We start from the raw sequence: 55,953 nt of genomic DNA, 5'->3' as shown, positions 1-55,953 counted from the left end.
GGTTCTCGCTCGCGGCGCAGGTTCTCACTCGCGGCGCAGGTTCTACCGTGCGCCCCGCTCCACAGGGTTCGCCACGAGCGTGTGCGACCGTTCGCGGCAGCATCCGTTCGCGCCATATGCGACGACCCCCGCGCGGCGCAGGTTGTCACTCGCGGCGCAGGTTCTCACTCGCGGCGCAGGTTCTACCGTGCGCCCCGCTCCACAGGGTTCGCCGCGAGCGTGTGAGACCGTTCGCGGCAGCATCCGTTCGCGCCACCTTCAACAACTGCCGGCACCTCGCGTCCGGGGACTCTGCCGCCTCAACCGTCGGATGCCGGGAGTCGCCCCAACTCATCGGCCCCCGAACTCGGCGTCGAGCGCATGCTGCGCCGCTGCGCGCATGGCGTGCCACCCGCACAGCGGCGCAGCTCCCGCACAGCGGCGCAGCTCCCGCACAGCGGCGCAGCTACCGCGCGGCCACGCAGCTACCGCGCGGCCACGCACCCGGCGAGAGTGATCGGCGGAACGAGCACTCTCGACCAGAACGAGAGATGCGGCGCGGACGCTGCGCGTCAGCGGTGCAGGGCTGGCACGATCAGGTAGACCCCGTAGAGCACTGCCGCGCTGCAGAGCACGAAACAGGCGTAGGCCCCCAGCAAAGCGATCTGCTTCTGCAGAGGACTCAACGGGTTGGCGGACGCCGCCTTGCGCGCCCGCTTGGCTTCCTTGGCCGCGCGCTTGGGAGTGAGCACGGTGATGGCCCCCGTGAACTCGGCCGGCTCGACCACAGGAACGCGGCCAGCGGTTGTAAGCAGTCGCAGTCCGAGCGAATACAGGCTCACGACGACGGCGGAGGAGACGAGCGCGGCAGCCGCGACGACGAAGAAAGCGGCCCAATCGATCACAGTGCGACCCTCTTCCGGTCCTTGCGGGTGACCTTGCGGGGAGTCTTCCGGATTTTCACGACCCGCCCGGCGTCGTCGATGTCGTGCAGATTGTCGTGCGTGACCCGACTCGTACGGGACCGACGGAACAACAGGGCCACAACCAGGGAGCCGACCACCAGGTCGAGCACGATGCCGATCGGGCCGATCAGGGCCAGGCCGGCCGCGAAAGCACCCATAATGGCCGACGCCGGCAGGGTGAGCACCCAGCCGAGAGCTATCTGGCCCGCCATGCCCCAGCGCACGGTCGAGCCGCGACGACCCAGACCCGAACCGATCACCGATCCGGAGGCCACCTGCGTGGTGGAGAGGGCGAAGCCGAGGTGGCTGGACGCGAGGATGGTGGCCGCGGTGCTGGTCTCCGCCGCGAAGCCCTGGGCCGGCTTGATCTCGGTGAGTCCGCGACCCATGGTCAGGATGATGCGCCAGCCGCCCGTGTAGGTGCCGATTGCGATCGCAAGGGCGCAGGTGGTGATGACCCAGAGCTGCGGGCCGGTGCCGACGTCCTGCATCCCACTCGCGATCAGGGTGAGGGTAATGACGCCCATGGTCTTCTGGGCGTCATTGGTTCCATGCGCCAGGGCGACGAGCGATGACGAGAAGATCTGCGCATAGCGGAAGCCGCCGCGGCCATCCGCTTTGCCGGCGTCACGGCGGGTGATGGAGTAGGCGAGCTTGGTAGCAAGGAAGGCCACGATGCCCACCGTGAGCGGGGCGATCAGCGCGGGCAGGATGACCTTGGCCAGCACGACGTCGTAGGCGACGGCCTGTGAGCCGACACCGATGATCGTGGCACCGATCAGCCCGCCGAACAGGGCGTGGCTCGAGCTGGACGGCAGCCCACGCAGCCAGGTGATCAGGTTCCAGACGATGGCACCGATCAGGCCGGCGAAGATGATCTCGGGGGTGATCTGCACGCCCGCGTCGCCCTCCTTGATGATGCCGCCGGAGATGGTCTTGGCCACCTCGGTGGAGAGGAAGGCTCCGACCAGGTTGAGCACGGCGGCAAGTCCCACCGCGACCTTCGGGCGCATGGCACCGGTGGCGATGGGCGTGGCCATGGCATTCGCGGTGTCGTGAAAACCGTTGGTGAAGTCAAAAATCAGTGCGAGCGCAATCACAAGCGCCACGATCAGGGTGAAATCCACCGGCGTCTTTCGTTGGGGGCGTGACAGCCGGGGTTATCTCAAGCTGCAAATCAGTAACGATCCTGACACTCCCGAAGAGGCAGGTCAATTCAGAGTCGGTCGACCACCGTGGCGAGATCGGACCCGAAGGTGAAGGTGGCCCGCACCGGGGTGCCGGCGAGCACTCCCGGCAGCCAGTGCCGCGCGTCGTCCCACATCTCGTCGACCGGCAGCGCGGCCACGTCGAACCAGACCGGGTTCAGCTCGTCAGACTCGCGCGGCGTGCCCGTCCATTCGTCACAGACGAACACGCTCGACTGCTGGCTCCACGCCTCCCGGTGCGGAAACAGGTAGGTCAGCAGGCCCAACGGGGTGAGGGCGGATGCCGCCACAACCAGGCCGGACTCCTCCTCGATTTCCCGCACCATCGCCTGCACGGCGCTCTCCCCCGGCTCGAGTTTGCCGCCGAGCCCGACAATGTTGCCCCGGCCAAGGCCCTTCTTCTTGCGACCGAGCAGCACCTGCAGCTCCCCCGACGGGGAACGGCGGGTGAGGTAGCACACGCAGACCTGCGGGAGAGACATTCCCTCATGCTAGCGAGGGTTTACCGGCGCTCTGTCAGCACGACTTGATATTCTGCCCATATGAATTTTGTGCCTGAATCCGGAACCATCACCATGTTCACGACTACGTGGTGCGGCTACTGCACGCGCCTGAAGACACAGCTGGTCAAGGCCGGCATCGGCTACACCGAAATCAACGTTGAAGAGGTCGAGGGCACCTCGGAACTCGTGATGAGCCTGAACAACGGGAACCGCACGGTTCCGACCATCCTGTATCCGGACGGATCGAGCGCCACGAACCCGTCGCTCGCGCAGGTTCAGGCCAAGCTCGCCTGAGTCACCCGAACCGCCTGTCAGACTGAAGGGGTTCCGATTCGACCGCGGCCGGCCGCGGATATCGAACCGGAACCCTTCCGGTGGCGTACGGGTTTAGCCGAACAGCACCGCGGCCTCGTCGTAGCGCGCCTGCGGCACGGTCTTCAAACCGATTGTCGCGTCGGCGATGCTGACGATTTCCATGTCGGTGCCGCGCAGGGAGACCATGGAACCCCACTGGCCGGCGAAGACGGCATCGACCGCCGCCATGCCGAGGCGGGTGGCGAGCACCCGGTCGTAGGCCGACGGAGCGCCGCCGCGCTGAGTGTGGCCGAGGACGGTGGCACGGGACTCGATGCCTGTGCGCTCCTCGATCATCGGGGCGATCATCTCGCTGATGCCACCGAGGCGGGGGCGGTTGAACGCGTCGAGGCCCTTGGTGGAGAGCGCTTCGTCCATTCCGGCGAGCTTGAAGCCCTCGGAGACGACGAGCACGGGTGCGCGGCCGCGGTCGCGCACGTGCATGACCCATTCGCAGATCTGCTCGATTGTCTGCGGCTGCTCGGGAATCAGGATGGCGTGGGCGCCACCGGCCATACCGGAGTGCAGGGCGATCCAGCCCACGTGACGACCCATGACCTCGACGATCATGCAGCGACCGTGGGATTCGGCCGTGGTGCGCAGGCGGTCGATGGCCTCGGTGGCGATCTCGACGGCGGTGTTGAAGCCGAACGAGTAGTCGGTGGCCTCGAGGTCGTTGTCGATGGTCTTGGGGACGCCGACGATCTGCAGGCCGGCATCCGTCAGACGACGTGCAGCGGTGAGGGTGCCCTCGCCACCGATCGCGATGATCGCGTCGATACCTTCCGCGTCCATCGTCTTCTGAATGTTAATGGGGCCGCCGTTTTCACCCTCGAACGGGTTCGTGCGGGAGCTACCGAGGATGGTGCCGCCCTGCCGCGAGAGACCGCGCACGCTGTGACGGTCCAGTGTCATAAAGTCGCCCTCGACCAGGCCTTTCCAGCCGTTGCGGATGCCGACGAATTCGGCATCGAGGACGCGGACACCTTTAAGGACGGAACCGCGAATAACCGCGTTTAGTCCGGGGCAGTCTCCGCCGCTGGTGAGGATACCAATTTTCATTTGTCGTTGCTCCTTGTTGCACGAGTGATCATATTGGCGCCTACACCGCCACCCAATGATGGACCCCAGACAGGGCCCGCTTCAAATCCACGCCGGTGAGGGGCGCGTTCTACAACTCCCCGTCGAGTGCCAGGGTCAGCAGGTAGATCAGGGCGCTGGCCTGCACGGAATCGGCGGACGAGATCTCTTCCGCGCCGCCGTCGAGGGCACGGGCAGCGAGGCCCTGCTTGCTCCCGATGAGTTCGGCGATGCGAGCGTCGATGGTGTGTGCGGCGATGATCCGCCACGCGGTGACCGGCTCGTCCTGACCGATACGGTGCACCCGGTCGATGGCCTGCGTCTGCTCCGCGGCGGTCCAGCTAAGCTCGGCGAGCACGACGTTGGAGGCGGCCTGCAGGTTGACCCCGACTCCGGCGGCCGACAGGGAACAGACCACGACGGCAACCCCCGGGTCGTCGTTGAAGGAGTCGATGGCGGCCTGGCGGGCCAGGGCGCTCTGGTCGCCGCGCAGGGAGACCGTGCGCAGTCCGCGCTTGGCGAAGATGTCTTCCGCGGCATCCATCACGTCGATGTGCTTGGCGAAGAAGACGACCTTGCCTACCGAGTGCGCCAGCTGCACGGCGTAGTCCGCGGCAAGGGCGGCCTTCGCCTGGCCGATCTTGCGCACCATGGTGAAGACGTTCTCACCGGTGGACTGGCCCTTCGACTCCTCGAGTTCGGCGCGCGCGACGGCGCGGATGAACGCTGCGCGCGCCTCCCCGTCGAGCACGGGCGGCGTCTGCCCCGGGTGGCGGGCTACGACGAGGGAGTGGTAGCGGGTGACCAGTCGGGCGGCGAGTTCCCGCTCTGCCTGGCGGATGGAGCGGCCGAGGTCGTCGTCCAGCTCCACCGGAATGTCGGCAATGCGCTTGGCCGGCAGGTCGGCGGCGACGTCGACCTTGCGACGGCGCACGATGCCGAGGTCGATCACGGCGGCGCGTGCCTCGGCGTAGAAGCCGGGGTCGGCAGGGGTCAGCCCGATCTCTTCAAGTTTCTGCATCAGCCGGGACGTCGGTTTGTCGCCGTCAATCCAGCCGAGGAACTGCCAGATCGCGCGGAAATCGTCGACGTCGTTGATCAACGGGGTTCCGGTCAGAGCCATCAGCAGCGGATTTCCGCCCGGCGTGCGACGCCGGATCTGCTCGGCAAGGGCCAGCACATGCTTGGACCGCTGCGACTGCAGGTTCTTGATGAAGTGCGCCTCGTCGACGACCATGCCCTTGAAGCCGAGGGTGCCCAGCCAGGTGCGGTGCCGATCAAGCACGTCGTAGTTGACGATGACGACGTCCGCGAACGCGTCGAGGGTGTCGCCGTCGCCGTGGATGACCGTGGCCCGGCGGTTCGGCGTCCACAGTTCGACCTCGCGCACCCAGTTCATCTTGACGACGTTGGGCACGATCGCCAGCAACGGGTAGGACCCGCTGACGGATGCCGCGAGCAGGCTCTGCGCTGTCTTGCCGAGGCCAGGTTCGTCGGCGAGGAGATAGCTGCGGTGGCCCAGTCGCGCGCTCTCAACGAAGCGGGCCTGGTGTCGCATCAGCTCCATGCCGCGAGGTGAGAGCCGGTCGACGCGGGGCGCCTCGGGCAGGTCCATGCTGGCGGCCTGGCCGCCGGAGCCGTACTCGAAGGACTTGAAGAGGGGGCCGATGAGCTCCCAGTTGGCGAGCCGGCGGCCGGAGACGACCGGCTGGACCGCAGCGGCACTGAAATCGGGGGCCAGGAACGGGTTGGCGAGCTGGCGCGCCTTGACCGACTGCGGGATGACCTGGTTCACCGGGACCTCGGCCTTGGCCTCCGGTTCGCGGGTGATGATGAGTTCGTCGGGGGTCAGTTCGGCGCCGGACTCGATCAGCCAGTCGCGGCGGAAACGCTGTGCGACCGTGGATACGCCGGCATCCGGTTCGAGCAGCGTGATCAGGCTCGTGTCGCGGGCTGCCGTCTTGGCCAGAATCTGGGCGATGCCGTCGAGGCGTTTGAGTAGTTCGGCGCGGTTCGCGTCGGTGAGTTCCTTGTCGCCCTTGACCCGCGCGCGCTCCTCGCGCATGAGCAGCGCGATGACCTGGTACTTGGTGCGGTTGGTCGGACCCAGCTTGGCGCCGGTCTGCGCCTTGGCCTCCACCTCACGCACCTTGCGGGCGAGGATCGGGATGATGGGCGCGTCATCGTCGCGTGACCGCGGTCGTTGACGTGCGCGACCTGCGGCGGCAACTCGGTTGTTCGAACCGGCGGCCTGGTGGCGGGTGTAAGCCATTCTTCTCCAACTTCACAGCAGCACGGCAGACACAGGCCGTACTCGACGTGGTGCGGCGCCCGTGGGCACCGATGCGAACGATACGTCGAAGCCTGAATCGAGCAACGTGTCAACCATATTCGTGCCACCAGCATTTGTGATGCAGCGGCACGGTCAAGACGGTACGCGGGCTTTCACGACGTGGATTCAGTCTACGCCCGTGCATCAATCCCGGTGCACCGGCACCTTGGTCCTGACTCCGACGACGATGAAGACGAGGGCGGCGATGAATTGGGCGGAGACCCAGCCCTGCCCGGACAGCTCGATCACGACGACGGGGTTCCAGAGCACCGCGATCGGTACCAGCCCGATCAGCCACAGCCACGCCTTCGACTGGATGGCGAAGACGCAGATGATCAGCGCGAGGATGCTGACGGTGTAGCGGATGATCACGAAGCTCGCCGAGTCCAGCAGTGCCAGCCCGCCTAGCAGGGCGACGGCCCCGAGCAGGCCGGGGGCCAGAGCGGACCGCGTGAATCCGGGTTCTACCGGGGTGCCCATCAGACGCCTCCTCCTCCGCCGCCGCCTCCACCGCCGCCCACCGAGCCTCCCCCACCCGAACCTTAGCTGGAAGAACTCGACGCGCTTCCCGACCAGGAGGCCGAGGTGGAGCTCGTGAACGAGCTCAACCCGGCGGCGAACCAGACCGGGTTGAACGGAGCATTTCCAGCGTACCAGTCGGGCTGCGCGTTGCTCCGGGCGTAGTACTCGCCCAACACCCGCGACCATTCCTTCTCCTGGCCGAACAGCACCGCGAACGGCAGCAGCCGTTCGTAGAGCTTCAGCACCTGCCCCGGCTGCCCGGGGTCAGGCAGGCCGGGCCGACCGAGAACGGATGCCGGGTCCGGCCGGTAGGGCGACCGCAGCGCTCCGACGGGGCTCTGCAGCACCCGCAGCCGGTCGGCCTCGGCGGTGTCGATGTACAGCTTCACACCGGCGAGGTAGTCGCGCAGCTCGGCGCCGGCCGCGGTGAAGGGCCGCACGCTCGCGACGGCGGTGAGGGTCGTGACCGAGGCGGCGATCCCCAGCACCAGAACCAGGACCGGCCAGCCCCCGCCGACCTCGGTGATGAACGCCCCCACGCAGCCGACCAGGGTCAGGATGCCGGTGAACACGGCGCCGGCGATCAGCCACCGACGCGGCCGGCCTCCCTTCTCCACCCGCAGCCCGTCGGCCAGCACCTGCTTCAGGACCGCCTGAAGCTGCTTGGTCAGCCCGGTGCCCAGCGTGGTGTCCTTCGTCGTGAGGTCGCGGCTCCTGCCCGCGTGCAGACCCGGGAACAGCAGCCGCAGCACGGCCTGCTCACTGGTGTCGAGGTCTCGGGTGTGCTGCAGCTCGAGCATGTAGTGCTTCTTGCCCTCATCCTCCAGCACCCGCACGTTGCCGCGCACCGCGAAGCTGAGGAACTGGGCGGTCATGGCCTTGCCGCTGGTGCGGGTCACATTGCCGGCCACGAGCAGGTTCACGCCCTTCGGCGGAAGATACTCGGCGATGATGGTCGGCCGGCCCGGCGCGTTTCGCCACCGGGTGGCCCGGGCGACGATCGCGAGACCCGCGACGATCAGTCCGAACAGCGCCGCGGCGAGGCCGATGCCCGGGAGCGGGTTCGCCGTGAACGACTGGTCGCGGGGAACGAAGGTGCCCGGCTCGAACCCGACCGCCAGGGTCAGCCCCTCGGCCGGGCCGAGCGCCCCGGCGGTGATCTCGATCGTCACGGCTTCGCCCGCAGCATCCGTCGACAGCGAGGCGCAGGTTTCCGACGAGTCAGAGGTGCCCTGGTAGCAGGCGGCCTCCCCGGTGAGCCGGGGTGCGACGTCCGGGTCGACCGTGAGGGTGGCGGACACGTCGCCGAACGGCTGAGCCCAGCCGGTGCCGTTGACCTCCCGGTAGAACTCCTGGATCGGGGCGTCCTCCGGCTCGAGCGCGACGTCGACTTGCTTGTAGGTGATGACGTAGGTCTGCGCGCCGTGCGCGTAATCGTCGGCGGCGATCGTCACCTCCAGGAACTCGTCTCCGCCATCCTCACTGGTCGTTGTGGTGTCGATGCCGCGATTTCGACCGTTCTCGTCGGTCACGCTGACCAGTTCGAGGTCGGTCGGATGCCCGTCGTAGTGGGTGGGGATGGCGCGCAGGATGCCACGGTTCTGGTCGGTCTCCGGGAACCGGGCCACGATCGTCTCGGTGGTGGTGAGGCGGGAATGACCGTCGGTGGTCAGCGCCAGCTCGAACTCGGAGTGCCACGAGTCGAAGGTGAAGTCGTCGGTGCCCGCCGAAACGATGGACGGCGGAGCGGCCGGTGCAGCCGCGGCGAGACTGGGAACGGACAGACCCAGCACGGCAAGGCCTCCGAGTATGGCTGTGAACAGGGATATCACTGCACGACGCATGCTTTCACTCTACTCAGCCGCCGACTGCCGGAAGCCGTATAGGCGCAGGCTGTTCAGCATCACGAACGGGCTGGCGCCGGTCATGCCTTCGCTGGAGACGTCAACCGTGTCCGACACGGTGGGTCCCCGACGTCCCCGACGTCACCGAGCCGGATCACGACCATCAAACATACCCCTCTGGGGTATTCCGACTCACGGTACTGTAATTCCATGATCGAAGACATCAAACGGCGTGCCCTGCACCGTGCCCGCATCCTGGAGGGTCAGATGCGCGGCCTGGAGAAGATGATCGAGAACGAGGACTACTGCATCGACATCCTGACTCAGTCGCTCTCCATCCAGAAGTCGCTGGGCTCTCTCAACAAGCTCCTCGTCGACAATCACCTCCAGACGCACGTGACCGACATGTTCGAGGCGGGAGGAGAGGAACGCCAGACCGCCATCGCGGAACTTCTCAAGGTCTTCGAACTCAACAACAACCGTGGCTGAACGAGAGGGCACGCTGTCGCGTTGACATCATCCGTGGAATCAAATAGCGTCACTCGAATGCTCTCAACCCGAGCATCGGTCGTTCACCCCGAAACGCACCGGTCGTTACCCGAGACGGATTGGGTCCCCCGTGAATTCAGATTCTTCAGCCCTGCCGAACAACGCAGGCCACACCGACCACCACGACATCACCAACCTGGTCGGCGAATACCGCCAGCGCCAGCTCAGTCTCTTCCGTGAGCGCCAGCCGGAACTTGAGCTCGACGAGCAGGTCACGGCCCACCTCCCCACGCTCTAGCCTTCGGCACCGCTGAGGATCCCGGCGTCGAACCAATTCGACGGAGATTTCGGCCTGAAACCGCTCTTTCGGACGTTTGAGCGGCACTTTCGACAAAATCACCGTCGAATTCGTTCGGGGCGAAGGGGCGGCAGTTCATCTGGTTCGCGCGAACCGCCGTGGCGTCAGTCTGGTGGATTCAGATCTGCTGGATCGGAAGCGCGGTGCTCGACGGCGGGCACTGGAACAAGGACTGGAGTGCGGGTTTGAGTTCACTCACCCAGACCGCGTAAGCCGCATCATTCAGGTGTAGCCGGTCATCCGAGTAGGCGGCCTCGATTTCACCGTCGGGCTGGGCCAAGCGCCCCCACAGGTCGAGGTATTGGGCGTGCTGGGTTGGCGCGAATTGGCGCAGGTGACGGTTGACCGAGCGCACGATGCCGGCGAGTTCGCGCTCGCGCGGCGGCACCGACACGATCAGAATGCGCACGGTTGGCAGCCGCTTGCGAAGTGAGCAGAGCACCGTCTCCATGTTGCGCACGATGTACTCGTCCGAACGGTGCCAGCCCAGGTCGTTTGTACCGACCTCGACCACGACGGCGTCCGGCTGCCGGTCGACGACCTGGTCGAGTTCGGCGATAACCTCGTCCGTGGTCTTGCCGTTCGCGCCGAGATTGTGCACGTCGTAGTCGGGAAGCCAGTCCGCCCAGAGCCCGTTCGCGGTGAGCCCATCCCCGATGAACAGCACAGATGACGACATCACAGCCTCCCTCGCCCCCTTCCATAGTGCATCGCGGGCGCCAAACCTGCTAGGCGAGCGAGGCATCATCGATCGGTTCGGCCTCGGCTGGCGCCCCGATGGATGCCTGAACCACAAACGCGCTACGCCGGACTCGGCGGGTGGTGTGGCCAACTCAGGAGATCCGCGCGGGCCACCCCGCGCATCCACCGTGGTTCCGCACTGATCCGTGGCCACTCACGAACCTGATCGACGGATGTCCTGAGTTGGCCACACTCGCTGGCCCGACTTGGCCTCACGGCCGGAAGAGTCCGGGTGACCAAACGGCTGACGGGTCAGGAGGCGCGGCCGACTACGGGTACGTCCGAAGCGGATGCGTCTCCGTCGGCTGCTTTCGTCACGGCCGCTTCCACGGCGGCTTCCCCGATGGCCGCGGCCGTGATCCGGTTGGCCATGCCGCTGAAGATGACGCCGTGGAACGGCAGGATCGAGAACCAGTAGAGCCGGCCGCCGAGGCCCCGGGGGAAGAAAACAGCACGCTGGCGGTAGACCGAGCCGCCGTCAGCGGTCGGCTCCGCGGTCATCTCCAGCCACGCTCGACCGGGAACCCGCATCTCGGCGCGCAGGCGCAGGAATCTGCCCCTGTCGATACGTTCGACCCGCCAGAAGTCCAGCACGTCGCCGGTGTGCAGATGGTCGGGGTTGCGGCGACCGCGGCGCAGGCCGACGCCGCCGACGATCTTGTCCATCCACCCGCGGATGGCCCAGGCCACCGGGAACGAATACCAGCCGTTGTCGCCGCCGATGCTCTCGATCACGCGCCACAGGTCCTCCGGCTTTGCCGCGGTGTGCTTCTCCTTGAGGTCGGTGTACACCAGGTGCCCGGCCCATTCGGGGTCACTGGGCAGCGGGTTGCTCGACGCGCCCGCGATCGACGCGTTCTGCCAGCTGGTCTCAACATCGCCGTCGCGCATGCGACCGAGCGCCAGGCGAACGGCGGTGCGATAGCCGGTCAGGCCCTCCTTCGGCTGCGGGATGTACTGGTCGATGTCGCGTTCGTGCACCACGCAGTCATTCTGCAGGGACGCAATGATGGGCACGGCAAGGCTGCGCGGGATCGGGGTGACCAGGTTGACCCACTGCGAAGCCAGCCAGGGGGTGAAGACCGGCAGGGAAGCGATGGGGCGCTGGCGCAAACCGGCCTCGAGGGCGTAGCCGTTCATCATCTGGCCATAGCGCAGCACGTCGGGGCCACCGATGTCGAAGGTGCGATTGGCATCGGCGGGGAGCTCCGCCGCCGCGACGAGGTAGTAGAGCACGTCGCGCACAGCGATGGGCTGGATCTTGTTGCGCACCCACTGTGGAGCCGGCATGTACGGCAGCACATCAGTCAGGTGCCGGATCATCTCGAACGACGTGGAGCCGGATCCGATCACGACCCCAGCCTGCAGGGCGGCCGTCGGAACGCCGGATTCGAGCAGGATCCGACCGACCTCGGCCCGGGAGCGCAGGTGCTGGGAGAGTTCCTCGGTGTCGGGGTGCAGCCCGCCCAGGTAGACCATGCGAGAGACGCCGGCCTCGGCGGCGGCTGTGGCCACGTTGGTGGCAGCGAGACGTTCCGTGCTCTCGAAGTCGCCGCGGGTTCCCATCGAGTGAACCAGGTAGTAGAGCACGTCGATGTCGGTCACGGCGGACCGCACACTGGCCAGGTCGCCGAGATCGCCCTCGACCACCTGCACCTGGCCCACCCACGGGACATCCTTCAGTTTCAGCGGGGTGCGCACGAGCACGCGCACGTCGTAGCCGGCCTCCAGCAGCAGGGGAACGAGCCGGCCGCCGATATAGCCGGTGGCGCCGGTCACAAGTACACGTCGTTGCGTCGTCATGGTGAAAGCCTAGAGGCGGTTGCTGGACTGACGCCGAGGATCGGGCCGATCGGGCAGGCGCCGCGACCGAGGCTGTGGATGACTCGCGCGGGCTGGCGGGCGAGTGCGGCATCATCGCTGCATGACTCTTCGACTCGACCCGCGGCATCCGGTGGTGTGGCGTTCTCCTCGCAGCATCCAGATCGGCATCGACCACCCGCTCGTCGTGATCACCGCCATGAGCGACGGGCTCGAGCGCGTGCTGGCCGCACTGGCCGCGGGGGTGCCCCGCTCCGGCGCTCTCATGATCGGTCGGGAGGGCGGGGCATCCGACGATGCGATCCTGGGGCTGCTCCGCGCCCTGCGACCCGCCCTGCTGGTGACCGGGGAGCCCTTGCCGAGCCCGGCCCCGCCGCCCACCGAGTGTGCCGAACCGGATGTCCCGCCCGCGGTCTGCGTGGACGGGTCCGGGCCGACCGGAGCGCTGATCGGGTCACTGCTCGGCACCCTGGGGCTGCGGCTGACCGGCTCCGACGACCAGGCCACCGGCCTGGCCGTGCTCGTCGGGCATTACGCGCTCGAACCGGAGCGGCACGGGCACTGGCTGCGGCGGGACGTGCCGCACCTGCCCGTGGTGTTCAGCGACAGCGAGGTACGCATCGGCCCGCTGGTCGAGCCGGGAGTGGGGCCCTGCCTCTCCTGCCTGGAGCTGGCCCGCCTGGATTCCGACCCGTCCTGGGCGGCCATCGCCTGCCAGCTGCTGAGCCGACGGGCCACCACGGAGACCCCCCGGACCGGCCTCGACGTGGCCGCCCTCGTGGCCGGGATCGCCCACGACCGGCTGGTGCTCGGGCGTTCGACCCTGACCGCGTCGGCACTCGTCTTCGACGGCGACTCCGGGTTACCGACGCGCCGCGGCTACCGGCCGCACGAGCGGTGCGGCTGCCGCAGCGTGCCGGGCAACGTGACCGCGCGGCCTGGGGCCCTGCGGCCCGACCAGATCAGGTGAGCCGAAGCTCGTGGTCGGCCCGCCCGCGGGTGCGCTCGATCAGCCGCGCGTTGGCCTCATCGGGGCCGAGGGCCCAGGCCCGGGCCTGGGCAGCCGTCTTGCCGTAGCGCTCGTGCCGGGCCGTGAGCCGGCGAAGGCGGATGCCCCGCTCCAGCGCCACAAACAGGGTCAGGTCGAGCAGCGGGCGGGCCGCGGCCCAGCCGCCCTCGTCGTGCAGGAGGTAGTTGCCCTCCACCACCACGAGGCTCCGTTCCCGGCCGATCCGAATGGCGCCGGGGGTCCGTTCCTCGATCTCCCGGTCGAACCCGGGTGCCACCACGGTGCCCCGAGCCGTCCGGAGCTGCCGCAGCAGCGCCACGAATCCGTCGACGTCGAAGGTGTCAGGGGCCCCCATCCGGTCGCGCCGGCCCAGCTCGACAAGGCGGGCCTGATGCAGGTGGAAACCGTCCATCGACACCAGCTGCGCGCGGTCGTCCAAACGGGCGACGAGGGCCTCCCCCACGGTCGACTTGCCCGACCCCGGGGCGCCGGCCAGACCGACGATGGTGCGCGTTCCGGCATCCGTCGCCCGCAGACGGCGTTCGCGGTCGACCGCCAGGACGGCCGCGACGACCTCGTCGAGGGTGCGGAGCACTGCCATCGGGGCAGCCTCAGCCGGCCTGGCGGCGGAGGTCCAGGCCGGGAGCCGAGTCGAAGACGAACTCGGCCCAGAGCCGGTATCCGAGCGCGCTCGGGTGGAACTCGTCGCTCGCGAAGAAGCCCTCGACGTAGGGTGGCGGGGTCGGGATCGCGACGACCCCGTCGAGGTCGCCCACGGCCAGCCGGGCGCCGGTGTCGAGGCTCGCGGCGTGCCGGGCCAGGGTGGCGCGCAGCGGTTCCGGCAGCAGTGCGAAGCGGTCGAAGCGCGGCATGAGCGAGACGAGCACGGCCGCCTGCGGTGCCGCGGCCCGCAAGGCGAGCACGATCCGGCGCACATCCCGGGTGAAGGCGTTGCGCGACCGTAGTCCCAGGGCGTCGTTCGCTCCGATGGTCAGCAGGGCCAGGTCGAAGGGGACGGCCGCAGCATCCGTCAGGAAGCGCTCACGCACGTCCCTGGCCGTGGCGCCGTTCTCACCGATCGCGCGCCAGGTGCTACCGCGGCCCCACCGCGCGGACACCTCGTGCGCGATCCAGCCGGGCAACGCCTCGGCCTGGGTCTCCGCGCCCACGCCGGCAGCGGTCGAGTCGCCGAGCACGAGGATGCGCAGCGGGTCGGGCCCGGGCCGGGACCCGGTCCACGGGAGGGCGGCGTCGGGCAGCCGGGGCGTGTCGCGGCGCAGCCGCCGCGCCTGCCTCACGAGCTGCGGCGCGTAGGGCACCGCGGCCAGTCGCGTAAACGAGAAAATGGGCACGCCCCGAGGCTACCCGTTCTCCGTCTCAGGCTCCGCGGACGCCGGGGGCGCGCACGCCGCGGGCGCCGATCTCGGCGAGGAATCGGGAGCGCTCGCGCGGGCTGCGCTGCTGGTGCCCTGTTGCCGACCAGCTGAGGGACAGCCGTTTGCGCGCGCGGGTGACGCCCACGTAGAGCAGGCGCCGCTCCTCATCGATCTGCTCGAACGTGCCCGCGTAGCTGATCGGCACCAGCCCCTCGGACAGCCCGATCAGGAAGACGGCGTCCCATTCGAGTCCCTTCGCGGAGTGCAGCGTCGCCAGGGTGACCGCGGACACCGTCGGTTCGTGCTGGCCGGCCTGGCGCTCCATCAACTCGTCGGTGAACTGGCGGAACGTGGTGTCCGGCGGGGCCTGGTCGACCAGACCCATGATCGCGTTGAGCGACTCCCAGCGGTCGCGCACCGCGCCCTGCGCCTCCGGCGCGCTCTGGCTCCAGCCGAGCGAGCGCAGCACGTCGCTGACCGATTTGAACAGCGGTTCGCCGATGATCGAAACGGATGCCGCGCGCAGCTGCATCACCGCCTGCTTGACCTCGGCAAGGTCGAAGAAGCGCTTGGACCCGCGAATCTGGTAGCTCACCCCCACGTCGCCGAGGGCGGTTTCGAGGAAGGCGGCCTGCACATTCACGCGGAACAGCACGGCGATGTCCTCCGGCCGGGTGCCGGCCTCGATCAGTTCGACGATGTTCTGGGCGACCCCTCGGGCCTCCGCCATATCGTTCGGGTACTCGCGCACGGCGGGTTCGGCGCCCTGCGAGCCGGCGTGGGCCCTCAGGGTGAGGGCGCCAGCACGACCGCGCATGAGCTGGTTGGCGGTGGCGACGATAGGCCCCGTCGACCGATAGTTCTGTTCGAGGCGCACGACCGTGGCGTCCTCCCAACGCTTGGGGAAGTCGAGCAGGTAGTCGCTGCGGGCGCCCGCGAAGGAGTAGATGGTCTGGCTGGCGTCGCCGACCACGCAGAGGTCGCGACGCTCGCCCAGCCACAGCGAGAGCAGGTCGTGCTGGAGGGGGGAGACGTCCTGATATTCGTCCACGACGAAGAACCGGTACTGCTCACGCACCTGCAGGGCGACGGACGGCTCGGCCTCGATCATGCCGGCCATCGCCAGGAGCACGTCTTCGAAGTCGATCTGCTTGCGGTCATCCTTGAGCCGCTCGTAGGACTCCATCATGGCCAGGACCTGGTCCACCGTGAGCCGGCCGGGCAGGCTGCGCTTGGCGATGCCGGCCCCGTACGCCTCGATGCCGATTCCGGATGTCTTGCGCCACTCGATCTCGGCGGCCAGGTCACGCAGGGTGGCCGTGTCGAGCTTGAGTTTCAGGGTCTCGGCGGCGTGGCCGAGCAGACGGCCCTTGCCGTCGAGGATGCGGGGCGCCTGGCCGCCCACGACGTGCGGCCAGAAATAGTTCAGTTGTGACAGGGCCGCCGAGTGGAATGTGCGGGCGGCGACACCACCGGCGCCGAGCAATCGCAGCCGGCCGCGCAACTCCGCGGCGGCGCGTGCCGTGAATGTAAGGGCCATCACCCGGCTCGGCGAGTACGCGCCCGTCATCACGCCGTAGGCGATGCGGTGGGTGATGGCACGGGTCTTGCCGGTACCGGCGCCGGCGAGCATGCACACCGGGCCCACGAGAGCCTCGGCAGCCACCCGCTGCTGGTCGTCGAGGCCGGCCAGCAGAGAACCGGCGGTCAGCGCCATCCGTGCACCTCGTCGGGACCGAAGTCGAGGGGTTCGCCAAGCCAGTGCTCGATTATCGCCCGGGCGATCGAGGAGCGGCCGGGCAGGATGATCGAGTCGCCGGAGGCCCTCAACTCGTCGCGGCTGAACCAGCGCAGGTCGAGGATCTCCTCACCGTCGGGCAAGAGGGCCTCCGGCTTCTGCCCGTCGGCGAGCCGTGCCGTGAAGCCGAACATGATGGATGCCGGGAATGGCCAGGGCTGCGAGCCGAGGTAGACCGGGTCGGTCACCCGCAGGCCGGATTCCTCGAACATCTCCCGGATGACGGCCGCCTCAAGGGACTCCCCCGGTTCGACGAAGCCGGCCAGGAGAGAATAACGGTTGCCCTCCCAGAGGGCGTTCGAGCCGAGCAGAATGCGGTCGTCGGCGTCGGTGATCAGCACGATCACGGCCGGGTCGGTGCGCGGAAAGACCTGGCCGCCGCAGTCGGGGCAACGGCGGGTCCAGCCGGCATTCTCAACCAGGGTGGCGGCGCCGCAGCGGGGGCAGTGGGCGTGGGAACCATGCCAGTTCACCACGCCGAGCGTCTCGGTGAACAGACCCGCGTCCCGGTCGGACACGGTGGTCGCGACGTGGCGGAGTGGCGCCCAGCGCGATTCGTCGGGTTCGAGCGCCGTGGCCTGCTCGTCGGTCAAGGCGGCCGCGACCAGGGCGGTGCCCACAGGTTCGGGAGCGTCGAGGGCCAGCGACCGGCCGAGGTAGAGACGGAAGTCGGCGGCGGGAATCTGGCCGGGTGCGAGGAGGCGCAGGCGGGCGGGGGCCTCGGCCTCCATCAGGGCCGAGCCCTGCCACAGCGCCAGCACGCGGGTGCCGGCTTCCGCCAGGAGTGCGTCGATCAGACCGGGCGTGGACCGGGCCTCGCTGTCGCGGTCGACCGCGTGGCGGGAAAGCGGCAGACGGGAAGTGAAGGCAAACGACATGGTGCTCCTCGGGCTCAGGCAAACTGCCGAAGTTGTGTCGAGGCGTGGCGAACGACCGCGCCGAGGGGAAGTCGACCTAACCTAGAAGGTATGGTCAGATCCCCTCTCACTCTAGCCGCGCTGGCCACTGCCGCCGTTCCGGACCTCGACGTCGTCCAGGTACGCCTGCACGGGTCCGCGGCGCGCAGTCCCGGAGCCGTCGGCGCGTTCGATTCCGCGCTCTTGATCGACCGCGACAACCGGGCCCTGATCATCAGGGTTCCCCTGTCTCAGGCTGCAGAGACGGAGCAGTCCGCCGATCTCGTGGCCCTGCGTGCCCTCACGGTCGGCAATCGCAGCCGACTCCCCTTCGACGTGCCGCAGTTCGTCGGCCAGGCTCCGCTCGGCGGCACCCGGGCCGTCGTCTACGAGTTCCTGTCGGGCGATTCGTTCGATGTGGATGCCCTCACCGGCCACGCGGGCGTCTCCGGCTCCATCGGACGCGCCATCGCCGCGGTGCACGGCCTGCCCACCGCCTTCGTCGGCACCGCCGGCCTTCCCCAGCAGAGTGCCCAGGAATGCCGCACCGGCACCATCGCCCTGATCGATCGGGCGGCCGCCACCGGTTACCTGCCCGCCGCGTTGCTGCGCCGCTGGGAACAGGCCACCGACGACGACACCCTCTGGCAGTTCGCGCCCTGCGTGGTGCATGGGTCTCTCTCGGCCGACTCGGTCCTGATCACCGACGACTCCGTCTCGGCGGTTCTCGGCTGGTCTGCCCTCAGCGTCGGCGACCCGGCCCGCGACCTGCACTGGCTGCTCGCGTCCCGCGGTGCGGCCGGCGAGACCGCCGTGGCGTCCTACGCGTCTGCCCGCCAGGGCAACGATCCGCGGATCACGCAGCGCGCCATGCTCTACGCCGAGCTGGAACTGGCCCGCTGGCTGCTGCACGGCACGGACACCCGCAACCAGGGCATTGTCGACGACGCCGTGGGCATGCTCGACGGACTGGTCGACACCGTGCACCGGAGCGCGTCGCATCCCCTGTCACCGCCCACCGGCCCCATTCTCGACGTCGCCGGGGTGGAGAGCATGCTCGCGGCCACCCCGCGCGGCATCCCGCGCCGCGACACGGGCGGGGCCATGCACACCGATGCCTACAATCTGTCGGAGTTCGGCGGTGAATTCGACGACGACGACGCGACGGGATCGGGATCGGGATCGAGTGACGATGTCAGCACGGGGGCGATCGACACCGTTTTCGGCGTTGGCGCCGGCGACACCGCGGTCGATCGAACCGACGACCAGGCCCGCACCAGGTCGTCTTCGGAGTAGAGCCGGTCCGGGGCGACGATCGTGTCGTCCGCGACGAAGTAGAACACGGCATCGACGATCTCCGGGTCGATGCCCTTCCAGCGCGCGAAGGCGAGCCGATACAGGGCGAGCTGGGTCTGCTTGAGCTCGAGGTCGGCGGAGTCCTCGGGTGCCCGGCCCGTTTTCCAATCGACGACCTGGTAGCCCGTTTCAGTGCGGTAGACCGCGTCGAGTTTGCAAACGAAAACCTGCCCGGCCAGCACGTGGTGGATCTCGATCTCCACCTCCTCGGGTTGCAGGGCCCCCCACGGTGACTGTTCGAAGGTGCGTTGCAGCCGTTCGAGCTGCGCCTGTTCCAGCGGCTGGTTCTGGTCGAGGTCGAGGTCGAACGCGTCGGCGCCCTCGTCACCGAGGTCCAGTTCGTTGGGGCCCGCGTCGATCAGGTCTCCGCCCGTCGCACCGCCGGCACGGTGTTCCACCCAGGAGTGGAACAGGGTGCCCAGCCGGGTTGCCCGGTATGGCCGTTCGGGCATGGGGCGGCGCAGCGCGGCGGTGACCCCGGCCGGGTCGTCGATGTAGTCCTTGAACCGGGAGGCCGGGATGCGCGTGGGCAGCGGGGCGTCGCCCGATCCGGCGAGGCGCAGCATCCGTTCACGGAGCAGCAGAGTGACGAAGTGAGACCAGCGGGTGTCGCGTTCGTTGACGGCCTCGGCGCGCACGCGGGCGGCGGCGGCCTCCACGAGGGGGCGCCGGGCGCCGAGGGGGTCGAACGGCCAGTGCTCGTCGACGCCCGCACCGGTGTCGGGCTTCTCGTCGTGCTCGCTGCCGGCCGGCAGCGGGGCGATCAGGCCGGATCCGGCGAGTTCCTCGAGGTACCGGCTGGGGGTGCGCACGGTGCTTCCGCCGCCCCAGTATGAGCCGGTGAGCAGCAGTTCCCGCTTGGCCCGCGTCGTGGCCACGTAGATCAGGCGGCGCTCCTCGTCATCGTGGCGGGCGGCGAGCTGCTCCTTGTAGGCCTGGAATTCGGCGTCGTAGGACAACTGGGTTTCATGCTCGCGCCAAGCCAGCTCGGGCAACTCGGCCCGGTCGCCGCGGAACGGATAGGGCAGCTCGCCGAACTTCACCCAGCCGGCGCCTTCACGAGTCTGCGCGGGCAGGCTCTTCTCGGTGAGATTGGGAATGGCCACATAGTCCCATTCAAGTCCCTTGGCCCCGTGGATGGTGAGCAGTTGCACTGTGCCCGTTTCGCCCATCTCGACCCGCGGACCCATGTCGTCGGCGCGTTCGGCCCGGCCGAGCCAGCGCAGGAAGCTCCCCAGGCTGCCCACCTCGTCGCTGGACAGGAAAGCGGAGACGGTGTCGTGGAAGGCATAGAGGTTCGCCAGGCCCAGCGTGTTGGCCTCGTTGGCGACGAGTTCCACGTCAAGGAGGAGTTCCTGCTCGATCAGCCGCACAAAGTCGAGCAGCGGCAGGCCTGCCCGTGCCCGCAGCCACGCCAGCTGGCGACCGGCCGCCCGCAGCCGATCGCGGCCGGCGTGGCTGAAGCCAGTGAGCTGCCCGTGCGTCTCGGGAGCCGCGGCCACGAAATCGAGCGCATCGACGAGCGATGCGCCCTCGTCGACGGCGACGGATGCCCGCATCTTTTCCTTGAGTTCTCGCGTCACCGCCTGCTGGGCCCAGTCGTGTGCCGCCAGCCAGCGCGCCACCGAGGCGAGGTGCTGCAGGTCACGCGGACCCACCCGGTAGCGCCCGCTGCTGAGCAGCCGCACCAGTTCACTGCCGGCGGCAGGATCGTGCACGACCCGGAGCACGCAGACCACGTCGGTGACTTCCGGGGTGGAGAGCAGCCCGCCGAGGCCGAGCACGTGGGCGCGCACGCCGCGTTCCCGCAGAACCTCGGCGAAGAATTCCATCTCCCGCCTCGCCCGGAAGAGCATCGCGCCAGACCACTCGCTGCCGGAGGTGAGGCGCTCGGCGAACCAGTCCGCCACAGCCCGTGCCTCCTCGGCGATGGTCTCGTGCATCGCCGCCTCGACCTGCCCGGCGGCCTTGCCGGCCGGAACCTTGAGGGTGTCGACCTGGATGCCGTCGGGCCGGATCCGGAGCGCGTCGCTCAGCGGTGCCACCAGCGCGTTCGCGGCGTCGAGCACGGCGGCCGGGTTGCGCCAGGTGTAGGACAGGCTCATCGACGGCGACTGCCGGTTGGACAGACCGGCGAAGCTCTGCGCGAAGCCCAGCAGATTGGCCGAACTGGCGCCGCGCCAGCCGTAGATGGACTGGTGCGGGTCACCGACGGCCATCACGGGGTGCCGGCCGAAGAGGGTGTGCAGCAGTTCGGTCTGCAGCACGGAGGTGTCCTGGTATTCGTCGAGCAGTACCACCCGGTACTGGTCGCGGTAGCGGGTGACGACCAGCTCCACCTTCTGGCAGACCTGCAGAGCGAGGGCTACCTGGTCGGAGAACTCGATCAGTCCGAGGCGACGCTTCTCGCTGCTGTAGCGATCGGCGAGCTCGAGCAGCACGGGCAGCGGCGCGACCGCAGCGAGGGACTCGACGACGGAGGCATACGGAATCTTCTTGCGCGGGTTGCCGTAGGGCAGGTCCTGCAGGTAGGCGAAGCCGGCGGCGAGGCCGGTCAGGTCGTGCGGCGCATTCGGTTCGCCGGGAACGAAACGCGGGGGGTTCTCGGCGAGGGATCGACTGAAGGCGAGCACGGCATCCGTCACCGCGTCGACGTTCTTGCCGAAGGGCACGAGGCGGCTGTCACCATGTTCGATGACCACTCGGCGGGCCAGCAGCCAGGCGCTGGTCTCGCTGAGCAGCACCGATTCGGGCTCCCGCCCCAGAAGCAGGGCGTTGTCGGTGAACAGTCGGCTGGCGAAAGAGTTGTACGTGGACACCGTGGGCGCGTCGAACAAGTCGGCAGAGTCGATCGTGACGGCTCCTGCCACCGGCGCGGGCGGCTTCGGCAGCAGTCCCTTCGCGTCGAGTTGCTCGATGCGGTCACGGATGCGCTCGGAGAGTTCGCCGGCGGCCTTGCGGGTGAAGGTGAGGCCGAGGATCTGGTCGGGCCGGGCGTGCCCGTTCGCGAGCAGCCAGAGCACCCGGTTGGCCATGGTCTCGGTCTTGCCGCTGCCCGCGCCTGCCACCACGAGGGTGGGGGCCAGCGGCGCCTCGATCACGGCCCGCTGCTCGTCTGTCGGCGGAAACATTCCGAGTGCCGCGGCGATCTGCAGGGCCGAGATCGACGGTATCTCTGGGGCGGCATCGGGCGTGGGGGTGACGGGCTGATTCATGAGCTGACCTGCTTGATAACGTGGATTCGGCAAGACCCGTGCGAGCGCGGGTCGAGGCAGTGGGAACTGATCTCGGCGAGGAAGGTGGCGCCGCCCATCCCGGCGGCGTCTTCGCCGACCCGGGTGCGGAAGGCCGCGAGCTCCTCGGGTGTGAAGGTGGGCTGGGTGGGGTTTCGGTAGTTCTGCTTGACGGTGCCGCTGGACACGATCAGCAGGCGCGCGCCCGCGAGCGGAGTGTCGGCGGGGATGCCCTCGATCGCCCCCTCGCTGAACGCGAGTTGGTAGGCGCCGAGCTGCGGATGCAGGGTCACCCCGGCGTCGCTGGTGGGGTCGCCGCGCCCGGTCTTCAGGTCGACGATGACTGCCCGCCCGTCGCCCAGCCGCTCGACCCGGTCGACCGTGCCCGAGAGTACGGCGCCGTCGACGTCGAGTTGGAAGGTGCCCTCCGCGCTGAGCAGGCTGCCGCCGCCGCGCTCGAAGTCGAGCAGGTAGGACGCAAGCCGGTCGGTCAGCGCGCGCGCCTCGACCTTCTGCACCCGGGACTGCCAGTCGGCGTCGAACTGCAGCTCGTTCCAGCGCGCCTCGACGCCCTGCCAGAGCGCGTCGGGGCTACGGTCGGTGGAATCCTCCATCACCTTGTGGATGATCGTGCCGAGGTTCGCGGCGGTGCTGGAGGTCCCGCCGCCCACCTGCCCGATCACCCAGTGCAGCGGACAGGTTTCAAACGCCGCCATGCGCGACGGCGAGACCCGCACCGGGGCGTCGCCGGCCTCCGAGTCGTTGAGCGGGCGCACGGTGCTGGGTTCGTTGAGCCCGTACCACTGTTCGGGGGCGGCGCCGGCCACGTTTTCCCGGGCCAGGCGGGCCAGGGTCGCTGCGGCATCCGTTGCCCGGCTCGCGATCTCGTCGCCGCCGCGGGCGGTCGCTGTGCCGCGGGTGAGATCGCGGCGGAGCCTGCCCACCAGCCCACGCAGGGACAGCGGGTACCGGCTGGTGTCGCCGGGCTCGGATGCGGAGGCGGACGGACGCTCCGGCAGCAGCCGGAAGAAGACCGACGGCTGGTTCTCCTCGTTGTCGATGGCCGTCACCAGCAGTTCGGTGCGGGCACGGCTGGCCGCCTGGGCAAACATGCGCAGCTCGTCGTGCAGCACCGCGGTGCGCGCCGACGCCTCCTCCAGGTCGTGGCCCGCGGCGAGCACGGCCAGGTCGCCTGCCCCGAGCAACGAACCACGGATGCGCAGGTCGGGCCACACGTTCTCCTGCACTCCGGCGATGACGACAACCTCGAATTCGCGGGCGATCAGGCCACTCGGGGTGGACACGACGACCGCGTCGCCGAGCGCCCGGGGTGCGAGGGTGTCCTCGGGCACGTCGGTGTCGACCAGGTGTTCGAGGAACAGCACCGGCGGGGCTGCCGGGGTACGCTCCACGTAGCGCTGCGCTGCGGAGAAGAGTGCCACCACGGCATCGAGGTTGTGGTTGGCCTCGTCCGCGACGATGCCCGTGCCACTCGACTGCTCCTGCCACTCGCGGGCGAGGCCACTGCGCTGCCAGAGGCCCCAGAGCAATTCCTCGATGGTGGCACCGGCCGCGTATTCGACGGCGGCGCTCCTGAGGCTCTCGCCGCAGCTGGCGGCCCGGCGGGCCGTGCGGTTGTCGATGGCCGCCAACAGGCCTGGATTGACAAGGGCCTCTACCAGGAGCTCGTCGGCGGTGCGGCTGCGGGCGGTGATAGGCCGCGGACTGCCCGGCTCCAGGTCTTGTCGGCTGAGCTCCTGTTGGCTGAGCTCCTGATCCTGTTCTTGTTTGCTGAGCTCCTGTTGACGCAGTGCGGCCCGCAGACGGCGCAGGGTGATCGGGTCGAGGCCGCCGAGCGGGCCGCGGAGCAGCAGAGTCGCTTCCTCGGGGCCCAGCGGCTTGCGGCCCAGAGTTACCTCGAGCGCGAGGATGAACGCGCGCACCGCGAATTCGTCTCGCAGTGCGGTCTGGGCCGACGACACCTGGGTTGGCACCTCGAGGGCGGCCAGGCCCTTGGACAGGGCGGGCACGAGCGAGCCGCTGCGCACGACGACAGCCATCTGCCCCCAGGGGACGCCGCCGATCACGTGCCGTTCCCGCAACCGGCGGGCGATCACCGCGAGCTGGTCGGCGGGGCTGTCGGCGAGCATGGCCTGCACGGGATTCGACTCGGGCTCCTCGGGCTCCGCAGGCACGCCAGGCTTCGCAGGCCCGCCACTCGCCCCGGGCACGCCAGGCTCGGCGGCCGCGCTGGCGGCAAAGCGTTGGGTGCCGGCAGATGCCGCGCCGATCCGGTGCGTGATCTCGCGCACCACACCGCGGATGGCCGCGTCGTGCCGGTGCACCGTGCCGAGCACCAGAGTGGGTAGCACGCCGACGGACAGGTAGGCGCCCAGCCGGCCCAGGGCGTCCGGGTGGGCGCCATGGAAGGAACCGGTGCTGATATCGGGGTCCCCGAAGGCGATGACGCCCACGCCGCGGGCCGCAAACTGCGCGAGCAGCGTGAGATTGGCCTGGGTGAGCTCCTGCGCGTCATCGAGCACGATCAGGCGCAGCCCGCCGAGCGAGCCGAGCGCAGCAGTGCCGGCCGGGGCTCCCGCCACGATGGCCGCGGCGAATTGGGCAAGCTCGGTGGAGTCGTACTGGCCGGGACGCGACTGGTCTTTCACATCTTCGTAGCCGCGGATGAACTCGGCCGCAGCCACCCATTCGGGGCGCTGCTCGCTGTGGCCGAGGGCCGCGAGCGCCTCCGGGGTCACGCCGTACTCGACGGCGCGCATCATCAGGTCGCGCAGTTGCGTGCGGAAGCCGCGCAAACCCCGCACGTCGGCGCCCAGCGTGTCGGGCCAATTCGGTGCGGCGGCCTGCGCCCCACCCTGCTGGGCCTCGACCTGGTCCTGCCGGTGCCCTTCGAGCAGCTCGGCGATGATCTGGTCTTGCTCGCCACCGGTGAGCAGGGTGGGGGCCACGCCACCCGTGCGGGCCACGGCGTCCCGCACAATCTGAAAGGCGATGGAGTTCGCGGTGCGGGCCAGCGCGCCGTTGGTGGGCACGCCCAGGCGCAACGCCAGCCGATCACGGAGGGCTGTCGCACCCGTGCGGGTGGGCACCAGCACCAGGACCTCGCTGGGCGAGTACCCCTGATTCAGCACGCACTCGGCCACGATTTCGACCAGGGTGGTGGTCTTGCCAGTGCCCGGTGCGCCGATCACGGCGGCACTCACGGACGGCGCGCTCCGTTCCGGATTGTCAGGCCTGCCAGGCTCGGCGACCAGGCGCAGCACGGCGCGCTGGGAGTCGTCGAGGACGACCGAGTCGGGGTCGGTACGGAGCGGGATTCCCAGGACAGTCACGTTTTCAAAGCTAGCGGGTTGCGCCGACAGTGAACGGTGTCCGGCCCGTGCGCGGTTCTGTCGTAATCTGGGCGCTTAGGCAACGAAAGGCGCATCTGGTGGATATCCGCATTGGCATCTTCAATTCTCCCCGTGAGATTGGCTTCGAGACCTCACAGCCCGCGAACGAAGTCGAGGAAACGGTCGCTGCCGCTCTCGCCGGGCAGACCGGGTATCTGAAGCTCTCCGACAGCAAGGGCAAGGTCTACATCGTCCCGACCATCGGGCTCGCGTACGTGGAGCTGGGCTCCGAGGAGTCCCGCCGCGTCGGCTTCGTCGCCTAACCTCCCATGGAACTCCTCTTCATCGCCCTGGGTGGTGCGGTTCTGGGGCTCGCCGCGCGCTACTCCCTGCCCGGGCGCCAGACGCACGGAGCGGTCCTCGTGCCGGCCATCGGCACCCTGGTCGCATCCGTCGTCTGGGTCGCGTTGACCTGGGCCGGCCTGGCTTGGAACGACGGCTGGATCTGGTGGATCACCCTCGGGGTGACCGCGCTGGCATCCGGCGCCGCTGACCTCACGTTGGGGCGCACGCGCGCCGCAGGCGACGAGCGGATGCTGCACGCCCTGCTGCGCGAGGGGCACCCGACCCGCGCCTGATCTGTGTCGGCGGCGGCTCTGGCCTCGGCATCGTCCGCCGCCGCCCACGGCCGTGGCGGTCAGGCCGTCAGGCCGAGGCCGTCCATGCGTCGCGTATGCGCGGCGATGATCTCGGTGAAGACCGGCTCGATGCGCGACTGGTCGCTGGTGTGAGTCTCCATCGGCAGCGCCGAGCGGGCCACCAGCAACGTGTCACCGACCAGTCGGCGCCCCCACAGGGCAAGGTGGGAACCGAGCGCGGCGTCGGAACGAATGGCGGCCCTCAGGTGGGTGATAAGCACATCGGTGCCGGCATCCTGGCCCAGGAGGTGCGCCACCCGCGGGCCCACGTCGCCGGGCAGGCCATCGGACAGACGGATGAAGAAGTCGTCGAGCAGTCCGCCCGCGAGATAGCAGCTGAGCAGCAGTTCGTTCCAGTCGGCGCCGGCCGTCTGATGCCGGAACGCGTCGAGCCCGGGGGCGAACGGAGCCATCACCTCGGACGGCTCACCGCCACGCCGACGGATCTCGGCGACCAGCCCCTGGTGCTTCGCAAGGGCCCGGCCGGCGGCGGCGCTCAGCGCCTCCTTGGCGTCCAGTTCGGGGGCGATGGAGATCGCCCGGGCGATGTTCTCGAACATTCCGAGTTGGAAGTACGCCGCTTGGCCGAGGTAGGTCAGAAGCTCAGGGGCGAACCCGGCGATGTCGACTTTCGTGGTCGACTGGCGTTCTCCCCGCGTCGACAGTCGGGGGGTTTCCACGCGCTGTGCACGCCGATCGGTCCACTTGATCACACGCCCAGCTTAGGACAGTGGCACGCCCGTGCGCCTGGTTCCGGCTGCGCGGGGCGTATCGGCACGCTCCGGTGCGGTATAAGCCACTTCACAGGGCTGCCCGATAAGGTGGGACCACGCCATCGGCATGGATCGGTGGCCAGGTGCCCGAAGCAAAAGACGGGCGCATCCCGCTTCCAGCTAATGACAAGGCAATAATTCGTGACTTTCTCCGAACTCAATATCGACCAAGACATGGTTCAGGCTCTCGCTGATAAAGGCATCATCGAGCCCTTCCCCATCCAGGTTCAGACCATCCCCCTCGCCCTGAGCGGTCAGGACATCATCGGCCAAGCCAAGACCGGCACCGGCAAGACCCTCGGCTTCGGCCTTCCGATCATCCAGCGCTTGGGGCTCGACCCCGCGCCGGGCGTGCAGGTTCTCGTCGTCGTTCCGACCCGCGAGCTGTGCGTGCAGGTCTCTGAAGACCTCGAGACGGCCTCGAGCAACCGCAACACCAAGGTCGTCTCCATCTACGGCGGCAAGGCCTACGAGGGCCAGATCGAGGCTCTCAAGGCCGGCGCGCAGATCGTCGTCGGCACCCCCGGCCGCCTGCTCGACCTCGCGAGCCAGCGCCTTCTCAGCCTCGCCAACGTGAGCGAGATGGTGCTCGACGAGGCCGACAAGATGCTCGACCTCGGCTTCCTCGCCGACATCGAGAAGCTCTTCTCGCAGACTCCGTCCACCCGCCACACGATGCTGTTCTCGGCCACCATGCCGGGCCCGATCGTCGCCCTGGCGCGCCGATTCATGAACCGGCCCATCCACATCCGTGCGACCGACCCCGATGAGGGCCTGATGCAGGCCAACATCGAGCACCTCGTGTACCGCGCGCACAACATGGACAAGGACGAGGTGATCGGACGCATCCTGATGGCCGAGGGCCGCGGCAAGACCGTGATCTTCACCCGCACGAAGCGGGCCGCCGCCAAGCTGGTCGAGGAACTCGGCGACCGCGGCTTCAACGCCACGGCCGTGCACGGTGACCTCAACCAGGAACAGCGTGAGCGTGCCATGGCATCCTTCAAGGCCGGCAAGAAGGACATCCTGATCGCAACGGATGTCGCCGCTCGGGGCATCGACGTCGATGACGTCACCCACGTGATCAACCACACCATCCCCGAAGACGAGAAGGCCTATCTTCACCGCGTGGGACGCACCGGCCGCGCAGGCAAGACCGGCATCGCCGTCACATTCGTCGACTGGGACGACATGCACAAGTGGACGTTGATCAACAACGCGCTGGACTTCGGCACCCCGGTTCCAATGGAGACGTACTCGTCCTCACCGCACCTGTACACCGACCTGAACATTCCGGCCGGGTCGAAGGGGCGCCTCCGCGCATCGCCGATCCGGGAGACCGCCGCCTCGGCTGCGCGCACGGGCGGCGCGGGCCGCACGGGCGGCGCAGGCCGCACCGGCGGTGCCGGTCGCTCCGACTCCGCACGCTCGGGCGCAGGCCACAGCGGCGATCAGACGGGCAGCCGTCCGCCCCGCTCGCGTACCAGGGTCAGTCCGACCACCAACCCGGATGCCCCGACCGCCGGCACGACCGCCAGCACGCACGATGGCGGCGGAGCCGAGCACCACGACGGCAACAGCGCCCCGCGCCGTCGGAGCCGCACACGCCGCCACGCCCCGCAGGCCGGCACTCCCAGCTAAGGCCGCCTCGCTCGGAAAGCGCCCCCGCTTCGGCGGGGGCGCTTTACGTTTGCCCGCCCGAACACGGGCCGACGCACAGAAAAAGTATTACTTTTATTCCATCGTGGTCAAAAACCGTTATCGTTGCTAACGATCATTGAAAATCGACACGATTGCCTCAGCCGGCCCCTGGGTTCGCGCTGACCTGCACCACGCGGGAATGACACGTTAAGCGCGAACACCATAAGGAGATCCAGGTGGCATCACAACCCGCTGCAGACATAATTAATAGTATTGGAGGGGCCGAGAACGTCGTCGGCCTCACGCACTGTGCCACCCGGCTGCGCTTCACCCTCAAGGACGCATCGGGAATCGACCAGGCGGCCGTCGAGGCTCTGCCGGTGGTGCTCGGCGCAGTTCCCCAGACCGGCAACCGCTACCAGGTTGTCATCGGCGGGGCCGTCGAGACCGTGTACAACGACATTATGGCGCTGCCCGGGATGAAGAAGCACGCCGGCGACCACGAAACAGGCGACGTCATCGCCGATGTCAAGGCCGCGGAACGCGCGAAGGGACCGCGCGGAAAGTTCTCCGGGCTGGACACGTTCTTCGAGATCCTCTCGGACTCCTTCCGCCCGATCCTCGGCGCCCTGCTCGGCGCTTCCCTCTTCATCACCTTCATGGCCCTGATGGCGACCCTTGAGGTCATCCCGTCCTGGAACGCGCCGGGCGTCACACTCGACCCGTCCTGGCAGTTCATCAACCTGATGTGGCAGGGCGTGTTCGTCTTCCTGCCGCTGATGGTCGCCTACAACGCGTCCAAGCGGCTCGGTGCCGACCCGTGGGTCGGTTTCGGCATCATGGCCGTCGTCATGCTCCCCGGCTTCAACGCTCTCGGACTCACCGACGGCGCAGAGACCGTATTCGGTGGCAAGGCAGCAGTCGTGCAGATCTTCGGTCTTCCGCTGACCGTCACCGACTACAGCTCGCAGGTGTTCCCGCCACTGCTCATGGCGGTCGTGCTCGGCTTGCTGACCAAGTATCTGAAGAAGATCATCCCCGCGAGCGTTCAGCTGATTTTCGTGCCGTTCCTCAGCATGCTGATCATGATCCCGCTGACCGCCTTCCTGATCGGCCCGATGGGCGTCTACGGAGGCGCCGGACTCGGCAACTTCCTTAAGTCGATCAACGACTTCTCGCCGTTCATCTTCGCGGTCGTCATCCCGCTGGCCTACCCGTTCATGGTTCCGCTCGGACTGCACTGGCCGCTCAATGCGATCATGCTGCTCAACATCCAGTCCCTCGGCTATGACTTCATCCAGGGCCCCATGGGCGCCTGGAACTTCGCGTGCTTCGGTGCCACTGCAGGCGTTCTGTTCCTCTCCATTCGCGAAAAGGACCGCCTGATGAAGCAGACGGCCACCGGCGCGCTCGCGGCCGGTCTCCTGGGTGGCATCTCTGAGCCGTCGCTCTATGGCATCCACCTGCGGTTCAAGCGCATCTACCCACGGATGCTCGTGGGTTGCCTCGTCGGTGGCGTCATCATCGGCCTGGGCGGCGGCGTGAAGACCAGTGCATTCGTCTTCACCTCGCTGTTGACCATCCCCGCGTTCGACAACATCCCGCTGTACGCGGGTGCCGTCGGCGCATCCTTCTTCACCGCGATGATCCTCGTGATCCTCTCCGGTTACAAGACGCCAGAGCAGAAGGCGGAATTCGCCGCCGCTCAGGCTTCGGAAACCGTCGCGACCGAGGAGGCAGCTCCTGTCTCGACCATCGCCGCCCCGGTTACCGCAGGTATCGCAGGAACCGGAACCGGCACCGGCACAGGCACAGCTACCGCTGTTGCCACCGTACTGGCCACGATCGGTTCGCCCGTCGCCGGCATCGTCGTTCCTCTGGCCGACGTTCCGGACCCCGTTTTCAGCAAGGGAATCGTCGGTCTCGGCGTCGGAATCGACCCGACCGAGGACACCGTGTACGCACCTGGTGCGGGCAAGGTCCTCGTTGCCCAGCCGACCGGCCACGCCTTCGGGTTGCGGCTCGACAACGGTGTTGAACTGCTCATTCACGTGGGCATCGACACCGTGAACCTGGCCGGCAAGGGCTTCGCCGTCAAGGTCGCCGCTGGCGACCGGGTCGAGGCTGGCACCCCGCTGGTGACCTTCGACCGCACGGTGATCGAGGCGGCCGGCTACTCGCTGATCACCCCGGTGCTCGTGACGAACCCCAAGAAGTTCGGATCGGTCGACCAGGCGGCGTCAGGACACGTGACGGTCGGAAGCCCGCTCATCACGGTCGGCGCCAAGTAGGACACACCGAGAAGAAAGGTGGGCAGAGAATCCTCTGCTCACCTTTTTTCGTGTCGGAGGCCGACCTAACCGAAAATGGGCGGTGAGCCCGCACCCTGCTCGATGATGCGGTCGAGCACCTCGGGATCCGTGGTGTTCTCGCCCAGGCGGTTGGGTTTGCCCTCGCCGTGGTAGTCGCTGGAACCGGTCACGAAAAGCCCGTACTTCTCTGCGAGCGCATACAGGCGGGCCTTCGCCTCCGGCCTGTTCTCCCGGTGTTCCAGTTCGAGGCCGAACAGGCCGGCATCGGTCAGCTTCGCCAACTGCGCCTCGGCGATGACATCGTCCACCCCGCGCGTCGCGGGGTGGGCGATCACCGGCACTCCCCCGGCCGCCCGCACGAGTGTGATGGCCCGGAGCGGGTCGGGCGCATAGTGCGGCTGATAGTAGCCGGCCTCCCAGTGCAGGATCCCGGCGAACGCCTCACTCCGGGTGAGTGCGAGGCCGCGTGCCACCAGGGCGTCAGCGATGTGCGGGCGTCCGACGGTCGCATCCGGTGTGGTCTGTGCGAGCACGTCGTCCCAGGTGAGGGCGTAGTCCACGCCGATGCGTTCCACCATCTGCTCGGCGCGCACGAGCCGGGCCTGGCGCACCCGGGCGGTTTCGGCCACGATGCCGGCGTTGGACGGATCGAACAGGTACGCGAGGAGGTGCACGCTGGCGTAGCCGACCCGGGTACTGAATTCCATACCGGGAATGAGGGTGATGCCCGCGGCGCGGGCTGCGGCACTCGCCTCGGCCCAGCCGGCCGTGGAGTCGTGATCGGTCAGCGCTACCGTGCCGAGGCCGGCAGCCACGGCGGCCCGCACGAGCTGGGACGGGGTTTCCGTGCCGTCCGACACGCTCGAATGGGTGTGCAGGTCGATCGGATCTCTGAATCGTCGTGCACCTGACATTCCCCCATGCTAGTTGGACGGTAGGTCCGGCCCGGCCGAAGGCTTCCCAGCCAGGTCGTCTAGCGTTGTCGGACATGTTGAATCGACTCCTCCGCACCCTGTTCCTCGGCGCGACCGCCGCCGTGCTGCTCGTGCTGGGCTGGCCGCAGCTGTTCGGCCTGCAGAACACCTGGGTGGCCGCGCACGCCGTTTCCCTGCGCGGGACTGCCGTGGCCGTGTCGATCGTCCTGATCGCCCTGCTCCTGCCGATCTACGTCCTGTTCCGCCCGGTCCGTCGGCTGGCCGGCGGGCTGGTCGTGCTCCTCCTGCTCTTCGGCGTGGGAAACGCCGGCGTCCTGGCCGTCCGCGGTGTCGGCGCTCCTGCCTCGGCGCCCGTCGCCGAGACCACGGATGCCGTCACTGTGCTCAGTTGGAACACGCTCGGTGACGAGCCCGGCGCCGCCGCCATCGCCGATCTCGCCCTCGAGCAGAACGCCGACGTGGTCGCCCTGCCGGAGACCACCGAGGCCACCGGGGAAGCCGTTGCGGAGGCCATGCGCGACGCCGGACGCCCGATGTGGGTGCATACCCTCGCGTTCGACCAGATCTCCAAGGCGCGCTCCACGACCCTGTTGATCAGCCCCGACCTCGGCGACTACACGGTCAGCAACGAGGCCGGCTCCGGCCCACCCGGCAACACCAACGTGCTGCCGACCGTCGTCGCGACACCCGCCGACCGCACGGGCCCGACCATCATCGCGGTGCACGCCGTGGCGCCCATCCGTTGGGAGATGTCCAACTGGCGCTCCGACCTGGACTGGCTCGCCGAGCAGTGCACGGGCGAGAACGTGATCATGGCCGGGGATTTCAACGCGACGGTCGACCACCTGAGCGGCCGTGAGGCAACCGCCGGTGCCGTTCTCGGAGACTGTCGGGATGCCGCCCTGGCGACCGGATCGGGGGCCGTCGGCACCTGGCCGACTTTCGCCCCGGCCCTTCTCGGCTCACCGATCGACCACGTGCTGGCCACACCGAACTGGCAGGTGCAGAGCATGAGTGTGATCGACTCGGAGGACGACGCCGGCAGCGACCACCGCCCGATCGTCGCCACGCTCGCGGCCCGGTAACTGCCTGTTTCGGCCACGGCGAGCTAGTTTCGCCGGTCGCTCCGGGCCGGAACAGACGCCGTGGGCGCGTCAATGGGACAATGGACCATGGCCTATTCCAGCGAAACAGCGATCACCCCTGCTCCCCGATCGAACGAGAACCGCTCGACCACACCCGGCTCAGCCGGATTCAAGGCATACATCTCCAGCGATTGGGCCGAGCGCACCGAGACGCTGCCGCCGGCCCGTGAGCAGGCGCCGTTCGCGAGTGCACGCCGCGACCGCCTCTCCGCGATCCACCCCGGGCAGCGGTTGATCATCCCGGCGGGCCGCCTCAAACAGCGCTCCAATGACACCGACTACGCCTTCCGCGCCCACTCCGCGTTCGCCCACCTGACCGGCTGGGGCAGCGACACCGAGCCCGGCGCCGTGCTCGTGCTCGAGCCCACCGCGACCGGGCACGACGCCACGCTCTACTTCCGCGAGCGCGCCGGCCGCGACTCGGACGAGTTCTACGCCAACCCCGATATCGGTGAGTTCTGGATCGGGCCACGACCTTCGATCGCGCAGGTCGCCAGCGACCTCGGGCTGCAGGTGCGCGGCATCGCCGATCTGGCCCTCGTCATGAACACCATCGACACCGAGACTCTCGTGCTCCGGGAAGCGGACCCGATCTTCACCACCGAAGTCGACGAGGGCCGCTTGCGGTTCGCGGCCGAGAAGGTGCTCACGACCGACGCGTCCGACTCTCCCTTCAGCCTCGAGGTCAACGGCGACCACGCCGCCGACGAGCAGTTCGCCCGCGGGCTGTCGGAGCTGCGCCTGGTCAAGGATGACTATGAGATAGCCCAGATGCGCCTCGCGGTCGCGGCCACCGGGCGCGGTTTCGAAGACGTCATCAGGGATCTCCCCCGCTCGAGCGCCCACCAGCGCGGCGAACGCCTGGTCGAGGGCGTGTTCAACACCCGCGCCCGCTCGGATGGCAACGCCGTCGGTTACGACACGATCGCGGCATCCGGCCCCCACGCCTGCATTCTGCACTGGACCCGCAACGACGGCGCCGTCGTGCCCGGCGATCTGATCCTGATCGACGCCGGCGTCGAGGTCGACAGCTACTACACGGCCGACATCACGCGCACCCTCCCGGTGGACGGCACCTTCACCGACGTACAGCGCCGCGTGTACGACGCGGTGCGCGAGGCAGCGGATGCGGCGTTCGCGGTGGCCGTGCCCGGGGCGGTGTTCCGCGACGTGCACGCCGCGGCGATGGCGGTCATCGCGCACCACACGGCCGCGTGGGGCATGCTGCCCGTCACCGCCGAGGAGGCGCTTCTGCCCGACAATGGCCACCACCGCCGCTACATGGTGCACGGCACCAGCCACCACCTCGGCCTCGACGTGCACGACTGCGCCCAGGCGCGGCGCGAGATGTACATGGACGGCGTGATCGAGCCCGGCATGGTGTTCACCATCGAGCCCGGCCTCTACTTCCAACCCGACGACCTGACCGTGCCGGCGGAATACCGCGGCATCGGCGTGCGGATCGAAGACGACATCCTGATCACCGCGGACGGCCCCGAGAACCTGTCCGCCGGCATCCCCCGCACCTCCGAGGCCGTCGAGGCCTGGATCGCCGCACTCACCGCCTGACGGTCCAGAATCCCGCACGCGAGTGCGGGCGAATCGCCGGTTTGAGCAACTCATACCGACGATTTACCCGCACTCGCGGCCGTTTGGAGGCGGAGCGTGGGTGAGCTCGGAAGCGGTTACGCAGGCGGCGCGGCGGGCGGCTCCTGGGCATGCGGCGGCTCCGACGGATGCGGCGGGGTCGGGACCGCCACATCGGCCTGCGCGTGCCCGGTGAGCAGATTGCGGGCGCGATTGACGAGAGCGCCATCGACGATCACCTGATAGTTGCTGGCAATCACCTGCATGGTGGATGTGAAATCGCGGCGACGGCGATTGAGCGCGGCACTGACCACCCCGAACAGCATGCCGAACCCGGCGCCGATCATGACCGCAGCGAAGACGAACGGCAGGCCGGCGCCGTCGGGCGAGAAAATGAAGAACAGCAGTCCGAAGAACACGCCCAGCCATGCGCCAGAGGCCGCACCGGCGAGTGCAACGCGCCCCCAGGTGAGCTTCCCGGTGACCCGCTCGACACTCTTGAGGTCATTCCCGAGGATCGAAACCTGCTTCACCGGGAAGTCGGACTTCGCCAGCGTGTCCACGGCTTCCTGCGCCTCACCATAGGTGGCGTAGGTCGCGAGCACCTCCCCTTTGGGTAGAACGGGGAACAATGCGGCCCTGCGCCCGCCGAAGGGGCTCTGATTGCTCATGCGCCCATTCTTTCACAGGACCGATCTGCCCTGAAGGTGGCCTAGATTTGTACTGTGTCTGCCACCAGAGTCTTCGTTGCCCGTTTGGCCGGGTGTACCGTTTTCGACCCCGCGGGAGACCGCGTGGGAAAGGTGCGCGACGTGCTGGTGGTCTATCGAAAAAACGACCCGCCCCTCGTCGTCGGCCTGATCGTTGAGATCCCGGGCAAGCGACGCGTTTTCGTGTCCATCGGGCGCGTCACCAGCATCGGATCGGGCCAGATCATCACCACCGGCCTGATCAATGTTCGCCGCTTCGAGCAGCGCGGCGGCGAGGTGCGCGTCATCGCCGAGATGCTCGGCCGCACGGTCGTCTTCAACGACGCTTCCGGTGAGGCGACCATCGAGGACGTCTCGATCGAGGAGCTGCCGCAGGGCGGCTGGGCGATCAGCCAGCTCTTCGTGCGCCGTCCCAAGACCAGCCTGTCGCTCTTTGCGAAGGGCGCCACGACCTTCACCGACTGGGGAGGGGTGCGCGAGCAGACCACCGAGGGTCAGGCCCAGTCGGCCGAGCAGCTCATCGCCACCTACTCCGACCTCAAGCCCGCCGACCTGGCGAACACCCTGCTCGACCTGCCGCCGGAGCGCATGCACGAAGTTGCGGGCGAGCTCCCCGACGGCCGCCTCGCCGATGCCCTCGAGGAGATGCCGGAAAGCGAGCAGGTCAGCATCCTGACCCGGCTCGGCGACGCGCGCGCCGCCGACGTGCTCGACCACATGCAACCCGACGATGCCGCCGACCTGATCGCCCAGCTGCCGGAGGAACTCGGCGAACAGCTGCTGGACCTGATGGAGCCGGAGGAAGCGGACGACGTGCGCTTCCTGCTCACCTACGCCCCGGACACCGCCGGCGGCCTGATGACGACCGAGCCGATCATCGTCTCGGCCGACGCCACGGTCGCGGAGGGGCTCGCGCTCATCCGTCGCCACGACCTCGCGCCGGCGCTCGGCGCGGCCATCTGCGTCACCCTGCCGCCCTACGAGCCGCCCACCGGCCGCTTCCTCGGCATGGTGCATTTCCAACGGATGCTGCGCTACCCGCCCCACGAACGGCTCGGCACGCTGCTGGACCAGGGTCTCGATCCCGTCACCGCCGACACCTCGGCAGCGGAGGTCACCCGCATCCTCGCCAGCTACGACCTCGTCTCCGTTCCCGTGGTCGACGAGAACCACCGACTTGTCGGCGTGGTGACGGTTGACGACGTCCTCGACTTTCTGCTGCCCGACGACTGGCGCAGCCATGACGGAAACGACGACGTGCGCCGCCGGGCCGAGGCCCGCACCGAACTGACCACGGGAAGCATCCCGCTGCACCACGGACGGAGGACCGGCAATGGCCCGAGCTAACCGATCGGATGTCCGCCTCGACTCCCCCAAGGGCCTGCGCACCCCTGCCCTCGGCCGCAAGCGCCGGCGCAGCCGTGACCGCCCCAGCCGCGACCGCTTCGGCCGGTTCACCGAGGCCATCGCGCGCGGCATGGGCACGCCGTGGTTCCTGCTCGGTCTGACGTTCTTCGCCGTCAGCTGGATCGCCTGGAACACGCTCGCACCGGTACAGTGGCGCTTCGACTCCGTGTCGCTCGGCTTCATCGCGCTGACCCTGGTTCTGTCGATGCAGGCCTCCTACGCGGCCCCGATGATCCTGCTGGCGCAGAACCGCCAGGACGACCGCGACCGGGTGCAGTTCGAACAGGACCGGCAGCGTGCCGAACGTAACCTGGCCGACACCGAATACCTCGCTCGCGAGGTGGTGGCGCTGCGCCTCGGTATGAAGGACCTAGCCTCCCGCGACTTCCTCCGGTCCGAACTGCGTGCCCTGCTCGAGAACCTGGAAGAGCGCGAAGACCAGGACAAGCAGACCCGGAAACGCCTCCGCAAGGGCGAGCGGGACCGCGACCGTGAAGAACGTTCGCCCAGTGACTGACCCGCTCGTCACCTCAGCTCAGGTACTCATCGCCCTGGCCCGGGTGATCGACCCGGAGATCCGCAAGCCGATCACCGACCTCGACATGGTCGCCGGGGTGGAGATCGTCGACGGCCGCGCCCTGGTGGGCATCCGCCTCACCATCGCCGGCTGCCCGGCCGCCCGCCAGATCGAGCGCGATGTGCTCCGCGCCGCCGAGTCCGTCGCCGGCCAGGGCAACGTCTCCGTCTCCGTCGACGTGATGACCCGCGAGCAGCGCCGCGCGATGACGGAGAAGCTGCGCGGCGGTACGGAAGCCCGCAGTAACCAGTTCGGCCCCGACTCTCTCACCCGCGTCTACGCCATCACGAGCGGCAAGGGCGGGGTCGGCAAGTCCACGATCACCGCGAACCTGGCCGTGGCCCTGGCCGAGCGCGGACTGCGGGTCGGCATCGTCGACGCGGATGTCTACGGGTTCTCCATCCCCGGCCTCCTCGGCCTGGTCACCCCACCCGACCCCGAGACGGGCAAGTCCGCCGCGGTCAAGCCGACCCAGGTCGGCGAGATGATCCTGCCGCCGATCGCCTTCGACGTGAAGGTCATCTCGATCGGCATGTTCGTGGAGGACGGCTCCGTCGCGGTCGCCTGGCGCGGGCCGATGCTGCACCGCACGATCACCCAGTTCCTTACCGATGTGTATTTCGGTGACCTGGACATCCTGCTGCTGGACCTGCCGCCGGGCACGGGTGATGTGGCCATCTCGGTCGGGCAGCTGCTGCCTCAAGCCGAGGTCATCGTCGTCACCACCCCGCAGCCGGCCGCAGCCGACATCGCCGAACGCAGCGGCGTCGTGGCTCGGCAGACCGGTCAGACCATCTACGGCGTGATCGAGAACATGGCCGGGATCGTGCAGCCCGACGGCACGGTGCTCGAGCTGTTCGGCTCCGGGGGCGGGGCCGAGGTCGCCCGCCGGCTGGGCGCCGGGCAGGAGGCCCCGGTGCCGCTGCTCGCCCAGGTTCCGTTGAGCGTGCCGCTCCGCAGCGGCGGGGACTCAGGGGTGCCCGTGGTGCGCGGTGACCCGGCAGACCCGGCGGCCGTGGCCATCCGTCTGGTCGCCGACCGGCTCGCCACCCGGGCACGCGGCCTTTCCGGGATGAGCCTCGGCATCTCCCCAAAATAGCGCCGCCACCCCTGCGCCGAAGCCGCCGCCACCTAGACTTCGAGAATGCCTGCCTCTCCCCTCGACCCTGCCGTGATCACCAACCTGACCCGGTCCATCCGTTCCACGACGGGGGCGACGGTAACCGTGATCGCACCCTTCACCGGCGAGGTGCTGCACGAGCTGCCCGTCAGCGGGGTGACCGATGTGCAGGAGTCCTACGCGCAGGCCCGCCTGGCCCAGCTGGCCTGGGCGCGGGCCGGGTTCGCCCGGCGCCGCGCGATCCTGCTGCGCGCGCACGACCTGATCCTGGAACGTACCGGGTTGCTGCAGGACACCGTTCAGGCGGAGACCGGCAAGACCCGTGGCCAGGCCTTCGAGGAGGTCTTCCAGGCCGCCGGCGTCACCCGGTTCAACGCCCTCGCCGCCCGCGGCGTGCTGCGCGGCGGACGCCGCCGCTCCGCGATCCCGCTCGTCATCACGGCCGCCGTGAGCTACCGGCCGAAGGGCGTCGCGGGGGTGATCACCCCGTGGAACTACCCGCTCAGCCTCGCCGCGATGGACGTCGTGCCTGCCCTCGCCGCCGGCTGCGGCGTGGTGCAGAAGGCCGACGACCAGGGTGCGCTGAGCATCCTCTCACTGCGTCAGGCGTTCATCGACGCCGGCGTGCCCGAGCAACTCTGGGCCGTGGTCGCCGGCGACGGCGCCGAGATCGGTGGAATGGTCACCGAGGAGGCCGACTACGTCTGCTTCACCGGGTCGACCGCGACCGGCAAGCGGGTTGCGGCGCAGGCGGCCGGCAACCTGACCGGCGTCTCACTCGAGTTGGGCGGCAAGAACCCGCTGATCGTGCTCGACGACGTCGACCCGGCCCGTGCGGCCGCCGATGCCGCCCCGGCCTGCTTCACTGCGATGGGCCAGCTCTGCGTATCGATCGAGCGCATCTTCGTGCAGCGGGGGGTGGCCGACGCGTTCCTGCGCGAATTCGTGGCCGTCACCCGCTCGCTCAAGCTGGGCGCCGCCTACGACTACTCGACGGATGTCGGTTGCCTCACCTCACAGGCGCAGCTGGACCGGGTGAGCGCGCAGGTTGCCGATGCAGTCACCCTCGGTGCCACGATCGAAGTCGGGGGCCGGGCCCGACCTGACCTGGGACCGTTCTTCTACGAGCCCACCGTGCTGACCGGGGTCACCGCGGCGATGGAGTGCTTCGCCGGCGAGACCTTCGGACCCGTGGTCGCGGTCACGGTGTTCGATTCGGAGCAGGAGGCGATCCTCGCCGCCAACGACAGCGACTACGGGTTGAACGCGTCGGTGTTCTCCGGGTCGGTGCGACGGGCCCTGCGCGTGAGCGGCGCCCTCGAGGCCGGCAGCGTGAACATCAACGAGGGCTATCGCGGGTCGTTCTCCTCGGTGGCGGCCCCGATGGGAGGTCTGAAGCAGTCCGGCCTCGGCCGACGAAACGGTCCGGAGGGACTACTCCGGTTCGTAGACGCCATCACCATCGCCCGGGCGACGGGTCTCATTCCACTGCCGCGCACCGGCCGCGACTTCGAGCGGCTGGCCGCGCCGATGCTGCTGCTGGCGGCGGTGCTGAAGGGCATCCGCCGCCGCTGAGCCGGTCAGCTGAGCCGGCCAGCCGAGCCGGCAAGGTGAGCCGGCAAGGTGAGCCGGCTCACACGGTCAGCTTGGCTTCCGCCGCCTTCTGTTTGGCTTCCTGTTTGGCCGCCTTCTCCGGCGCCAGCTTCGCGGCCTCCGCCTTGGCCTCCGCCTTCGCCTTCTTCTTCGCCTGCTTCTTGATCTTGGCCTTGCCCTTCGGCTTCCCGGTTGGTTCGGCCGACAGATTTGCCGCAATGTCCGGCACGGGGCGGTTCAGCTCGCGCGGCGGGCGCTCGTACTCCGTTCCGGCGGGACGCACCGGGATGGTCACCAGGGGCGGCTCGCGATGCGTATAGGGAACGATCGACAGCAGGTGGCTGATCATGTTGAGCCGCGCGGCCCGCTTGTCCTCGCTCTCGACGACCCACCACGGCGCCTCGGGCAGATCGGTGTGCACGAACATCTCGTCTTTGGCGCGGGAGTAGTCGACCCATTTCGTGATCGAGAAGAGGTCGGTCCCGGACAACTTCCAGCGGCGCATGGGATCGTTCAGCCGCGACCGGAAGCGCCTCTCCTGCTCGTGGTCTGACACTGAGAACCAGTACTTGACGAGAAGGATGCCGTCTTCGACCAGCATCCGTTCGAAGAGGGGCGCCTGGTGCAGGAACCGCCGATATTCGTCGGGCGTGCAATAGCCCATCACGTGTTCGACGCCGGCCCTGTTGTACCAGGAGCGGTCCATCAGCACGATCTCTCCGGTGGAGGGCAGGTGCTCGATGTAGCGCTGGAAATACCACTGGCCCCGCTCGCGTTCGGTTGGCACTGGGAGGGCGACGATTCGGGCGACGCGAGGATTGAGGAACTCGGTGACCCGCTTGATCGCGGACCCCTTGCCGGCCGCATCCCGGCCCTCGAAGATCACGACGATGCGGGCCCCGGATTCCTTGACCCATTCCTGCATAGCGACCAGCTCAGTCTGCAGGCGCCGCAACTCGGCGGAATAGACGGGCAGTGGAACCCGCTTGGGCTTTACGCGGGCGTTCGACGGGTTCGGCACGGTCACACTCCTCTGATATGTGCGTTCAGCGTAGCGTGTGCACCTAGCCCGTTTTCCCCGGCCTGCCTATTCTGTTTCGAACACGTCGGAGCCCGAAGGGACAGTATGTCGAAGCAGCACCAAACGCTCATCTCCTCGGTCCAGCGCGCCCTCGGCCTCGTGGACCTCGTCTCCGCCTCGTCCCGCCCACTCCCGGTCAAGGCCGTGGCGCGCGCGGCCGGTCTCAGCCTCGGCACGACCTACAACCTCACCCGCACCCTGGTCTTTGAGGGCTATTTGGCGGCCGAGCCCGACGGTCTGGTGCTCGGGGCCCGGTTCCCGACCCTGCGCACCGGCACAGCCCCCGGCGAGTTCCTGGCTCGCGTGCGGCAGACCCTACGTGGGGTGGCCCGGGAGCACGGCGCTCCGGCGCACCTGTCGCGGTTCGAGTCCGGCGAAGTCCGTCTCGTCGACGTCGTCGACGCCACCGGCACCCCGCGGGTCGGCCTGCGCGACACCGTGTCCGGCAGGGCCCCGGCCGCGGCGATCGACCGCCAGATCCTGGCGCAGCTGAGCCGCGAGCAACGAGCGGACTTCCTGGCCCGGCATCCCCCTGACTCGTCGCCGCCATTCAGCGGCAGCCGGCGCGCGGTGCGGCTTGATCACCGCCTGGGTGCCCAGGTCTGGGGCGCTGAGAGTCCGGGCGAGCGACTGACGGCCTGCGTCGCCGTTCCCGTGCATGCACCCGGCGTGATCGCGGCGCTGGCCGTCTCCGTGCCGGGCGGCCGGCCCGATGGCGAACTCGACCTGCTCGTGCGTCGCCTGCGAGTCGTAGCCGTTCAGCTGTCGGTTCAGCTCGGCACCGTGCCGCTCACATTCCGCATCTGAATCCCACTGTCACTTCCGAGTGCACCCGCAGCCAGGCCAGATCCGTTGCCCCCGACGCGGTGCGGGCCGGTGGCTACGGCATGCCGGGCGTGCGGGCCGCCCCGGCAGCATGACCGAGAACGCGCTTCCGATGATGCTCCACGTCTACTCGGCTATTCGGCTACTCGGGTATGTGGCTACGTGGCTATGTGGCCTCGGAGTCGAACGGCGCCGGCTGAGCACCGGCAGCCTCCCTGGCGCGTTTTTGCTGCAGGTAGGCCCCATCAGGGTTCGGCGCTCGCGACACTGTGGCCGACTGCGCCTTCAGCTGGTCTTCGTCGGTGAGTGCTTCCCGGATGATGCGGCGCGGGTCATACTGACGCGGGTCGAGCTTCTTCCAGTCGACGTCGTCGAATTCCGGGCCCATCTCGTCTCGCATCCGGTCTTTGGCACCGTTGGCCAGGTTGCGGAGCTGCTTCACGAGGCGGGCGAGCTGGGCGGCGTAGTGCGGAAGCCTTTCGGGTCCGAGCAAGAAGACGGCGACAATGCCGATCAGCAGAATCTTCTCGAACGTCAAACCGAACATCCACCCAGAATAACCCCCGGCGAGGCCTCCACGGACCATGCCCGGGCCCCCTTAGGCTTGACCCATTCACCTACTGGAGTTGCACTGTGTCTGACAAAGATCTGAACTGGAAATTCTCCGACGACTCAGTCGTGGAGTCCGACGCTGTGGCGCGGGCCAGACAACAATCCCTCGAACTCGGAATCGACGCGATTTCACCCGCCGTCGGCGCGCAGTCGGCCGTGATCGCGGCTGCCACCGGAGCGCGCAGCATCCTCGAGGTCGGCACCGGCGCGGGCGTCTCCGGCATCTGGTTGCTCACCGGCGCCCCCAGCGCCACCCTCACCTCCATCGACACCGAGGTCGACCATCAGCAGCACGCCCGGGCCAACTTCGCCGAGGCCGGCATCCCCGCGAACCGGACACGCTTGATCACGGGCCGGGCCGCGGACGTGCTGCCCCGCATGAATGAGAACTCCTACGACATCGTCTTCGTCGACGCTGACCCGCAGTCCGTGATCGAGTACGTCGAGCATGCCCTGCGTCTAGCCCGCCCGGGCGGAACGGTCCTCGTGGCCCACGCTCTCTGGCGAGGCCGCGTGGCCAACCCGGCCCAGCGGGACGACGTGGCGACCGGGTTCCGCACCCTGCTCACCGTGATCGCTTCCTCAACCGCGGTCATCAGCGCCCTCTCCCCCGTGGGCGACGGTCTGCTGCAGATCACCAAGCTCCGCGCGTAGGCGGTCTCGCCGCCGGTAGTCGAGCTTGTTGGCACCTCGTGACCTGACGCCCGGAGGCGACGGCCGCGAACATCCAAGCCGGTCACAGGTGCCGAGGGCGGAGGAAGCGCCCTGCCAAGCCTCATTGCGCGCAGCACACAGGCCGGCAATCGCGCGAAATCCCCCGTCGCCGCGATGCAGAAAAAACGGCCGCACAGCGTGAGCTGCGCGGCCGTTCAGCGACTATACGGCCGGCTGGACTACGCCGGCGAGTGCATCGTGAAGCTCTTTGGCTTCAGCGTCGTTCACGGAGACGACAAGTCGGCCTCCACCTTCGAGCGGAACACGCACGATGATGAGGCGCCCCTCTTTTACAGCCTCCATTGGCCCGTCTCCGGTCCTTGGCTTCATGGCCGCCATGAACTCCCCTTCCATTCATTCGTCTGAACTTCCATTATCGACCATCCCGGCCCCAGACAGTAATTAGGGGGGTGTCCAATCCGCCCCGTCCACTCCCCAGCACAGCAGCAGCCAGCCCCACTGGCCGGCAATGCAGACTAAGACGACGCCCGTCCGGTACCAGGGATTGCGCGGCTGGGCGATGGCGCCGAGCAGCGGAAACATCGGCATCAGCAGACGGAACGTGCTCGACTGCGGGAAGAACACCGCCAGAAGATAGAGGCCGTAGCTGGCCAGCCAGAAGCGCAGATCGATGCCAAGCCGGCGCACCGCCGGGAGGAACAGGATCCCCCCGAAGGCCACGATCAGCACGACGACGACCACGATACCGAGCGGCATCCCGAGCCACCAGACCCCGCTCTGGAACCAGGCCGTGAACGGCACGAGCTCCTGGTAACCGATATACGGCGCCCGCCAGGCCAATTCGGTGTCGGTATACGCCGTGATCGATCCGGTCACCATCCAGACGATCACCGGCCAGGCCACGCCGGCCAGCGCGCTGAACCCGGCGACGGATGCCGCCAGCATCCGTTCGCCCAGTGGAAAGGGGTCCTTCGCCCGCGTGAGCCAGCGGTGCGCGACGTGCAGCCCGACGGCCAGAGCGAAGGCCAGCGCGCTCGGCCGGGTCAGCCCCATCACGGCTATGACCGGGAACAGCAGCACGTACCGCCGCTCGATCAGCAGGAGCAGCGCCAGCGTCAGCCAGAACAGATACATCGACTCGGCGTAGCCGAACTGCAGCACGGGTGACAGCGGGGCCACGCAGAGCAGCACCACGGAGAACAGTGCGGCCGACGGGTCCAGCACCCCGCGCATCAGCCGGTAGAACAGCAGCGCGGTGCCCAGGCTGAACGAGAGGGACACGAACACGGTCACGACGTCCCATGGCAGGCCACTGAGCGCCATCAGCAGTCGCACGGCCACGGGGTAGCCCGGCATGAACGCCCAGGCGCTCTCCGCGACCTGTCCCTCGGCCGTCAGCGGAAGCGCGGCCGGGTAGCCGCTGATCGCAACGATGTTGTACCAGCGGGCGTCCCACATGTTGGCGAACGCTGCGTAGCCCGGCGACGCCGCCGTCCACGCGTTGGCACCCTGCACGTTCGCAAGCAGCAGAACCAGCGTTGTCGTGACCACCCGGGATGCCGCCCAGATGACCGTGACCCTGGCCCACCACGGGGTGGCCCGGTGGCCGTCCCGCCAGCGTGACGGTCGAACGGCCACCGGGACGGAGGCCGGTGTGGCTCGGCGCACGAGCGGCTGGAGAGGCTTGACTACCGGTCGCTTGCGCTCAGCCACGCGCGGAGCCCGTCCTCACAGTCCGTGATCTGCGCCACAGCGACGCGTTCGTCGTCGGCGTGCGCCTTGAGCGGGTCGCCGGGGCCGTAGTTGACGGCGGGGATACCGAGCGCGGAGAAGCGCGCGACATCCGTCCAACCGTATTTGGGCTTCGCCTCACCACCGACCGCGGTCAGGAACTGCAGGGCCAGCGGGGCGTCCAAGCCCGGCCGGGCACCCTCGGCCCGGTCCACGACCGTGATCTCGTAGCCGTCGAACAGCTCCTCGAGGTGCTGGACAGCCTGCGCTGAGGTGCGGCTGGGCGCGAAGCGGTAATTGATGTGCACCATGCACTCGTCGGGGATGACGTTGCCAGCAATGCCGCCGCTGATCCCGACCGCGTTGAGACCCTCGCGGTAGACGAGTCCCTCGACCTCGACCTGGCGGGCCTCGTACCCCGCCAGGATGGCGAGGATGGGGGCGGCCCTGTGGATGGCGTTCTCGCCAACCCAGCTGCGGGCGGAGTGCGCGCGCAGCCCGAAAGCCCGCACCTCGATGCGCACATTGCCATTGCAGCCACCCTCGATCTGGCTGTTGGTCGGCTCGCCGAGGATGGCGAAGTCGCCCTCAAACAGATCGGGCCGGTTCCGGGCGAGGCGGCCGAGGCCGTTGAGGTCGTCGGCGACCTCCTCGTGGTCGTACCACATCCAGGTCACATCGACGCCGGGCGCGGTGAGCTCAGCGGCAAGCTTCAGCTGGACGGCCACGCCAGCCTTCATATCGACCGTGCCGCGGCCCCAGAGATACTCCACGCCATCGATGGTCTCGAAGCTGGTCGGCAGGTTGCCGTTGACGGGGACCGTGTCGAGGTGGCCGGCGATGATCACGCGCTGGGCCCGGCCGAGGTTGGTGCGCGCCACGACGGTGTCGCCGTCCCGGATGATCTCGAGGTGCCCGTACCCGGCGAGCGCCCGTTCCACGCTATCGGCGATGGTGGTCTCGTTCCCCGACACCGACTCGATGTCGCAGAGCGCGCGGGTCAGCTCGAGCGAGGTTGCGGAGAGGTCCAGGGTCACGGAGTTTTGGGGCACTCTACTAACCTAGAGCCATGAGCGAAGCCGCACCCCCGACATCCGTTTCCCCCTCGACAGCCTGGGGGTACGGCCTCGCCACCGTCGCCGGCGACGGCACCGTGCTGGACACCTGGTTCCCGGCACCGAAGCTCGGCCCGCTGCCGGCCGGCCGCGACCGCTGGATCGTGCCGTCCGAGCTCGAGGAGTTCGCTGGGGAGGACCCACGGCGCACCGTGCGTCTCGAGGCCGTCACCGTGGAGATCGACCTCACCACACCGCCCGCCGGCACCTCGGATGCCTACCTGCGCCTGCACCTGCTGTCGCACCTGCTGGCCCTCCCGAACACCCTCAACCTCGACGGAATCTTCGGCCACCTGCCCGCCGTGGTCTGGACCAACGCCGGCCCGATGCTGCCCGCCGACTTCACGCGCCTGCGGCCGGCCTTGCAACGACACGGCATCCACGCCACCGGGATCGACAAGTTCCCGCCTCTGCTTAACTACGTCACGCCCGACCGGGTGCGGATCGCGGATGCGTCCCGGGTGCGCCTGGGGGCCCACCTCTCCCCCGGTACGACGGTGATGCACGAGGGCTTCGTGAACTTCAACGCGGGCACGCTGGGCGTCTCGATGGTCGAGGGGCGGATCTCCCAGGGAGTGGTCGTGGGCGACGGCGCCGACATCGGCGGTGGCGCATCGATCATGGGCACGCTGTCCGGCGGCGGCACCGAACGCGTGTCGATCGGCGAGCGGGCTCTGCTCGGCGCCAACTCCGGGGTGGGCATCTCAATCGGCGCCGACAGTGTCGTGGAGGCCGGTCTCTACGTGACGGCCGGCACCAAGGTACTGCTGCCCGGTCAGCCGCGCACGGCCGACGGGAAGACGCAGTCGGTGAAGGCCGTCGAGCTCTCCGGGGTCGCCAACCTGCTGTTCCGCCGCAACTCGGTCTCGGGTGCGGTCGAGGTTCTGCAGCGCAGCGGCACCGGCATCGTCTTGAACGCCCAGCTGCACGCCTGAGGCAGGGAAGGCCTGACCGCCCGAATCTTTCCGCGCGGCCGCGCCGGCCCGGAGTACGCTGCCAGTCACAAAGGAGTGACGTGGGAACCGACGCACCGCGCAGCAAACGCCACCGCCGGGTCGGGCCGGCCCTGATCACTGTGGCCGTGATCCTGACCCTGATGCTGGCTGGCGTCGGTACCGGCATCTGGACCGTGACCCGCTCCTTCCCTCAATTCGCCGGTGAGGCCCGACTGCCTGGCCTCGGCGCCGACGTCACGGTGTACCGGGATGAGGCCGGCATTCCCCAGATTTTGGCCGACACCGCCGGCGACCTGTTCCGGGCCGAGGGGTACGTGCACGCCCAGGACCGCTTCTGGGAGATGGACTTCCGCCGGCATGTGACGAGCGGGCGGCTGGCCGAACTCTTCGGCGAGAGCCAGGTGGCGACCGACACCTTCATCCGCACGCTGGGCTGGCGGGCGGTCGCCGAGCAGGAAGTCGCACTGCTCGACCCGGTCACCGCCAGTTATTACCAGGCCTACGCGGACGGCGTGAACGCCTATCTGGCCACGCACTCCGGCCCTGACCTCTCACTCGAATACGCGGCCCTGGGGCTGCAGAATCCCGGCTACACCCCCGAGCCGTGGACCCCGGCCGACTCGGTGGCCTGGCTGAAGGCGATGGCTTGGGACCTGCGCTCGAACCTCGACGACGAGATCGACCGGGCGCTGCTGTCGGACAGTTACAGTCCTGCGGAAATCGCGCTGCTGCATCCGTCGTACCCTTTCGCGGCCCACCCGACCATCGTCGACGGGGCGCCGGACCCGGCCGGCGGGGCGGTACAGGCGGAGGCGGACACGGCGGTCTCGGCACCAGCCTCCCTCCTTCCCGCGCTGCCGGGAACTCCCGCCCAATCGGCCCTGGCATCCTCACTCACGGACCTGCGCGCCACACTCATAGGCGTGCCCGAGCTGCTCGGCCCGGCCGGAGGCGAAATCGGGTCCAACTCTTGGGTGGTGGCCGGCGAACACACCGACACCGGTGAGCCGCTCCTCGCGAACGACCCGCACCTCGGTGCCGTCATGCCGTCGGTCTGGTATCAGGTGGGGTTGCGCTGCCGCACCGTGAGCGCGGACTGCCCGTTCGATCTGGCCGGCTACGGCTTCTCCGGCCTGCCCGGCGTCATCATCGGCCATAACGCGAAGGTCGCGTGGGGATTAACCAACCTCGGGCCGGATGTCGCCGACCTCTACCTGGAGAAGGTCACCGGGGACACCTACGAGCACGACGGAGCGCAAAAGCCCCTGCTGCGGCGGAGCGAGACCATCTCGGTCGCCGGCGGGGACCCGGTTCGGATCGAGATCCGGGCTACCGAGCACGGTCCGATCGTCAGCGGGCTGGGCGGCACGGTGTTCCCGGCGATCGCGAACGACTTTCCGGCGGCGATCGACCTGCCGGCGGCGGATGCTGCGGCCGAGGGAGCGGGGACGAATGCCACGGCGGAACCGGGTGCCAGCGGGGCCGCCGCCGAGTCCCCCGCCTACGCGCTCTCGCTGCAGTGGACGGCCCTGACTCCCGGGCGCACGGCATCCGCTGTTTTCGCGCTCGGAGCGGCGACCGATTGGGCGAGCTTCCGTCAGGCGGCCGAGCTGTTCGACGTGCCGTCACAGAACCTCGTCTATGCCGATGTCGACGGCAATATCGGCTACCAGGCACCGGGGCTGATCCCGATCCGCCGGGCGGGCGACGGCACCGTGCCCGTGCCCGGCTGGACGAGCGACTACGGCTGGGACGGCTACATCCCGTTCGACGCGCTGCCGCAGACCTTCAACCCGCCCAGTGGCTTCATCGTGACGGCGAACAACTCCCCCGTCGGCCCGGACTACCCCTACCTGATCACCAAGGACTGGGATCTCGGCTACCGCGCCGCCGAGATCACCCGGCGGCTTCAGGCGCGCATCGACTCCGGCACCCCCGTCACGACAGCGGTGATGAGCGAGATCCAAGGTGACACCTACAGTCCTCTGGCGGCAGCGCTGGTGCCGGTGCTGCAGGGCATCGAGACGACCGGCCCGACCCGCGACGCGGTTGCCCTGTTCGACGGCTGGGACTACCACCTCGACGCCGACAGCGCCCCCGCCGCATACTTCAACATCGTCTGGCGCAACCTGCTCGCGGTCATGTTCGACCAGAAACTGCCGGAGGGCACCGCGTTCACCGGCGGTGACCGCTCCTTCGCCGTCGTGATCGCCCTTCTGGACGTCCCGGAGTCACCGTGGTGGAGCAGCGACCGGATCGGCTCCAGCGGCCGCGACAGCATGCTGAAACGGGTGCTCGCCCGGGCCGCCGCCGAGGGCGAGAAGTTGATGGGCGCGGATGTCGCCGGCTGGGAATGGGGTCGGATCCACACTCTCGAGGTGACGCACGCCAGCTTCGGGGAGTCGGGGATCGCACCGCTGGAGTGGCTGTTCAACCGGGGACCGTATGAGGTCGCAGGCGGCTCCAGCGTGATCGACGCCGTCGGCTGGGATGCCACCGCCGGCTACACCGTGGACTGGGTGCCGTCGATGCGGCAGGTGGTCAGCCTGGCGGACTGGGACGACTCCAGCTGGCTCAACCTGACCGGCAGCTCGGGACACGCGTTCCACCCGAACTACGACGATCAAACCCAGCTCTGGCAGGAGAACCGCACCCGCCCCTGGCTGTTCTCCCTGGCCGCTGTGAAGCAGGCCGCGACCCACACGCTGCTGCTCCGGCCCGAGTAGAGGGGGCAGGCCCCAAACCCGGCCCCCTCGTTGGTCTCATCCTCCGTCGCCCCAACGAGATCGACGGAGATTCTGCCCGCAGTTGCCCCAAACAGCCCGAAAACCGTCTCTTTCCGGAAAATCTCCGTCGAATTGGTTCGACAACCACGCCCGGGCGAGTGGCGCGTGGCGCGATCTAGCGGCGCGGGAAGTCGCGGGCCGGCGAACCGATGTAGAGCTGCTGGGGGCGACCGATCTTGGTCGTTGGGTCCTCGTTCATTTCGCGCCAGTGCGCTACCCAGCCGGGCAGGCGACCGATCGCGAAGAGCACGGTGAACATGCTGGTCGGGAAGCCCATCGCCTTGTAAATGACGCCCGTGTAGAAGTCCACGTTCGGGTAGAGCTTGCGCTCCTGAAAGTAGTCGTCGTTGAGCGCGATGTGCTCGAGTTCTTTGGCGATATCGAGCAGGTCGTCCTTGACACCCAGGGCGGCGAGCACCTCGTCGGCGCTCTCCTTGACAAGGGTCGCCCGGGGATCGTAGTTCTTGTACACCCGGTGGCCGAAGCCCATCAGGCGCACGCCCTGCTCCTTGTTCTTGACCCGCTCGACGAACTTCTCCACGCCTTCGCCGGATGCCTTGATCTCACCGAGCATCTTGAGCACGGCCTCGTTAGCGCCACCGTGTAGCGGACCGGACAGAGCGTTGATGCCCGCGGAGACCGATGCGAACAGATTCGCCTCGGTGGATCCGACCAGGCGAACGGTCGAGGTCGACGCATTCTGCTCGTGGTCTTCGTGCAGCATCAGCAGGCGTTCGAGTGCCTTGCTGACGACCGGGTCCACCTCGTAGGGTTCGGCGAGGGTACCGAAGATGAGGCGCAGGAAGTTGTCCACGTAGCCGAGCGAGTTATCGGGGTAGAGGAATGCTTGGCCGATGCTCTTCTTGTAGGCGTATGCCGCCATCACCGGAAGCTTGGAGAGCAGGTGCACCGTGGCGAGCTCGACCTGCTCCGGGTCGTTGGGGTCGAGAGAGTCCTGGTAGTACGCGGCCAGCGCCGAGGTGCCGGCGGAGAGCACCGCCATCGGGTGCGCGTTGTACGGCAGCACATCGAACAGGCGACGCAGGTCTTCGTGCAGCAGGGTGTGCCGACGGATGCGCGTGTCGAAGGCCCCGAGTTCGCTGGCGGTGGGCAGAGAGCCGTAGATCAGCAGCCAGGCGGTTTCGAGGAAGTTTGAGTTCTGGGCGATCTGCTCGATCGGATAGCCCCGGTAGCGAAGGATGCCCCTCTCGCCGTCGATGAACGTGATGGCCGACCGCGTGGCGGCGGTGTTCACAAACCCGGAGTCGAGGGTGATCAGGCCCGACTTGCGGGTCAGAGTCGAAATGTCAATGCCGGAGGCGCCGGCCGTGCCGCGCACGATCGGGAAGTCGGCGGATCCGCCCGGGAAGGACAGAGTCGCCTGCTTGGGTTCGATGGATGGCGTTAGCTCGGCGATGTCGCTCACGGCGGCTCCCTGGGTCTGACTGAGTGTCACTGAATATCACTACCTAACCGTCTGGTGGCTGACCGTCTGTGGCATTGGCCACAGCACACCGATGTGTCTGGAGACGTCAACGCGGGTACAGCCTAATAGGCTCAGCCGCCTACTGTTGCATCCGCCAAGAATGCCAACTTCTCCTTGGAGGGAATTGACAAAGCGAGATCTGGGGACCTACCCGGCGTACAACCGGGCCGCGGCAGCCGCGATGCGTTCATCCGTCGCGGTGAGCGAGAAGCGAACGTGTTGAGGGTAGCCGTGCCCGTAGAACGGCCCCGGTCCGGCGAGGATGCCCCGGTCGGCGAGCCTGCCGATCGATTCCCAGGCGGGGCGCCCCTCGGTGGCCCAGAGGTACAGACCGGCCTCGCTGCGAGTGATGCGGAACCCCGCCGCGACCAGCGCGGGCAGCAGAACCTCGCGGCGTGCTTGGTAGCGCCGGCGCTGAACGGCGACGTGCTCGTCGTCACTGAGCGCGGCCACCATGGCGGCCTGCAGCGGCGCGGGAAGCATCAGCCCGGCGTGTTTGCGCACGGTGACCACCCGGGCGAGCAGCTCCGAGCAACCCGCCGCGAACGCCCCGCGATAGCCGGCCATGTTCGACTGCTTGCTCAGGGAGTACAGCGCGAGCACATTGTGGCGGTCCTGCCCGATCACGCGCGGGTCCAGGATGCTGGGGGTCGGCTGGGTCTCCCAACCGTCAGTCCAGCCGAGTTCGGCGTAGCACTCGTCGGAGACAATCACCGCACCCAGTTCCCGCGCGCGGGCGACGGCGGCCCGCAGCTCGTCGACCGACAGCACGCGTCCGTCCGGGTTGCCCGGACTGTTCAGCCAGATCAGTTTCGTCGACGAGGGCCAGTCGGCCGGGTCGTCGGCGGCGAGCGCGTCGGCGCCGGCCATGGACGCGCCGATGCTGTACGTCGGGTAGGCGGCGAGCGGATGCACGATTGTGTCGCCCTTGCCGAACCCGAGCATGAACGGCAGCAGGGCCACCATCTCCTTGGAACCGATGGTCGGCAGCACGTTCTGTGGGGAGAGGCCGGTCACGCCGCGGCGGCGCTCATACCAGTCGATGATCGCTTGCTGCAGCTCCGGTGTGCCGGCGGTCTGCGGGTAGGCGTGAGCGTCAGTCGCGTGGGACAGGGCGTCGCGGATGACCTCGGGAGTCGGATCCACCGGAGAGCCGATCGATAGATCGACGATGCCGCCCTCATGCGCCCGGGCCCGGTTGGCGAAGGGGATCATCTGGTCCCACGGATAATCGGGGAGCGGTTTGAGCACGACGGATCAGACCTGCGGCGGCAGCACGGCGATGATCGGGTGGTCCTTGTGGATCACGCCGATCTTGGCTGCACCGCCGGGCGATCCGATGTCGTCGAAGAACTCGACATTCGCCTTGTAGTACTCGGCCCACTGCTCGGGAACGTCGTCTTCGTAGTAGATGGCCTCAACCGGGCAGACCGGCTCGCAGGCGCCGCAGTCCACGCACTCATCGGGGTGGATGTAGAGCGAGCGGTCACCCTCGTAGATGCAGTCGACCGGACATTCGTCAACGCAGGCGCGGTCCTTCACATCGACGCACGGCAATGCAATGACGTATGTCACGTTGGAGGGCTCCCTTCACGAGCGAATATCCAGTCTATGCCGTCCCCGGTCGGGCCGGGATTCGGGGCCAGGCCAACACGATCGTGGCGACCAGGGTGGGCCCGACCGTCCAGACCATTCCCGGCAGCCCCTCGGGCACCAGCACGGAGCCGCCGGCGCTGCGCAGCGACAGGATGAAGATGGTGCCGAGGAGTCCGATCGCACAGAAGACGACGATCATCCGGTCCCCGAGCACCAGCCGCAGGCCGGCCAGGAGTGCCGTCACGCCGGCGAGGGCCAGGATCAGCCCGATCGGGACCGTCACGGGACCAATCGGAAGAGTGGCCTGGTGGGCGATCGTGCCGAGGACGCCGAACCCGGCTCCCGTCAGGAACGCGACGCCTGCCGCCGGCGCACGGCCGGGGAACCCGCCCGGGGCCTCCGCGGCGGGAGCGTGCGCCGCTGGCAGGGTCTGATAGGTCTCAGTGCCGCCGATCGTGACGGACAGGTCGGTCGACTGCGGCGGTGGGTCGGCGTCGACGGGTTCGACCGTATGCCCGGTGACGCGCCAGCGGTGCCGGTACGCCGCGATCGCCAGCAGCTTCTGATCGACCTGGTCGCTCACATCGATGGCGACAATGCGCTGCCCGACGGCGTCGGTCACCCGCCGGCTGACGAACACGGGCACCCCCAGGCTGCCCGCGGCCCCGGCGGCAGCGGCGAACAGTGCCTCATCCTCGGCGCCGATCACGAGGGCGGTGGCCTGCATCTCGCCGAGGGCTTCGGCAACGGCTTCGGCCAGGCGCTGTCGGTGGTGGACGGAGGGCGAGGCTGCACTGGGTGCCGCGGGCAGCATCCGCCAATCGCTCACGTCGAGGGCCGCCATCGCCGAGCGAACGGCGTCGTCGGCGTGGTCGTCGTCCGCTACGGTGCCGAACAGCACGAGCACCTCGGAGCCGCAGGAGCGGAGGCGGGCAATGGTTCCTCCGGTCAGGAGGGATTCCTGGCCCGGGCGGTCGTGCACGAAGAGAATTCGTTCTGCACTGCCGGACATGACCATTGAAGAGCTCCACGGAGTCGGGACGGGCGGACACCCACGCATGAATGATAGCTGGACAGAGCCGCGGAGCCGAAGCTAGAGTGAGGCACTAAGGTTAGCCTAACCAAACTTATTCCCTGGACCAGGAAGCCCTGTGCTCGCAAACTACCTGATCGGCCTCAGAGAAGGCCTCGAAGCCGCTCTCATCGTGACCATCCTCGTGGCCTACGTCGTGAAGATCGGCCGCCGCGACGTGCTTCCGCGCATCTGGGCCGGCGTCGGCCTCGCCGTGGTGCTCGCGCTCGGGATCGGGGCTCTGCTCACTTTCGGTACCTACGGCTTGTCGTTCACGGCTCAGGAGGCCATCGGCGGCGTGCTGTCGATCGTGGCCACCGGATTGGTGACCTGGATGGTGTTCTGGATGTTGAGCACCGCCCGTGATCTGTCCGGCCACCTCCGGGGCAGCATCGACCGGTCCCTCGTCGGCTCGGGCCTCAGCATCGTCGTCGTGGCGTTCGTCGCTGTCGGCCGCGAGGGAATCGAAACCGCCCTCTTCATCTGGGCCGCGGTACAGGCCACCGGTGCAACCACTATGCCCCTGATCGGGGCCAGTCTCGGCATCGTCACCGCCGCGGGGCTCGGCTGGATGATCTACGTCGGCATGCTGCGCATCAATCTCTCCCGGTTCTTCCTCTGGACCGGCGGAATCCTTCTCTTGGTCGCGGCGGGCGTGCTCTCCTACGGCGTGCACGACCTGCAGGAGGCGGGGTTCCTGCCGGGATTGAACAGCCTCGCCTTCAACGTGAGCGCCGTCATCCCGCCGGACAGCTGGTACGGCACCCTGCTCAAGGGCACTCTCAACTTCTCCCCGGCCACCACCTGGCTCGAGCTGTTCGTCAGGGTTGCCTACCTGGCGCCGGCGCTGACCCTCTTCATCGCGACGAGCCGGCGGGGCCGCCCGACCGGTTCCGACGCTGTCGCGACCACAATCACGACCGAGCGCGAAACAGTCACCGCAGCGCTCCCCCATTGACCCAGCACCTCCTTCCCTGCCCGTTCATCCGATAGGACCCCCATGCGCGCCCGTCTCCTTCCTCTCACCGCCGTTTCCGCGTTCGGCCTGTTCGCCCTCACCGGCTGCGTGGCCAACGCCCCGGCCGATTCCGCGGGCGCCTCCCTGACGGTCGACAGCAGCACGGATGGCTGCACCGTCTCGGCAGGGGAAGCCCCGGCCGGCAACCTCAGCTTCAGCATCACCAATTCGGGCGACCAGGTCACCGAGTTCTATCTGCTCGCCGACGACGGACTGCGAATCGTGGGCGAGGCTGAGAACATCGGCCCGGGGCTCACCCGCGACCTTGTGGTGCAGCTGGCTGAGGGCCAATACGTCACCGCCTGCAAGCCCGGCATGACCGGAGACGGGATCGGCAAGGCCGGTTTCACGGTGACCGCCTCCGCCCAGGTCGTGGCGGTCGACGAGGACCTCGAGGCGCAGATCGAGACCGCCAACGTCAACTACGCCTCCTACGTGCGCGACCAGGTGGCCCAGCTGGTCACCGGAACCGACACGTTCGCGGCCGCCTACTCGGCCGGCGACTTCGACACCGCCCGCGGCGTCTACGCGTCGACCCGCTCGCACTGGGAGCGCGTGGAAACGGTCGCGGAGTCCTTCGGCGACCTCGACCCGCAGCTCGACCTGCGCGAGGCCGACCTCGAGGATGGCCAAGACTGGACCGGCTGGCACGCCATCGAGAAGGACCTCTGGCCGGCCGACGCCGAAGCCGGATTCGCCGCATACCCGACCGAGGAACGCCAACGCCTCGCCGGCCTCCTGGTGCAGGACACCGCCACCCTGAACGAGAAGGTACAGACCCTCTCGTTCACCCTGTCACAGCAGACCAACGGCGCCATCGGCCTTCTTGACGAGGTCGCCACCGGCAAGGTCACCGGCGAGGAGGAGTTCTGGTCGCACACCGACCTGTGGGATTTCCAAGCCAACATAGACGGCGCCGCGGTGCTCTACGCCGGTGTGCGGGACATCCTGGTCGACAAGGATGCCGACCTAGCCGACAGCCTCGACGCCGAGTTCGCCGCGCTGCAGACGCTGCTCGACGCGCAGCGCGTCGGCGACGGGTTCACCCTGTACACCGACCTGAGCGCCGCCGAGATCAAGGCGCTCGCCGACCAGGTCAACGCCCTCGGTGAGCCGCTCAACCAGCTGACCGCGAGCCTGGTGCTCTAGGTGTCCGCAGAGACGCCGCTGCCCCCGACTCCGGACAAGCACTCCGCCGCCGGGCTGTCGCGCCGCGGCCTGCTCGGCCTGGCCGGCGCGGGCGTGGCCGGACTGGGTCTCGGGGTGGGTGGCGACCGAGCCTATA

The 55,953-nt window shown here is 68.5% G+C and carries 48 protein-coding genes and 1 pseudogene (1 of these 49 only partly in view); 22 read left to right on the top strand and 27 right to left on the bottom strand.

What is annotated here, in order from left to right; all coding sequences use genetic code 11:
• Window positions 1-551: 551 nt before the first annotated feature.
• The 3 genes from E3O65_RS06885 to E3O65_RS06875 form a co-directional block, all read right to left on the bottom strand.
• Complete coding sequence (locus E3O65_RS06885; RefSeq protein WP_134362989.1) at window positions 552-884, bottom strand: peptidase; 333 nt, start codon at window positions 882-884, stop codon at window positions 552-554.
• Window positions 881-2,071: an inorganic phosphate transporter gene (locus E3O65_RS06880; protein ID WP_134362988.1), complete on the bottom strand. Its 1,191-nt coding sequence runs from the start codon at window positions 2,069-2,071 to the stop codon at window positions 881-883. The genes E3O65_RS06885 and E3O65_RS06880 overlap by 4 nt, the downstream gene beginning before the upstream one ends.
• A gap of 89 nt (window positions 2,072-2,160) precedes the next feature.
• The gene (locus E3O65_RS06875; protein WP_134362987.1) at window positions 2,161-2,634 is read right to left on the bottom strand and encodes an 8-oxo-dGTP diphosphatase; all 474 of its coding nucleotides are present in this window, start codon (window positions 2,632-2,634) and stop codon (window positions 2,161-2,163) included.
• 60 nt (window positions 2,635-2,694) lie between these two features.
• Here E3O65_RS06875 and E3O65_RS06870 point away from each other — a divergent pair, with 60 nt between their 5' ends.
• The gene (locus tag E3O65_RS06870; RefSeq protein WP_134362986.1) at window positions 2,695-2,949 is read left to right on the top strand and encodes a mycoredoxin; all 255 of its coding nucleotides are present in this window, start codon (window positions 2,695-2,697) and stop codon (window positions 2,947-2,949) included.
• Between the two features lie 93 nt (window positions 2,950-3,042).
• Here the strand turns inward: E3O65_RS06870 and E3O65_RS06865 are convergent, their stop codons facing one another.
• From E3O65_RS06865 to E3O65_RS06850, 4 genes are all read right to left on the bottom strand, one after another.
• Complete coding sequence (locus tag E3O65_RS06865; protein ID WP_134362985.1) at window positions 3,043-4,071, bottom strand: 6-phosphofructokinase; 1,029 nt, start codon at window positions 4,069-4,071, stop codon at window positions 3,043-3,045.
• Window positions 4,072-4,180: 109 nt separating this feature from the next.
• Window positions 4,181-6,361, bottom strand: a complete 2,181-nt coding sequence (locus E3O65_RS06860; RefSeq protein ID WP_134362984.1) for a DEAD/DEAH box helicase — start codon at window positions 6,359-6,361, stop codon at window positions 4,181-4,183.
• A gap of 204 nt (window positions 6,362-6,565) precedes the next feature.
• A complete protein-coding gene (locus tag E3O65_RS06855; RefSeq protein ID WP_134362983.1) occupies window positions 6,566-6,901 on the bottom strand; it encodes a DUF6804 family protein in 336 nt (111 codons plus the stop codon).
• A gap of 62 nt (window positions 6,902-6,963) precedes the next feature.
• Window positions 6,964-8,787 carry a DUF2207 domain-containing protein gene (locus E3O65_RS06850; protein WP_134362982.1) on the bottom strand — a complete coding sequence of 608 codons (1,824 nt, stop codon included), beginning with the start codon at window positions 8,785-8,787 and terminating at the stop codon, window positions 6,964-6,966.
• 210 nt (window positions 8,788-8,997) lie between these two features.
• On the opposite strand from E3O65_RS06850, the gene E3O65_RS06845 reads away from it, so the two are divergent.
• Together E3O65_RS06845 and E3O65_RS16655 are read left to right on the top strand one after the other, a co-directional pair.
• Window positions 8,998-9,276: a metal-sensitive transcriptional regulator gene (locus E3O65_RS06845; protein ID WP_134362981.1), complete on the top strand. Its 279-nt coding sequence runs from the start codon at window positions 8,998-9,000 to the stop codon at window positions 9,274-9,276.
• Between the two features lie 130 nt (window positions 9,277-9,406).
• Window positions 9,407-9,574 (top strand): hypothetical protein, encoded by a 168-nt coding sequence (locus tag E3O65_RS16655; protein WP_166785677.1) that lies wholly within the window; start codon window positions 9,407-9,409, stop codon window positions 9,572-9,574.
• A 178-nt stretch (window positions 9,575-9,752) separates the two neighbouring features.
• Here E3O65_RS16655 and E3O65_RS06840 read toward each other — a convergent pair whose 3' ends face one another.
• Together E3O65_RS06840 and E3O65_RS06835 are read right to left on the bottom strand one after the other, a co-directional pair.
• On the bottom strand, window positions 9,753-10,313 hold the full coding sequence (locus E3O65_RS06840; protein WP_134362980.1) for a GDSL-type esterase/lipase family protein: 561 nt from the start codon (window positions 10,311-10,313) through the stop codon (window positions 9,753-9,755).
• 314 nt (window positions 10,314-10,627) lie between these two features.
• Window positions 10,628-12,178 (bottom strand): SDR family oxidoreductase, encoded by a 1,551-nt coding sequence (locus tag E3O65_RS06835; RefSeq protein WP_134362979.1) that lies wholly within the window; start codon window positions 12,176-12,178, stop codon window positions 10,628-10,630.
• A gap of 121 nt (window positions 12,179-12,299) precedes the next feature.
• Between E3O65_RS06835 and E3O65_RS06830 the strand changes: the two genes are divergently transcribed.
• Window positions 12,300-13,166, top strand: coding sequence for a hypothetical protein (locus E3O65_RS06830; RefSeq protein WP_134362978.1), 867 nt, complete (start codon window positions 12,300-12,302; stop codon window positions 13,164-13,166).
• On the opposite strand, the gene E3O65_RS06825 is transcribed toward E3O65_RS06830, so the two are convergent.
• Genes E3O65_RS06825 through nudC form a run of 4 tightly spaced genes read right to left on the bottom strand, consistent with a single transcriptional unit; the run spans window position 13,159 to window position 17,257 of the window.
• The gene (locus E3O65_RS06825; protein ID WP_134362977.1) at window positions 13,159-13,806 is read right to left on the bottom strand and encodes a nucleoside/nucleotide kinase family protein; all 648 of its coding nucleotides are present in this window, start codon (window positions 13,804-13,806) and stop codon (window positions 13,159-13,161) included. The two genes, E3O65_RS06830 and E3O65_RS06825, sit on opposite strands and share 8 nt — an antisense overlap.
• 10 nt (window positions 13,807-13,816) lie before the next feature.
• Window positions 13,817-14,557, bottom strand: coding sequence for an SGNH/GDSL hydrolase family protein (locus tag E3O65_RS06820; protein ID WP_134362976.1), 741 nt, complete (start codon window positions 14,555-14,557; stop codon window positions 13,817-13,819).
• 25 nt (window positions 14,558-14,582) lie between these two features.
• A complete protein-coding gene (locus E3O65_RS06815) occupies window positions 14,583-16,298 on the bottom strand; it encodes an ATP-dependent helicase (RefSeq protein ID WP_134362975.1) in 1,716 nt (571 codons plus the stop codon).
• Window positions 16,289-17,257 carry an NAD(+) diphosphatase gene (gene nudC, locus E3O65_RS06810; protein ID WP_134362974.1) on the bottom strand — a complete coding sequence of 323 codons (969 nt, stop codon included), beginning with the start codon at window positions 17,255-17,257 and terminating at the stop codon, window positions 16,289-16,291. Before nudC ends, E3O65_RS06815 begins: the two co-directional genes overlap by 10 nt.
• A gap of 90 nt (window positions 17,258-17,347) precedes the next feature.
• Between nudC and E3O65_RS17590 the strand changes: the two are divergent.
• Window positions 17,348-18,109: pseudogene (locus tag E3O65_RS17590) on the top strand (phosphotransferase); the annotation flags it as partial.
• 284 nt (window positions 18,110-18,393) lie between these two features.
• On the opposite strand, the gene E3O65_RS06800 reads toward E3O65_RS17590, so the two are convergent.
• Window positions 18,394-21,846: an ATP-dependent DNA helicase gene (locus E3O65_RS06800; RefSeq protein WP_134362972.1), complete on the bottom strand. Its 3,453-nt coding sequence runs from the start codon at window positions 21,844-21,846 to the stop codon at window positions 18,394-18,396.
• Window positions 21,843-25,217: an ATP-dependent helicase gene (locus tag E3O65_RS06795; RefSeq protein WP_198411700.1), complete on the bottom strand. Its 3,375-nt coding sequence runs from the start codon at window positions 25,215-25,217 to the stop codon at window positions 21,843-21,845. The genes E3O65_RS06800 and E3O65_RS06795 overlap by 4 nt, the downstream gene beginning before the upstream one ends.
• A gap of 98 nt (window positions 25,218-25,315) precedes the next feature.
• Between E3O65_RS06795 and E3O65_RS06790 the strand changes: the two genes are divergently transcribed.
• Together E3O65_RS06790 and E3O65_RS06785 are read left to right on the top strand one after the other, a co-directional pair.
• Entirely contained in the window at window positions 25,316-25,540 is a 225-nt protein-coding gene (locus tag E3O65_RS06790; protein WP_134362971.1) for a DUF3107 domain-containing protein, read from the top strand.
• A 6-nt stretch (window positions 25,541-25,546) separates the two neighbouring features.
• Window positions 25,547-25,855: a hypothetical protein gene (locus E3O65_RS06785; RefSeq protein ID WP_134362970.1), complete on the top strand. Its 309-nt coding sequence runs from the start codon at window positions 25,547-25,549 to the stop codon at window positions 25,853-25,855.
• Between the two features lie 59 nt (window positions 25,856-25,914).
• On the opposite strand, the gene E3O65_RS06780 is transcribed toward E3O65_RS06785, so the two are convergent.
• Window positions 25,915-26,628: a ferritin-like fold-containing protein gene (locus tag E3O65_RS06780; protein WP_134362969.1), complete on the bottom strand. Its 714-nt coding sequence runs from the start codon at window positions 26,626-26,628 to the stop codon at window positions 25,915-25,917.
• A 201-nt stretch (window positions 26,629-26,829) separates the two neighbouring features.
• Here E3O65_RS06780 and E3O65_RS06775 point away from each other — a divergent pair, with 201 nt between their 5' ends.
• Window positions 26,830-28,329 carry a DEAD/DEAH box helicase gene (locus tag E3O65_RS06775; protein ID WP_134362968.1) on the top strand — a complete coding sequence of 500 codons (1,500 nt, stop codon included), beginning with the start codon at window positions 26,830-26,832 and terminating at the stop codon, window positions 28,327-28,329.
• A gap of 236 nt (window positions 28,330-28,565) precedes the next feature.
• On the top strand, window positions 28,566-30,620 hold the full coding sequence (locus tag E3O65_RS06770) for a glucose PTS transporter subunit IIA (protein WP_134362967.1): 2,055 nt from the start codon (window positions 28,566-28,568) through the stop codon (window positions 30,618-30,620).
• Between the two features lie 65 nt (window positions 30,621-30,685).
• Here the strand turns inward: E3O65_RS06770 and E3O65_RS06765 are convergent, their stop codons facing one another.
• Window positions 30,686-31,555 (bottom strand): PHP domain-containing protein, encoded by an 870-nt coding sequence (locus E3O65_RS06765; protein ID WP_134362966.1) that lies wholly within the window; start codon window positions 31,553-31,555, stop codon window positions 30,686-30,688.
• A 74-nt stretch (window positions 31,556-31,629) separates the two neighbouring features.
• On the opposite strand from E3O65_RS06765, the gene E3O65_RS06760 reads away from it, so the two are divergent.
• Together E3O65_RS06760 and E3O65_RS06755 are read left to right on the top strand one after the other, a co-directional pair.
• On the top strand, window positions 31,630-32,661 hold the full coding sequence (locus E3O65_RS06760) for an endonuclease/exonuclease/phosphatase family protein (RefSeq protein ID WP_134362965.1): 1,032 nt from the start codon (window positions 31,630-31,632) through the stop codon (window positions 32,659-32,661).
• Between the two features lie 87 nt (window positions 32,662-32,748).
• Entirely contained in the window at window positions 32,749-34,290 is a 1,542-nt protein-coding gene (locus E3O65_RS06755; protein WP_241985851.1) for an aminopeptidase P family protein, read from the top strand.
• 116 nt (window positions 34,291-34,406) lie between these two features.
• Here E3O65_RS06755 and E3O65_RS06750 read toward each other — a convergent pair whose 3' ends face one another.
• Window positions 34,407-34,979: a YflT domain-containing protein gene (locus E3O65_RS06750; protein ID WP_134362963.1), complete on the bottom strand. Its 573-nt coding sequence runs from the start codon at window positions 34,977-34,979 to the stop codon at window positions 34,407-34,409.
• 54 nt (window positions 34,980-35,033) lie between these two features.
• Between E3O65_RS06750 and E3O65_RS06745 the strand changes: the two genes are divergently transcribed.
• From E3O65_RS06745 to E3O65_RS06730, 4 genes are read left to right on the top strand one after another with little or no spacing between them, the layout of a single operon-like run.
• On the top strand, window positions 35,034-36,365 hold the full coding sequence (locus E3O65_RS06745) for a magnesium transporter MgtE N-terminal domain-containing protein (RefSeq protein WP_134362962.1): 1,332 nt from the start codon (window positions 35,034-35,036) through the stop codon (window positions 36,363-36,365).
• Window positions 36,352-36,942, top strand: a complete 591-nt coding sequence (locus E3O65_RS06740; protein ID WP_134362961.1) for a DUF1003 domain-containing protein — start codon at window positions 36,352-36,354, stop codon at window positions 36,940-36,942. Before E3O65_RS06745 ends, E3O65_RS06740 begins: the two co-directional genes overlap by 14 nt.
• On the top strand, window positions 36,935-38,101 hold the full coding sequence (locus E3O65_RS06735) for an Mrp/NBP35 family ATP-binding protein (protein WP_241985850.1): 1,167 nt from the start codon (window positions 36,935-36,937) through the stop codon (window positions 38,099-38,101). The genes E3O65_RS06740 and E3O65_RS06735 overlap by 8 nt, the downstream gene beginning before the upstream one ends.
• Window positions 38,102-38,146: 45 nt before the next feature.
• Window positions 38,147-39,697, top strand: a complete 1,551-nt coding sequence (locus E3O65_RS06730) for a succinic semialdehyde dehydrogenase (RefSeq protein ID WP_134362960.1) — start codon at window positions 38,147-38,149, stop codon at window positions 39,695-39,697.
• Between the two features lie 58 nt (window positions 39,698-39,755).
• Here the strand turns inward: E3O65_RS06730 and ppk2 are convergent, their stop codons facing one another.
• Complete coding sequence (ppk2, locus tag E3O65_RS06725) at window positions 39,756-40,742, bottom strand: polyphosphate kinase 2 (protein WP_422386407.1); 987 nt, start codon at window positions 40,740-40,742, stop codon at window positions 39,756-39,758.
• Between the two features lie 99 nt (window positions 40,743-40,841).
• On the opposite strand from ppk2, the gene E3O65_RS06720 reads away from it, so the two are divergent.
• Complete coding sequence (locus E3O65_RS06720) at window positions 40,842-41,603, top strand: IclR family transcriptional regulator (protein ID WP_134362959.1); 762 nt, start codon at window positions 40,842-40,844, stop codon at window positions 41,601-41,603.
• 184 nt (window positions 41,604-41,787) lie between these two features.
• Here the strand turns inward: E3O65_RS06720 and E3O65_RS06715 are convergent, their stop codons facing one another.
• Complete coding sequence (locus E3O65_RS06715) at window positions 41,788-42,168, bottom strand: sec-independent translocase (RefSeq protein ID WP_134362958.1); 381 nt, start codon at window positions 42,166-42,168, stop codon at window positions 41,788-41,790.
• A gap of 86 nt (window positions 42,169-42,254) precedes the next feature.
• Between E3O65_RS06715 and E3O65_RS06710 the strand changes: the two genes are divergently transcribed.
• On the top strand, window positions 42,255-42,887 hold the full coding sequence (locus tag E3O65_RS06710; RefSeq protein ID WP_134362957.1) for an O-methyltransferase: 633 nt from the start codon (window positions 42,255-42,257) through the stop codon (window positions 42,885-42,887).
• 222 nt (window positions 42,888-43,109) lie between these two features.
• On the opposite strand, the gene E3O65_RS06705 is transcribed toward E3O65_RS06710, so the two are convergent.
• The 3 genes from E3O65_RS06705 to dapE form a co-directional block, all read right to left on the bottom strand.
• Window positions 43,110-43,286 carry a DUF3117 domain-containing protein gene (locus E3O65_RS06705; RefSeq protein ID WP_134363009.1) on the bottom strand — a complete coding sequence of 59 codons (177 nt, stop codon included), beginning with the start codon at window positions 43,284-43,286 and terminating at the stop codon, window positions 43,110-43,112.
• A gap of 63 nt (window positions 43,287-43,349) precedes the next feature.
• Complete coding sequence (locus tag E3O65_RS06700; RefSeq protein WP_241985848.1) at window positions 43,350-44,621, bottom strand: hypothetical protein; 1,272 nt, start codon at window positions 44,619-44,621, stop codon at window positions 43,350-43,352.
• The gene (dapE, locus tag E3O65_RS06695) at window positions 44,597-45,691 is read right to left on the bottom strand and encodes a succinyl-diaminopimelate desuccinylase (protein ID WP_134362956.1); all 1,095 of its coding nucleotides are present in this window, start codon (window positions 45,689-45,691) and stop codon (window positions 44,597-44,599) included. The genes E3O65_RS06700 and dapE overlap by 25 nt, the downstream gene beginning before the upstream one ends.
• A 17-nt stretch (window positions 45,692-45,708) precedes the next feature.
• On the opposite strand from dapE, the gene dapD reads away from it, so the two are divergent.
• Both dapD and E3O65_RS06685 read left to right on the top strand, forming a co-directional pair.
• Window positions 45,709-46,689, top strand: a complete 981-nt coding sequence (gene dapD, locus E3O65_RS06690; protein WP_134362955.1) for a 2,3,4,5-tetrahydropyridine-2,6-dicarboxylate N-succinyltransferase — start codon at window positions 45,709-45,711, stop codon at window positions 46,687-46,689.
• Between the two features lie 80 nt (window positions 46,690-46,769).
• Complete coding sequence (locus E3O65_RS06685; RefSeq protein ID WP_241985847.1) at window positions 46,770-49,436, top strand: penicillin acylase family protein; 2,667 nt, start codon at window positions 46,770-46,772, stop codon at window positions 49,434-49,436.
• 175 nt (window positions 49,437-49,611) lie between these two features.
• Here E3O65_RS06685 and E3O65_RS06680 read toward each other — a convergent pair whose 3' ends face one another.
• The 4 genes from E3O65_RS06680 to E3O65_RS06665 form a co-directional block, all read right to left on the bottom strand.
• Window positions 49,612-50,892: a citrate synthase gene (locus E3O65_RS06680; protein WP_422386409.1), complete on the bottom strand. Its 1,281-nt coding sequence runs from the start codon at window positions 50,890-50,892 to the stop codon at window positions 49,612-49,614.
• A 237-nt stretch (window positions 50,893-51,129) separates the two neighbouring features.
• Entirely contained in the window at window positions 51,130-52,233 is a 1,104-nt protein-coding gene (gene dapC / locus E3O65_RS06675) for a succinyldiaminopimelate transaminase (protein ID WP_277870454.1), read from the bottom strand.
• A 6-nt stretch (window positions 52,234-52,239) separates the two neighbouring features.
• Complete coding sequence (gene fdxA, locus E3O65_RS06670; RefSeq protein WP_134362954.1) at window positions 52,240-52,557, bottom strand: ferredoxin; 318 nt, start codon at window positions 52,555-52,557, stop codon at window positions 52,240-52,242.
• A gap of 34 nt (window positions 52,558-52,591) precedes the next feature.
• On the bottom strand, window positions 52,592-53,590 hold the full coding sequence (locus E3O65_RS06665) for a PIG-L deacetylase family protein (protein WP_134362953.1): 999 nt from the start codon (window positions 53,588-53,590) through the stop codon (window positions 52,592-52,594).
• 139 nt (window positions 53,591-53,729) lie between these two features.
• On the opposite strand from E3O65_RS06665, the gene efeU reads away from it, so the two are divergent.
• The 3 genes in view from efeU to efeB are tightly spaced (at most 42 nt apart) and all read left to right on the top strand, a layout consistent with a single transcriptional unit that may run on beyond the window.
• Window positions 53,730-54,608, top strand: a complete 879-nt coding sequence (efeU, locus tag E3O65_RS06660) for an iron uptake transporter permease EfeU (protein ID WP_134362952.1) — start codon at window positions 53,730-53,732, stop codon at window positions 54,606-54,608.
• A 42-nt stretch (window positions 54,609-54,650) separates the two neighbouring features.
• Window positions 54,651-55,817, top strand: coding sequence for an iron uptake system protein EfeO (efeO, locus tag E3O65_RS06655; protein WP_134362951.1), 1,167 nt, complete (start codon window positions 54,651-54,653; stop codon window positions 55,815-55,817).
• A protein-coding gene (gene efeB / locus E3O65_RS06650; protein ID WP_134362950.1) for an iron uptake transporter deferrochelatase/peroxidase subunit crosses the window boundary here: on the top strand, window positions 55,818-55,953 show its beginning. It continues 1,166 nt past the right edge of the window; the window shows 136 of its 1,302 coding nt (coding positions 1-136); the start codon lies at window positions 55,818-55,820; the stop codon falls past the right edge of the window. It abuts the gene before it with no gap.

This window comes from Cryobacterium breve (genome assembly GCF_004402375.1).
GTDB classification, from domain to species: domain Bacteria; phylum Actinomycetota; class Actinomycetes; order Actinomycetales; family Microbacteriaceae; genus Cryobacterium; species Cryobacterium breve.
Note: the sequence above shows the minus strand (reverse complement) of the source record. Positions and strands in the feature narration are given on the sequence as shown.

What these genes read in the sequence shown, in the direction of transcription:
- E3O65_RS06740 (WP_134362961.1), top strand. Translation starts at nt 36,352, where the DNA reads ATGGCCCGAGCTAACCGATCGGATGTCCGCCTCGACTCCCCCAAGGGC.
- E3O65_RS06835 (WP_134362979.1), bottom strand. Translation starts at nt 12,178, where the DNA reads ATGACGACGCAACGACGTGTACTTGTGACCGGCGCCACCGGCTATATC.
- E3O65_RS06830 (WP_134362978.1), top strand. Translation starts at nt 12,300, where the DNA reads ATGACTCTTCGACTCGACCCGCGGCATCCGGTGGTGTGGCGTTCTCCT.
- E3O65_RS06765 (WP_134362966.1), bottom strand. Translation starts at nt 31,555, where the DNA reads ATGTCAGGTGCACGACGATTCAGAGATCCGATCGACCTGCACACCCAT.
- dapD (WP_134362955.1), top strand. Translation starts at nt 45,709, where the DNA reads ATGAGCGAAGCCGCACCCCCGACATCCGTTTCCCCCTCGACAGCCTGG.
- E3O65_RS06750 (WP_134362963.1), bottom strand. Translation starts at nt 34,979, where the DNA reads ATGAGCAATCAGAGCCCCTTCGGCGGGCGCAGGGCCGCATTGTTCCCC.
- E3O65_RS06845 (WP_134362981.1), top strand. Translation starts at nt 8,998, where the DNA reads ATGATCGAAGACATCAAACGGCGTGCCCTGCACCGTGCCCGCATCCTG.
- E3O65_RS06875 (WP_134362987.1), bottom strand. Translation starts at nt 2,634, where the DNA reads ATGTCTCTCCCGCAGGTCTGCGTGTGCTACCTCACCCGCCGTTCCCCG.
- E3O65_RS06855 (WP_134362983.1), bottom strand. Translation starts at nt 6,901, where the DNA reads ATGGGCACCCCGGTAGAACCCGGATTCACGCGGTCCGCTCTGGCCCCC.
- E3O65_RS06840 (WP_134362980.1), bottom strand. Translation starts at nt 10,313, where the DNA reads ATGTCGTCATCTGTGCTGTTCATCGGGGATGGGCTCACCGCGAACGGG.
- E3O65_RS06760 (WP_134362965.1), top strand. Translation starts at nt 31,630, where the DNA reads ATGTTGAATCGACTCCTCCGCACCCTGTTCCTCGGCGCGACCGCCGCC.
- E3O65_RS06800 (WP_134362972.1), bottom strand. Translation starts at nt 21,846, where the DNA reads ATGAATCAGCCCGTCACCCCCACGCCCGATGCCGCCCCAGAGATACCG.
- E3O65_RS06665 (WP_134362953.1), bottom strand. Translation starts at nt 53,590, where the DNA reads ATGTCCGGCAGTGCAGAACGAATTCTCTTCGTGCACGACCGCCCGGGC.
- E3O65_RS06815 (WP_134362975.1), bottom strand. Translation starts at nt 16,298, where the DNA reads ATGGCGCTGACCGCCGGTTCTCTGCTGGCCGGCCTCGACGACCAGCAG.
- nudC (WP_134362974.1), bottom strand. Translation starts at nt 17,257, where the DNA reads ATGTCGTTTGCCTTCACTTCCCGTCTGCCGCTTTCCCGCCACGCGGTC.
- E3O65_RS06755 (WP_241985851.1), top strand. Translation starts at nt 32,749, where the DNA reads ATGGCCTATTCCAGCGAAACAGCGATCACCCCTGCTCCCCGATCGAAC.
- efeO (WP_134362951.1), top strand. Translation starts at nt 54,651, where the DNA reads ATGCGCGCCCGTCTCCTTCCTCTCACCGCCGTTTCCGCGTTCGGCCTG.
- E3O65_RS06865 (WP_134362985.1), bottom strand. Translation starts at nt 4,071, where the DNA reads ATGAAAATTGGTATCCTCACCAGCGGCGGAGACTGCCCCGGACTAAAC.
- E3O65_RS06785 (WP_134362970.1), top strand. Translation starts at nt 25,547, where the DNA reads ATGGAACTCCTCTTCATCGCCCTGGGTGGTGCGGTTCTGGGGCTCGCC.
- E3O65_RS06850 (WP_134362982.1), bottom strand. Translation starts at nt 8,787, where the DNA reads ATGCGTCGTGCAGTGATATCCCTGTTCACAGCCATACTCGGAGGCCTT.
- E3O65_RS06715 (WP_134362958.1), bottom strand. Translation starts at nt 42,168, where the DNA reads ATGTTCGGTTTGACGTTCGAGAAGATTCTGCTGATCGGCATTGTCGCC.
- E3O65_RS06860 (WP_134362984.1), bottom strand. Translation starts at nt 6,361, where the DNA reads ATGGCTTACACCCGCCACCAGGCCGCCGGTTCGAACAACCGAGTTGCC.
- E3O65_RS06705 (WP_134363009.1), bottom strand. Translation starts at nt 43,286, where the DNA reads ATGGCGGCCATGAAGCCAAGGACCGGAGACGGGCCAATGGAGGCTGTA.
- E3O65_RS06870 (WP_134362986.1), top strand. Translation starts at nt 2,695, where the DNA reads ATGAATTTTGTGCCTGAATCCGGAACCATCACCATGTTCACGACTACG.
- E3O65_RS06825 (WP_134362977.1), bottom strand. Translation starts at nt 13,806, where the DNA reads ATGGCAGTGCTCCGCACCCTCGACGAGGTCGTCGCGGCCGTCCTGGCG.
- E3O65_RS06720 (WP_134362959.1), top strand. Translation starts at nt 40,842, where the DNA reads ATGTCGAAGCAGCACCAAACGCTCATCTCCTCGGTCCAGCGCGCCCTC.
- E3O65_RS06730 (WP_134362960.1), top strand. Translation starts at nt 38,147, where the DNA reads ATGCCTGCCTCTCCCCTCGACCCTGCCGTGATCACCAACCTGACCCGG.